The organism is Aeromonas sobria, assembly GCF_000820145.1.
Taxonomy (GTDB): Bacteria; Pseudomonadota; Gammaproteobacteria; order Enterobacterales; family Aeromonadaceae; genus Aeromonas; species Aeromonas sobria.
In genome coordinates this window covers 114,355-171,082 of record NZ_CDBW01000045.1, presented here as the reverse complement: position 1 = coordinate 171,082, position 56,728 = coordinate 114,355, and the positions used below count along the sequence as shown (strand labels likewise).

Annotated in this window: 56 protein-coding genes (2 of these 56 running past the window's edge); 17 read left to right on the top strand and 39 right to left on the bottom strand. The window is 57.4% G+C overall.

Annotated features, from left to right (window positions below):
• Both viaA and BN1135_RS20330 read right to left on the bottom strand, forming a co-directional pair.
• On the bottom strand, positions 1-1,338 hold the 5' portion of the coding sequence (gene viaA / locus BN1135_RS20335; RefSeq protein WP_042024390.1) for an ATPase RavA stimulator ViaA. Its footprint begins 117 nt before the window's first position; the window shows 1,338 of its 1,455 coding nt (coding positions 1-1,338); the start codon lies at positions 1,336-1,338; the stop codon falls past the left edge of the window.
• 9 nt (positions 1,339-1,347) lie between these two features.
• Entirely contained in the window at positions 1,348-2,961 is a 1,614-nt protein-coding gene (locus BN1135_RS20330) for an ATPase RavA domain-containing protein (protein WP_042024388.1), read from the bottom strand.
• Positions 2,962-3,229: 268 nt separating this feature from the next.
• On the opposite strand from BN1135_RS20330, the gene BN1135_RS20325 reads away from it, so the two are divergent.
• Both BN1135_RS20325 and rimI read left to right on the top strand, forming a co-directional pair.
• On the top strand, positions 3,230-3,664 hold the full coding sequence (locus BN1135_RS20325; RefSeq protein WP_042024386.1) for a DNA polymerase III subunit psi: 435 nt from the start codon (positions 3,230-3,232) through the stop codon (positions 3,662-3,664).
• A gap of 109 nt (positions 3,665-3,773) precedes the next feature.
• Positions 3,774-4,223 carry a ribosomal protein S18-alanine N-acetyltransferase gene (gene rimI, locus BN1135_RS20320; protein ID WP_042024384.1) on the top strand — a complete coding sequence of 150 codons (450 nt, stop codon included), beginning with the start codon at positions 3,774-3,776 and terminating at the stop codon, positions 4,221-4,223.
• A 39-nt stretch (positions 4,224-4,262) separates the two neighbouring features.
• On the opposite strand, the gene BN1135_RS20315 is transcribed toward rimI, so the two are convergent.
• Entirely contained in the window at positions 4,263-4,766 is a 504-nt protein-coding gene (locus BN1135_RS20315) for a thioredoxin domain-containing protein (RefSeq protein WP_396027182.1), read from the bottom strand.
• Between the two features lie 226 nt (positions 4,767-4,992).
• Between BN1135_RS20315 and BN1135_RS20310 the strand changes: the two genes are divergently transcribed.
• Entirely contained in the window at positions 4,993-6,783 is a 1,791-nt protein-coding gene (locus tag BN1135_RS20310) for an AMP-dependent synthetase/ligase (RefSeq protein WP_042024377.1), read from the top strand.
• 69 nt (positions 6,784-6,852) lie between these two features.
• On the opposite strand, the gene gshA is transcribed toward BN1135_RS20310, so the two are convergent.
• The 4 genes from gshA to BN1135_RS20290 all read right to left on the bottom strand — a co-directional run bounded on the left by gshA (position 6,853) and on the right by BN1135_RS20290 (position 12,765).
• Positions 6,853-8,451 carry a glutamate--cysteine ligase gene (gene gshA / locus BN1135_RS20305; protein ID WP_042024375.1) on the bottom strand — a complete coding sequence of 533 codons (1,599 nt, stop codon included), beginning with the start codon at positions 8,449-8,451 and terminating at the stop codon, positions 6,853-6,855.
• Positions 8,452-8,512: 61 nt separating this feature from the next.
• Complete coding sequence (locus BN1135_RS20300) at positions 8,513-11,326, bottom strand: M16 family metallopeptidase (RefSeq protein WP_042024373.1); 2,814 nt, start codon at positions 11,324-11,326, stop codon at positions 8,513-8,515.
• A 27-nt stretch (positions 11,327-11,353) separates the two neighbouring features.
• A complete protein-coding gene (locus BN1135_RS20295) occupies positions 11,354-11,791 on the bottom strand; it encodes a YqaA family protein (RefSeq protein ID WP_042024371.1) in 438 nt (145 codons plus the stop codon).
• Complete coding sequence (locus tag BN1135_RS20290) at positions 11,788-12,765, bottom strand: NADP-dependent oxidoreductase (protein WP_042024367.1); 978 nt, start codon at positions 12,763-12,765, stop codon at positions 11,788-11,790. Before BN1135_RS20290 ends, BN1135_RS20295 begins: the two co-directional genes overlap by 4 nt.
• 56 nt (positions 12,766-12,821) lie before the next feature.
• Here BN1135_RS20290 and BN1135_RS22285 point away from each other — a divergent pair, with 56 nt between their 5' ends.
• Positions 12,822-12,989: a hypothetical protein gene (locus BN1135_RS22285; protein ID WP_162511886.1), complete on the top strand. Its 168-nt coding sequence runs from the start codon at positions 12,822-12,824 to the stop codon at positions 12,987-12,989.
• A gap of 54 nt (positions 12,990-13,043) precedes the next feature.
• Here the strand turns inward: BN1135_RS22285 and BN1135_RS20285 are convergent, their stop codons facing one another.
• Positions 13,044-14,048, bottom strand: a complete 1,005-nt coding sequence (locus tag BN1135_RS20285; protein ID WP_042024364.1) for a hypothetical protein — start codon at positions 14,046-14,048, stop codon at positions 13,044-13,046.
• A gap of 274 nt (positions 14,049-14,322) precedes the next feature.
• Here BN1135_RS20285 and BN1135_RS20280 point away from each other — a divergent pair, with 274 nt between their 5' ends.
• A complete protein-coding gene (locus BN1135_RS20280) occupies positions 14,323-14,601 on the top strand; it encodes a hypothetical protein (protein ID WP_052443869.1) in 279 nt (92 codons plus the stop codon).
• A gap of 19 nt (positions 14,602-14,620) precedes the next feature.
• The gene (locus tag BN1135_RS20275) at positions 14,621-14,971 is read left to right on the top strand and encodes a hypothetical protein (protein WP_042024361.1); all 351 of its coding nucleotides are present in this window, start codon (positions 14,621-14,623) and stop codon (positions 14,969-14,971) included.
• Positions 14,972-15,029: 58 nt separating this feature from the next.
• On the opposite strand, the gene BN1135_RS20270 is transcribed toward BN1135_RS20275, so the two are convergent.
• The 4 genes from BN1135_RS20270 to rpsF form a co-directional block, all read right to left on the bottom strand.
• Positions 15,030-15,773: a ferredoxin--NADP reductase gene (locus BN1135_RS20270; protein WP_042024359.1), complete on the bottom strand. Its 744-nt coding sequence runs from the start codon at positions 15,771-15,773 to the stop codon at positions 15,030-15,032.
• Positions 15,774-15,874: 101 nt separating this feature from the next.
• Positions 15,875-16,321 carry a 50S ribosomal protein L9 gene (rplI, locus tag BN1135_RS20265; protein ID WP_042011812.1) on the bottom strand — a complete coding sequence of 149 codons (447 nt, stop codon included), beginning with the start codon at positions 16,319-16,321 and terminating at the stop codon, positions 15,875-15,877.
• Positions 16,322-16,370: 49 nt separating this feature from the next.
• The gene (rpsR, locus tag BN1135_RS20260; protein WP_005313392.1) at positions 16,371-16,601 is read right to left on the bottom strand and encodes a 30S ribosomal protein S18; all 231 of its coding nucleotides are present in this window, start codon (positions 16,599-16,601) and stop codon (positions 16,371-16,373) included.
• A 30-nt stretch (positions 16,602-16,631) separates the two neighbouring features.
• On the bottom strand, positions 16,632-17,018 hold the full coding sequence (rpsF, locus tag BN1135_RS20255; protein ID WP_042024358.1) for a 30S ribosomal protein S6: 387 nt from the start codon (positions 17,016-17,018) through the stop codon (positions 16,632-16,634).
• 237 nt (positions 17,019-17,255) lie between these two features.
• Here rpsF and BN1135_RS20250 point away from each other — a divergent pair, with 237 nt between their 5' ends.
• The 3 genes from BN1135_RS20250 to BN1135_RS20240 all read left to right on the top strand — a co-directional run bounded on the left by BN1135_RS20250 (position 17,256) and on the right by BN1135_RS20240 (position 20,065).
• Positions 17,256-18,479 carry an Nramp family divalent metal transporter gene (locus BN1135_RS20250; RefSeq protein WP_042024355.1) on the top strand — a complete coding sequence of 408 codons (1,224 nt, stop codon included), beginning with the start codon at positions 17,256-17,258 and terminating at the stop codon, positions 18,477-18,479.
• Between the two features lie 128 nt (positions 18,480-18,607).
• On the top strand, positions 18,608-19,465 hold the full coding sequence (locus BN1135_RS20245; protein WP_042024352.1) for an alanyl-tRNA editing protein: 858 nt from the start codon (positions 18,608-18,610) through the stop codon (positions 19,463-19,465).
• 156 nt (positions 19,466-19,621) lie between these two features.
• Entirely contained in the window at positions 19,622-20,065 is a 444-nt protein-coding gene (locus tag BN1135_RS20240) for a PACE efflux transporter (RefSeq protein WP_052443868.1), read from the top strand.
• Between the two features lie 143 nt (positions 20,066-20,208).
• Here the strand turns inward: BN1135_RS20240 and hupA are convergent, their stop codons facing one another.
• Complete coding sequence (gene hupA, locus BN1135_RS20235) at positions 20,209-20,481, bottom strand: nucleoid-associated protein HU-alpha (RefSeq protein ID WP_042024350.1); 273 nt, start codon at positions 20,479-20,481, stop codon at positions 20,209-20,211.
• Between the two features lie 331 nt (positions 20,482-20,812).
• Here hupA and BN1135_RS20230 point away from each other — a divergent pair, with 331 nt between their 5' ends.
• Positions 20,813-21,295, top strand: coding sequence for an Rsd/AlgQ family anti-sigma factor (locus BN1135_RS20230; RefSeq protein WP_042024348.1), 483 nt, complete (start codon positions 20,813-20,815; stop codon positions 21,293-21,295).
• Positions 21,296-21,397: 102 nt separating this feature from the next.
• Positions 21,398-21,778 carry a PilZ domain-containing protein gene (locus BN1135_RS20225; RefSeq protein ID WP_042024345.1) on the top strand — a complete coding sequence of 127 codons (381 nt, stop codon included), beginning with the start codon at positions 21,398-21,400 and terminating at the stop codon, positions 21,776-21,778.
• A 96-nt stretch (positions 21,779-21,874) separates the two neighbouring features.
• Here the strand turns inward: BN1135_RS20225 and radA are convergent, their stop codons facing one another.
• Complete coding sequence (gene radA / locus BN1135_RS20220; RefSeq protein ID WP_042024343.1) at positions 21,875-23,242, bottom strand: DNA repair protein RadA; 1,368 nt, start codon at positions 23,240-23,242, stop codon at positions 21,875-21,877.
• 100 nt (positions 23,243-23,342) lie between these two features.
• Between radA and BN1135_RS20215 the strand changes: the two genes are divergently transcribed.
• Complete coding sequence (locus BN1135_RS20215; protein ID WP_042024341.1) at positions 23,343-25,715, top strand: PilZ domain-containing protein; 2,373 nt, start codon at positions 23,343-23,345, stop codon at positions 25,713-25,715.
• Between the two features lie 51 nt (positions 25,716-25,766).
• On the opposite strand, the gene BN1135_RS20210 is transcribed toward BN1135_RS20215, so the two are convergent.
• Both BN1135_RS20210 and serB read right to left on the bottom strand, forming a co-directional pair.
• Positions 25,767-26,672, bottom strand: coding sequence for an alpha/beta hydrolase family protein (locus BN1135_RS20210; RefSeq protein ID WP_042024339.1), 906 nt, complete (start codon positions 26,670-26,672; stop codon positions 25,767-25,769).
• 28 nt (positions 26,673-26,700) lie between these two features.
• The gene (gene serB, locus BN1135_RS20205; protein ID WP_042024337.1) at positions 26,701-27,711 is read right to left on the bottom strand and encodes a phosphoserine phosphatase SerB; all 1,011 of its coding nucleotides are present in this window, start codon (positions 27,709-27,711) and stop codon (positions 26,701-26,703) included.
• Positions 27,712-27,831: 120 nt separating this feature from the next.
• On the opposite strand from serB, the gene BN1135_RS20200 reads away from it, so the two are divergent.
• Together BN1135_RS20200 and BN1135_RS20195 are read left to right on the top strand one after the other, a co-directional pair.
• A complete protein-coding gene (locus BN1135_RS20200) occupies positions 27,832-28,443 on the top strand; it encodes an AhpA/YtjB family protein (RefSeq protein WP_042024334.1) in 612 nt (203 codons plus the stop codon).
• Between the two features lie 64 nt (positions 28,444-28,507).
• On the top strand, positions 28,508-30,373 hold the full coding sequence (locus BN1135_RS20195; RefSeq protein ID WP_042024332.1) for a sensor domain-containing diguanylate cyclase: 1,866 nt from the start codon (positions 28,508-28,510) through the stop codon (positions 30,371-30,373).
• Between the two features lie 71 nt (positions 30,374-30,444).
• Here BN1135_RS20195 and deoD read toward each other — a convergent pair whose 3' ends face one another.
• The 7 genes from deoD to BN1135_RS20160 all read right to left on the bottom strand — a co-directional run bounded on the left by deoD (position 30,445) and on the right by BN1135_RS20160 (position 37,669).
• Positions 30,445-31,161, bottom strand: coding sequence for a purine-nucleoside phosphorylase (gene deoD, locus BN1135_RS20190; protein ID WP_042024331.1), 717 nt, complete (start codon positions 31,159-31,161; stop codon positions 30,445-30,447).
• 75 nt (positions 31,162-31,236) lie between these two features.
• Positions 31,237-32,445: a phosphopentomutase gene (locus BN1135_RS20185; RefSeq protein ID WP_042024330.1), complete on the bottom strand. Its 1,209-nt coding sequence runs from the start codon at positions 32,443-32,445 to the stop codon at positions 31,237-31,239.
• Between the two features lie 14 nt (positions 32,446-32,459).
• Positions 32,460-33,791, bottom strand: coding sequence for a thymidine phosphorylase (gene deoA / locus BN1135_RS20180; protein WP_042024328.1), 1,332 nt, complete (start codon positions 33,789-33,791; stop codon positions 32,460-32,462).
• Between the two features lie 109 nt (positions 33,792-33,900).
• On the bottom strand, positions 33,901-34,674 hold the full coding sequence (gene deoC / locus BN1135_RS20175) for a deoxyribose-phosphate aldolase (protein ID WP_042024326.1): 774 nt from the start codon (positions 34,672-34,674) through the stop codon (positions 33,901-33,903).
• 423 nt (positions 34,675-35,097) lie between these two features.
• Positions 35,098-35,268, bottom strand: a complete 171-nt coding sequence (locus tag BN1135_RS20170) for a XapX domain-containing protein (RefSeq protein WP_042024325.1) — start codon at positions 35,266-35,268, stop codon at positions 35,098-35,100.
• A gap of 126 nt (positions 35,269-35,394) precedes the next feature.
• Complete coding sequence (locus BN1135_RS20165; protein ID WP_042024324.1) at positions 35,395-36,669, bottom strand: NupC/NupG family nucleoside CNT transporter; 1,275 nt, start codon at positions 36,667-36,669, stop codon at positions 35,395-35,397.
• 226 nt (positions 36,670-36,895) lie between these two features.
• The gene (locus tag BN1135_RS20160) at positions 36,896-37,669 is read right to left on the bottom strand and encodes a TatD family hydrolase (RefSeq protein WP_042024321.1); all 774 of its coding nucleotides are present in this window, start codon (positions 37,667-37,669) and stop codon (positions 36,896-36,898) included.
• A gap of 41 nt (positions 37,670-37,710) precedes the next feature.
• Here BN1135_RS20160 and BN1135_RS20155 point away from each other — a divergent pair, with 41 nt between their 5' ends.
• Positions 37,711-38,343: a type II secretion system protein gene (locus BN1135_RS20155; RefSeq protein WP_042024317.1), complete on the top strand. Its 633-nt coding sequence runs from the start codon at positions 37,711-37,713 to the stop codon at positions 38,341-38,343.
• A 321-nt stretch (positions 38,344-38,664) separates the two neighbouring features.
• On the opposite strand, the gene luxS is transcribed toward BN1135_RS20155, so the two are convergent.
• The 4 genes from luxS to BN1135_RS20135 are packed head-to-tail and all read right to left on the bottom strand — an operon-like array spanning position 38,665 to position 41,816.
• Positions 38,665-39,174 (bottom strand): S-ribosylhomocysteine lyase, encoded by a 510-nt coding sequence (gene luxS, locus BN1135_RS20150; RefSeq protein WP_005340462.1) that lies wholly within the window; start codon positions 39,172-39,174, stop codon positions 38,665-38,667.
• Between the two features lie 18 nt (positions 39,175-39,192).
• Positions 39,193-39,786, bottom strand: coding sequence for a transglycosylase SLT domain-containing protein (locus BN1135_RS20145; protein ID WP_280529026.1), 594 nt, complete (start codon positions 39,784-39,786; stop codon positions 39,193-39,195).
• Between the two features lie 59 nt (positions 39,787-39,845).
• Positions 39,846-40,184 carry a nitrogen regulatory protein P-II gene (gene glnB, locus BN1135_RS20140; RefSeq protein ID WP_005308848.1) on the bottom strand — a complete coding sequence of 113 codons (339 nt, stop codon included), beginning with the start codon at positions 40,182-40,184 and terminating at the stop codon, positions 39,846-39,848.
• Between the two features lie 9 nt (positions 40,185-40,193).
• Positions 40,194-41,816 carry an NAD+ synthase gene (locus BN1135_RS20135; protein ID WP_042024311.1) on the bottom strand — a complete coding sequence of 541 codons (1,623 nt, stop codon included), beginning with the start codon at positions 41,814-41,816 and terminating at the stop codon, positions 40,194-40,196.
• Positions 41,817-41,962: 146 nt separating this feature from the next.
• Between BN1135_RS20135 and BN1135_RS20130 the strand changes: the two genes are divergently transcribed.
• The gene (locus BN1135_RS20130) at positions 41,963-42,481 is read left to right on the top strand and encodes a GspH/FimT family pseudopilin (protein WP_042024308.1); all 519 of its coding nucleotides are present in this window, start codon (positions 41,963-41,965) and stop codon (positions 42,479-42,481) included.
• Between the two features lie 97 nt (positions 42,482-42,578).
• Positions 42,579-43,106 carry a GspH/FimT family pseudopilin gene (locus tag BN1135_RS20125; protein ID WP_042024305.1) on the top strand — a complete coding sequence of 176 codons (528 nt, stop codon included), beginning with the start codon at positions 42,579-42,581 and terminating at the stop codon, positions 43,104-43,106.
• A gap of 27 nt (positions 43,107-43,133) precedes the next feature.
• On the opposite strand, the gene tapY2 is transcribed toward BN1135_RS20125, so the two are convergent.
• From tapY2 to murJ, 12 genes are all read right to left on the bottom strand, one after another.
• Positions 43,134-43,415, bottom strand: a complete 282-nt coding sequence (gene tapY2 / locus BN1135_RS20120; RefSeq protein ID WP_042024303.1) for a type IVa secretion system protein TapY2 — start codon at positions 43,413-43,415, stop codon at positions 43,134-43,136.
• On the bottom strand, positions 43,412-47,119 hold the full coding sequence (locus tag BN1135_RS20115) for a pilus assembly protein (RefSeq protein WP_052443867.1): 3,708 nt from the start codon (positions 47,117-47,119) through the stop codon (positions 43,412-43,414). Before BN1135_RS20115 ends, tapY2 begins: the two co-directional genes overlap by 4 nt.
• Positions 47,120-47,129: 10 nt before the next feature.
• A complete protein-coding gene (tppD, locus tag BN1135_RS20110) occupies positions 47,130-47,567 on the bottom strand; it encodes a type IVa pilus pseudopilin TppD (protein WP_042024298.1) in 438 nt (145 codons plus the stop codon).
• Positions 47,564-48,562, bottom strand: a complete 999-nt coding sequence (locus BN1135_RS20105) for a PilW family protein (protein WP_082186852.1) — start codon at positions 48,560-48,562, stop codon at positions 47,564-47,566. Before BN1135_RS20105 ends, tppD begins: the two co-directional genes overlap by 4 nt.
• Complete coding sequence (pilV, locus tag BN1135_RS20100) at positions 48,559-49,128, bottom strand: type IV pilus modification protein PilV (RefSeq protein ID WP_042024296.1); 570 nt, start codon at positions 49,126-49,128, stop codon at positions 48,559-48,561. Before pilV ends, BN1135_RS20105 begins: the two co-directional genes overlap by 4 nt.
• A gap of 3 nt (positions 49,129-49,131) precedes the next feature.
• Positions 49,132-49,536: a type IV pilin protein gene (locus tag BN1135_RS20095; RefSeq protein ID WP_042024294.1), complete on the bottom strand. Its 405-nt coding sequence runs from the start codon at positions 49,534-49,536 to the stop codon at positions 49,132-49,134.
• A gap of 110 nt (positions 49,537-49,646) precedes the next feature.
• A complete protein-coding gene (gene ispH / locus BN1135_RS20090; RefSeq protein ID WP_042024293.1) occupies positions 49,647-50,582 on the bottom strand; it encodes a 4-hydroxy-3-methylbut-2-enyl diphosphate reductase in 936 nt (311 codons plus the stop codon).
• Positions 50,582-51,034 carry an FKBP-type peptidyl-prolyl cis-trans isomerase gene (gene fkpB, locus BN1135_RS20085; protein ID WP_172954116.1) on the bottom strand — a complete coding sequence of 151 codons (453 nt, stop codon included), beginning with the start codon at positions 51,032-51,034 and terminating at the stop codon, positions 50,582-50,584. Before fkpB ends, ispH begins: the two co-directional genes overlap by 1 nt.
• An 8-nt stretch (positions 51,035-51,042) precedes the next feature.
• Positions 51,043-51,552, bottom strand: a complete 510-nt coding sequence (lspA, locus tag BN1135_RS20080; protein WP_042024290.1) for a signal peptidase II — start codon at positions 51,550-51,552, stop codon at positions 51,043-51,045.
• Entirely contained in the window at positions 51,552-54,416 is a 2,865-nt protein-coding gene (gene ileS / locus BN1135_RS20075) for an isoleucine--tRNA ligase (protein ID WP_042024289.1), read from the bottom strand. Before ileS ends, lspA begins: the two co-directional genes overlap by 1 nt.
• Positions 54,416-55,390: a bifunctional riboflavin kinase/FAD synthetase gene (gene ribF, locus BN1135_RS20070; RefSeq protein ID WP_042024287.1), complete on the bottom strand. Its 975-nt coding sequence runs from the start codon at positions 55,388-55,390 to the stop codon at positions 54,416-54,418. Before ribF ends, ileS begins: the two co-directional genes overlap by 1 nt.
• A gap of 145 nt (positions 55,391-55,535) precedes the next feature.
• Positions 55,536-56,728 carry the 3' portion of a murein biosynthesis integral membrane protein MurJ gene (murJ, locus tag BN1135_RS20065; protein WP_042024286.1) on the bottom strand. 370 nt of this gene lie beyond the right edge of the window, so only the last 1,193 of its 1,563 coding nucleotides appear in the window; its start codon lies beyond the right edge, outside the window — the gene reads right to left on this strand; the stop codon is at positions 55,536-55,538.

The window sequence follows — 56,728 nt, the reverse complement described above, 5'->3', positions numbered from 1 at the left end:
AAAACGGGTCTGGCGCTGACGATAGCGGTTCATCTGATCGAGCAGGGGATGGGGCAGGCTCTGGGCGATAAAGTCGGAGATGACCAGCACATCCGCCTTGGCAAAGGCGGGATCATCTAGCTTGGCCAGCGCCTTCTCAAGGCAGGGCACCAGGTCGGTACCGCCGTGAAAACTCATGGAGAGGAAGCGCTCCGCCTTGTCCAGACCGGTATCGGCGGTGATCTCGAGGGTCGCCACCTCGGTGGAGAAGAGCATCAGGTAGCAGCCGCGCTTCTCATCCATCGCCACCTTGAGCAGCGCCAGAAACAGCGCCTTGGCACACTCCTCGGGATACCCCCCCATGGAGCCGGAGGTATCGACACAGACGATAAAGGGGCCCCGTTGCTGCAATTGCTGGCCACCCTGCTCCGGGGTTCGCAGCATGATGCGCTGGCGCGGCAACGTCCCGCGCGACTGGTAACTGAGCAGGCGCCGCTCCAGATAGCGGCGATAGAACTCCAGCTCCAACTCCGGCAGGGCCAGCATCACCGCCTCGCTCGGCAGCAGCCGCATCAGATCGCTCGCCTGATGGATCCCCACCAGATCGTCCGGCACATCGTCGCTGGGAGCAGGCTCCAGCTCCAGCACCTCGACCGGCGGCACCGGTTGCTCCTGCGCCCGCCGATCCCGCTCGCTGCGCCCGAGCAGACCGGCAATCTCCGCCAGCAGCGGCTCACGCTGCAACATACGGGCGTACTGCTTGACCAGCACCAGACTGCGCTTGTGCCAGCTCCCCTGCGCCAGATCCCACAGGCCACCGGCGGAGATCTTGTTGGGATCGAGGGCATCGGCCAGGGTGCGGCTCGCCAGCAGCTGATCTTCAATCTCCTGACGCTGCTTCTCCCGCTCCGCTTCGGCGATCTGCTGCTGCAGTTGCAGCAGGCTCCCCACCAGACTGGCGCGCCACTTGTCGATAAAGAGCTGGCGCAGCCCCTCGGTGGGGTGGGCCATCAGCTGGCGCACCAAGGATCGGGCCTCACCGGCGAAGGGGCTGTACTGCTCCAGCGACTCCAGCAGGCTGGGCAGGCGGCCAATCAGCTCGGTCATCGGCAGTTGCCGGTGCGCCTGATAGAGCAGGTACTCCTGCTCCAGCACCACCGGCACCGGCTTGTGGCGCATCTCCTCGCCAAGCTGCTCGCCCCAGCTCTGCAGGCGCTTTTTCAGCAGTTTGCCCTGTAGCGGAGAGCGCCGGATAAATTCGGAAATCTTGGGCGACGCCGCCAGCAATAGCGCAATCTCACCCGCCAGCTCCCCTTCGCCAATGAGGAGCCCCAAATCCAGCATGCCGATCTCAAGCATGAGCGCTCCTTACTCGTCCAACCTTGGCAACCGCTCGCGCCACTGCGCCAGCTCGCAGTGCAGCAGTTCGAGATCCCGGTTCAGCACGAAGAAGCTGTCTTCCACCTGCTGCAACCAGCGCTGCGCAATAAAAAGGTGCTGTTGATGGCGCTCGAACAGACTGCGCTGCTGCTTGAGCTCTTGCATCAACTTGCTGACCCGGAGCAGTTGCTCATCAAGCGCCTGCAACCAGGGCTCCAGCACCACCTCGGGGATGGCGTTGCGCTCCATCAACACCAGCGGGATCTGCTGGCGCTGGATATCGAGCACCTGGAGCCGCAGCTCATCATCCAGCACCAGCTCGTAGTGCCCTGCCTTTGGATTGCCAAACTGATAGCCGACCAGTGCCTCGCCGGTAGGGTGCCAATGGGAGAGCAGGGTGCGATCGAACACCAGCGTGTTGGTGAGCCGCTCGGGATCGCTGCCATCCAGCGGTGCCGGAGTAAGCAAGTGAAAGTGCACCTGTTTACCAAAGGGTCTGGCATTGGCGAGCGGGATCTCGATGCCCCGGGCCCGGCGACCAAACCACTGTTTGCGTTGCCGCGCCTTTGTGCAGAGCCGTTGAGCCACGCTCTGTTTGAGCTGTTTGAATTGATCCCGCAGGGCCAGCAGCTGGCGGGTCATCGCCAGTTGCTGATAGCCATAGAGACGGGAGAACTCGGTCATCATCTCCAGCAGGGCGGTGCGGGACTCCTCGTCATGCCAGAGGCAATCCTTGAACAACAGCAGGTCGAGGGGCGCCACTTCGTCGCGGCCATTGAAGAAGGCGCTCGCCTTGATGAGACGTACCGCCTTCTTCCAGCGGCGATCCGACACATAGCAGCGGTGGGCCAGCTGGCTGTCGAGCTGCTGGCGCAATTGGTAGATGAGCTCGAAACAGGCATCCGGCAGGCGAACCTGCTCGATCTGGCTCTGCCACTGTTCGTACTCATCCCCCCGGATCTGCAAGGATTCCGGCAGGTTCTGATGGGCATGGCCATCGCTGGCCAGCATCGCCTGAAAGTTCGACTTCTCCTGCACCCGATCCATCCAGATCCGCACCAGCATCCGATCGTAGAGCGCTTCCAACCCGCTATCCGGCGCCGGCAGCTCGTTGGAAGCAGTCACCAGCAAGCGCATCGGGATGGGGTGCTGGCTGTCGCCGTTGCGGAACTGCCGCTCGTTGATGGCGGTGAGCAGGGTATTGAGGATGGCGGGGCCCGCCTTCCAGATCTCGTCGAGGAACACCACTTCGGCCTCCGGCAGATAACCGGCGGTGAGGCGCAGGTATTTGCCATCCTCCTTCAATGCCTGAATGGAGAGGGGGCCAAACACCTCCTCCGGCGTACTGAAACGGGTCATCAGATATTCGAAGTGACGGGCATCGTGAAATGCCAGCTTGAGGCGGCGGGCAATCAGGCTCTTGGCGATGCCGGGCGGCCCCAGCAAGAAGACGCTCTCGCCGCTGAGGGCTGCCAGCAAACCGAGTCGCAACGCATCCTGCCGTTCATAGAGCCCCTCGCCAAGGGCTGCCAGCAGTCGAGGCAGCCGCTCCTGGATGGGAATGACACGCGCAGGGTTCTGTGCTTGAGCTAAAGACGACATAGAGACTGTTCCGAAGCTGGGCTGATGATGGCCCCAAGGCGCGATATCCATTTGCTCGGCCTTGGGTTTTGTCTTGTTATGATGTTTATTCTGGTATCTCTTGCCGCAGAATACCCGACTCTGGCAGGAAAAAACGCAAGATCCCCAGGATCCGCTGCCAGCGCTGTTTTGCTGACAACGCTTTGCAAAGGGGTGCAGCAAAAGCGGTTCGAGTGTACCCTTCGCAGCACTATTTTCTCCAACGCAGATCAAGAGTGAGTCGCCCCCGATGCAAGATCCCGTACGTCAGAGCATGTTGACCCGCATGGGTATTCAAAGCTGGCAGCTGCGTCGTCCGGCATTGCTGGGCGCAGCCACCGCTCCCGAGCTTGAGCAACATGCCGCTCAGCCCAGCCAGACGGCCCCGGCCATCAGCGCCCCGCTGCCCACTGGTAAACTCTGGCTGCTGGCGCCCCGGCTGCCTGTCACCACGCTGCTGGCGGATATTTGCCAACTGCTGGGCATGACGCCCGACGAGGTCTCCCTGCTCAGCGAATTACCGCCCGTCGAGCTGCAAACAGCGGACACGTCTCCCCTGCTCTGGCTGACGGAAGCCAACCCCGAGCGGCCGGATGCGCTGATCTGCCCCCTCGTCCCCAGCGCCGCGCAAAAGCGCGCCCTATGGCAACAGCTGCGCCAGCACCTTGCGGCCAGCGCGGCGTGATCTCGCATCATGCCGCTAAGTCCCACTGTGATGCCGCTCTTTTTACCTGATTTTACAAACGCCGTCCCTGCCAACCCTTGTGCCCACAATCCTGCCATCCGGAGCCCCCATGCCTGAGTTTCGTCCCCTGATCGAGAGCGATTTCGACCTTGTCTATCCCATCGAGCAAGCCGCTCACAAGGAACCGTGGAGTCAGGCCAACCTGCTCTCCTGCTTCGGGCCACGCTATCTCAACGGCTTGATGCTGGTTGACGGTCGCCCAGCGGGCTTCTATATCTCGGATCTGGTGGCCGGTGACAGCTCGCTGATGAACATCTGTGTGCATCCGGCGTTTCAGGGCAAGGGATTGGGACGGGCGCTGTTGCAGGCCTATCTGACTCGCAGCAAACAAGCAGGGGCCGAGGCCTGGTTTCTCGAGGTGCGGGCGGGCAATAAAACCGCTATCTCCCTCTACGAGAACGCCGGCTTTGCCGAATATTGCCGACGCGCCGACTACTACGGCACCGGCAACGATCGGGAAGATGCGGTGCTGATGTCTCGGCTATTCGATTTCGGCTGATCCAGCACATCTCGCCACACTAAACCGCCTTGCCCCGTTTCACTCCAGGGGCGCGTTATCCAGTGCGGGATCCTGCAAAGCCAGGGTGGTGTGGAGTACCGCCTCGAACCCTGCGGCAGAGAGCGGCATATAGAAGCCCCGCTGCCAGGTTTTTCCCGGCATCCAGATCTGGTCGATATCCACCACTATCTTGATGGGCTTGAGGGGCTGGCCAGGCGGCTGGACATAAATGCCGGGCGGCGTGGCCACCTTGGGGAAGCGGCGCAAAATCTGCTCGCTGCCATCCCCCTTACCCGGATTGAGGCGCACCTTCACCAGCTTGGCCAGCGGGTCAGCCATCTCCTCGCTCTGCCAGAATTTCTTCTCCAAATCGCCACAACGGCGGCACTTGGGAGTCTCCAGCACATAGAGCAGCGGATAACCCAACGCCAGCGCTTGTTGCTGTGCCAGATGATACCCATCAGCCCCCTGATACCAGGGATTGGCAGGGGCCTTCGGCGCCTGGCCCACAAAAAACCAGGCCGCACTACCACCCACCACCATGAGCCCAACCGCAGCCAACGCCCCTTTCACCCACAGATTCATATCGTTACCCCTCAAGCACTCATCTGCAGTATCGGCCAGCCTGCGCAAAGGCATAGCTATTTGCATGCTTTGTGATCCAAGACAAACGGCGAACACTTGTAAGCTGTAATGTTGGAGTTTAAACTCTACCCCGATTTTTAGTGCCCTAACCGGCGTACAACTGTAATTAAAGGATGCTTGACTGATGCCGAAGCTTCATCTGGTTCGACTGATGCGTGAACGTATTACCCAGCTTGGTAACAAGGCGGCCCTGCGGGTTCAGCAAGATGGTCAATGGCGTGCCATCGGCTGGCGCACCCTGGGTCAGGCCATGGATTACTGCGCCCAAGCGCTGATCCGCTGTGGTCACCAGCCCACCGAAATGGTCGGCATCTACGCACGCAACATGCCAGAGTGGACCCAGGCTGATCTCGGCATCCTTGCCGCCCGTGGCGTCAGCGTCCCCATCTATCCCACCAGTACCCTAGATCAGGTGCGCTATATCGTGCGTGACGCCAAGATTGGCATCCTGTTCGTCGGTGAACAGCCCCAGTTCGATCAGGCACTCACCCTGCTGCAAAATGGCGAGATCCGCCAGATCGTCGCCCTCGATGGCAACGTCAATCTGCGTGGCTGCCCGCAAGCGAGCTACTTTCAGGAATTTCTGGTCTCCGGCAACCACCAGCCCAGTGAACAGCAACTGCGCGAGCGCGAGCAGCAGTACCGGATGGACGATCTGCTGACCCTGATCTACACCTCCGGCACCACCGGCGAACCCAAAGGGGTCATGCTCGATTTCGCCAACATCGCCGCCTGTTTCGAGATGCACAACAGCCGCCTCGATTTGAACGAGCAGGATGTGTCGCTCTGCATGCTGCCACTGAGCCATGTATTTGAGCGAGTCTGGAGCTTCTATGTGCTCTACTGCGGCGGCGAGAACGTCTATATCCGCGATCCGCAGAAGGTGATGGAGGTGATTGACGAGGTGAAACCGACCGTGATGTGCGCCGTCCCGCGCCTCTACGAGAAGGCCTACGCCATGATCCAGGCCAAGGTTGCCCAAGCACCCGCCCCCAGTCGCGCCCTGTTTGGCTGGGCTACCCGGGTTGGCAAACAGATGGTCGCCACCCGTCAGGCTGGCAAGTCAGCCTCTCCCCAGCTCTATGCCCAGCTCTGGCTCGCGGAGCGACTGGTGTTTCGCAAGCTGCGCGCCCGTTTTGGCGGCCGCACCCGCTTCTTGCCGGTGGCGGGCGCCCGTCTGGCCGACGATGTGAACCTCTTCTTCCAGGCGATGGGGCTCAACCTCAAGTACGGCTACGGCATGACCGAGACTACAGCTACCGTCTGCTGCTACGAAGATCAGCAGTTCAAGTTGGGCTCCATCGGCACGGCACTGAACGACATCGAAGTGAAGCTGGGTGAGAACAACGAGCTGCTGGTGCGCTCGCCCACCGTGATGCGCGGCTACTACAACAAGCCGGACGCCACTGCCGAAGTGATGACTGAGGATGGCTTCCTGCGTACCGGCGATGCCGGTGAGCTCGACAGCCAGGGCAATATCTACTTCACCGAGCGCCTCAAGGAGCTGATGAAGACCTCCAACGGCAAGTACGTGGCCCCACAAGTGGTCGAGGGCGCCATCGGCAAGGATCGCTTTATCGAGCAGATCGCCATCATCGCCGATGCCCGCCACTTCGTCTCGGCACTGATCGTACCCTGCTTCGAGTCGCTGGAGGAGTACGCCCGCTCCATCAACCTGCAGTACCAGTGCAAAAGTGACCTGCTGCGCAACTCCCGGGTGATGGAGTTCTTCGAAGCCCGTATCGCGGACTTGCAAAAAGAGCTGGCCAAGTTCGAGCAAGTGAAGAAGTTCACCCTGCTACCGAGCGCCTTCTCCATGGAGTTAGGGGAAATAACCCCCACCATGAAGCTGCGCCGCAAGATCATCGAGGCCAAATACCAGCGCGAAATCGAGGCCATGTATAACCACGCCTGATCACGCTCAGATTCCAAGCAATAAAAAAGCCGCTCATTCGAGCGGCTTTTTGCTTTTACAAGCCTGTCATCAGGCTGTTGTCTTGCTGATCCCGAAGTAGTCAGCCAGGAAGTCGTCAAACGACAGGCTGTCGCTGCGCTCGCGTTCCCGCTGCTTGGCCAGCGAATCCTTCGCCTCACCGGCAAAGTAGGCCTCATCCCAGTACTGCAATTCAGCGGCCAGCAGCTCCTCACGATAGCGGGTCGCCAGCTTGTCGCCATAGCAGCCGTTGTCTTTACCACTCTCCAGCAGCTCCTTGAGCATGCGGGCGGAGTAGGTGAGCTCGGGGTTGAGCAGCTTCTCGCGGTGCATCGCCAGCGTCTCGCGATAGCGGTTGCGGCCGCAGCAGCGATCCAGCAGCTCGGCGACCTCAGCCAGCTCCTCGAACAGCTTGAGCCCGTACTCTTTGAGACCAATGGCATTGCCCTGCTCATCTTCCAGTTCGAGGCCGGGACGACGCCCTTCCAGCACCACCTTGTTCTGGTTGCGGCGGTTGCGGGCAATCTCTTCGTCACTCTGCAACGCGGACGGGCGCAGCAGGCACCAGACCAAGAACAGATCGAAGAAGCGGATCTGGTCGGCATCGATGCCGAGCGGGGTGAAGGGGTTGACGTCCACGGTGCGCAGTTCGATGTATTCGATGCCGCGCTGATCGAGCGCATCGGACGGCTTCTCGCCGCTGCGCGGGGTGCGCTTGGGACGGATCGGGGCGTAGAGCTCGTTCTCCAGCTGCAACACGTTGTCGTTAAGCTGACGATACTCCCCATCCACCTTGACCCCGATCTTGGCAAAGTCAGGGTTATGGGTGTTGATGGCGCGGCGCAGGCTGCTGACATAGGCCGGCAGATTGTCGTGGCTGATCTTGAGCCCCGCCTGAGCGCTGTTGGTGTAGCCGAGATCGGAGAGACGCAGTGCGGTGGCATAAGGCAGATAGAGGGTGCCCTTGCCGGTCTTCTCGAACGGCAGATTGCTCTTGCGTCCTTTGAGGAAGGATTCGCAGATGGCTGGCGATGCGCCAAACAGATAGGGCACCAACCAGCCGAAGCGATAGACGTTGCGAATAAGCCCCATGTACTTGTCGGAGATAAAGCGCTGGCTGCAGCAGCCGACACACTCCAGCTCCTGCCACTCGCTCCAGAAGCTGTCCGGCATCGAGAAGTTGAAGTGCACCCCGGCGATCACCTGCATCAGGCTGCCGTAGCGGTTCTTCAAACCCTGACGGTAGAGGGTCTTCATTTTGCCGATGTTGGAGCTGCCGTATTGGGCCAGCCGGATGCTCTCCTCGCCACCGACGAAACAGGGCATGGAGAGCGGCCAAATCCGTTCCTCACCCAGATGCTGCATCACATGGTGATGGATATCACCGAGCTGCTCCATCAGGCTGTCGATGGAGTCGGTGGCCGGGGTGATGAACTCCAGCAGGCTCTCGGAGTAGTCGGTGGTGATATTGGGGTGAGTCAGGGCTGAGCCCAGCGCCCGGGGATGGTTATTCTGGGCGAGTTTGCCATCCGGGGTGATGCGCAGACATTCACGCTCGATCCCGCGCCGGATCCCCTTGAGTGCAGTCAAGCGCTCCGGTGACCCCAGAACGTTCAGCAACTCGGTGAGTGACAAGCTTGTAGTAGTCATATTCACGGCTCATGTGAGGCCGCCCCATCCGGGGCGGCTCTTGATTTTTATAAGGTGCCCGTTACGGCAACTGCAGCGGATAGATGGGAAGATGAAGCTCCTTCAGGGGTTTTTCAAGCTTTTGCTTGTCTCCCACCACCACGATCACCATGTCGGCCGGATTGAGCCAACGGGCGGCACTGGCCTTCAGCGCCTCGGGCGACACCGTCTTGATCAGGTTGTTCTGCGCCTGTACATAGTCCGGTTTCAGGTCATACATCACCATCTGCAGCAGGAAGCCCGCCTTCTGGCCGAGGGTCTCGTAAGAGAGGGCATCCTGCTGGGAGACGGCGCTGCGCATATAGGCCAGCTCCACCGGGGTCGGGCCGGTCGCACGATAGTTATCCATCTCTTTGAGGAACTGGCGAATGGCATCGACGGTCGCATCGGATCGCACATTGGCGCCGGTGGCAAAGGTGCCCACCTCGCGGTTAGCGGAGAAGCCGGAGCTGGCGCCGTAGGTGTAGCCCTTGTCTTCCCGCAGGTTGAGGTTGATGCGGCTATTGAAGTTGCCACCCAGGTTGAAGTTCATCAGCCCGGCGGTGAAATACTCCCCTGTGGTATCAAACGGCATGGCGCGACGGCCGATGCGGATCACCGACTGGGGCGCCCCCGACTTGTCTACCAGATAGATACCCGGCTTGGCCTGTTCGTCCTTGAGCTTGAGATCCCCCAGCGCTGGCGTGGCACCTTTCCACTCGGTCAGGAAGCCAAGTTGCTCCTCGATCTGCTTCTGGCTCACATCACCGGTCACCACCACTTTGGCGTTGGTGGGGTTGTAGTAGGCCTGATAGAAGTGCTTCACATCCGCCAGGGTCAGCTTGGCCACATCAGCCAGCACCCCGTCAGCGGGTTGACCGAGGCGGTTCTGCTTGCCGTAGACCAGCTCGCGGAACGCCTGTCCGGCCAGCCACTCGGGCTGCTGTTGGGCCTGTTGCATACCTTGCAGCAGTTGCGCCTTGACCCGCTCGAAGTCCGCCTCCCGCATACCGGGGCGCTCGAACACTTCCCGTGCCAGCGCCAGGGTCTGGGGCAACTTATCCACCAGCGAGCTGATGGTGACGAGGTTGTTGTACTGGGCGCTGGAAACATTGATGGAAGATCCCAGCTTTTGCAGTTCGTCGCTCAGCTGGGCCTCGGTCAGACGTATCGACCCCTGCCCCAGCATGGCGGCGGTCAGATTGGCCAGCCCCAGTTGCCCCTTGTCCTCGGCACGAATGCCGCCCGGCAGAGCGATCATGATGGAGACCGCAGGGATCTCGTCACTTCGGGTGCCGATAATCTCGATGTTCTTGTCGAGCTTGCCGTGCCAGATGGCGGGCACCTTGACGCTCACCGCCTCACCGACCTTGGGCTGCACGCTGCGATCGAAATTGTCTTTTACCGGTCGTTCGGCCAGCGCTTCGTCATGCTTGCTGTAATCCGGCAGCTCGCGCTGGGCGGGGGTAAAGTTCGGGGTGGCGACCTGCCAATCCGTCTTGCCCTTGGGCACCACGCTCAGCACTACCGCCGGCTTGCCGGCGATGAACTTGTCGTAGGCGGCTTTCACCTGCTCCGGGGTCACCTTGCCGATGGCATCGAGGGTCTTGAACACATAGTTGGGATCCTGGGTAAACACCTGCCCCATGGCGAGCTGGCTCACCTTGCCGGAGACGCTGTCCAGACCCCAGATGGCGGAGGCGCGGTACTTGGCGATCGCCTTCTCCAGATCTTCCGGCTTGAGGCCGCGCTGGGCGAACTCGCCGATCACCTTGTCCACCTCCCCCTTGAGGGTCTTGAGGCTGCCATCCTGCGACGGATTGGGGTAGGCGTATACGGTCAGGGTACAGGCCAGCTCTTCGCAGTAGTGGGACGCCCCCACATCAATCGCCTTGCCGGTTTTCACCAGCGACTGGTAGAGCATGGAGCTGGCGGAGCCGCCGAGCACATCGGCAAACATGTCGAGCGCGGGCTCCTGCGGGTCACCGAGCGACACGGTCGGGTAGCTGATATAGAGCAGCGGCAGGTGCACCTTGTCCTGCAGCGTCACGTAACGGGTCTCGGGCAGGGTCACCGGTTTTGGCGTCGGCTCGGCCACGTCCGGGCCGCGCGGGATGGCGCCAAAATACTGTTCAATCCAGCCGAGGGCCTGCTTGCTGTCAAAGTCACCGCCCAGGGTCAGGGTCGCATTGTTGGGGCCATACCAACGCAAGAAGAACTGCTTGAGGTCGTTAACATCGACCCGGTCGAGATCTTCCACGTAACCGATAGGCTGCCAAGAGTAGGGGTGAGTGCGCGGATAGAGCGCCTCCCCCACCTTCTCGCTCACCAGCCCATACGGCTGGTTATCGACCCGCTGGGCCCGCTCGTTCTTGACGGTGGCGCGCTGGATCTCGAACTTCTTCTGGCTCACCGCATCGAGCAGGAAGCCCATCCGGTCCGCCTCCAGCCAGAGCACTTTCTCCAGCTGGTTGGCAGGCACGGTTTCGTAGTAGTTGGTGCGGTCCTTGTTGGTGGTGCCGTTCATGTCGCCACCGGCCTCGTTGATGATCCGCATATGCTCCTGATCACCGACGTGTTTCGAGCCCTGAAACATCATGTGCTCGAAGAAATGGGCGAAGCCGGACTTGCCGACCGTCTCGCGGGATGAGCCAACGTGATAAGTCACATCGAGGTGCACCAGCGGATCGGAGCGATCGGGGGCCAGGATCACGGTCAGGCCGTTGTCCAGCTTGTACATCTGGTAGGGGATGGCGAGCTTGCCCTCCTCCTTGCCCTGTTCGGCGATCAGGGTCGGTGCCGCCAGCACCGGCAGGGTAAAGCCCAGCAGAATCGTTAAAGGTATGACTTTGTTCACGGTAACCTCGTGAGTGACAAAAACAGGCTAGAAAATGTGACTGGCCAGCAGAAAAACCAGGGCATAACGGAACAATTTGCCGAGCCCGATCAGGATGAGAGAGCGCCAGAAGGAGAGACGCAGCCAACCGGCCAACAGACAGAGACCATCACCGACCACCGGCGTCCAGGCAAGCAACAGACACCAGTGACCATGTTGTTTGAGCCAGCCTAAGGCTTTTTGTTCCCCACGGCCTTGAAAATCTTCCGGTTTTTTCTTGAAAGTGGCGAGCCAGCCGAGCCACCAGGTAGTCATGGAGCCGAGGGTATTGCCCAGCGTCGCCCACAGCAACAGACTCGCCATGCTCCACTCCCCTTTGCCCGCCATGACCCCCAGCAGCACTTCGGAGCTGCCGGGCAACAGGGTGGCGGAGGTGAAGGCGCTCAGAAACAGCCACCCCAGACCCATCTCGGTAATGCCATTCATCCGGGCAAGCCGTCGGCCGCAGGCATCCGCAGCAGCAGCTTGCCACGCACATGGCCCCCTTCGATGGCCTGATGGGCCAGCGCCCCCTCAGCCAGAGCGAACTCACCGGCGAGGGTGACCTTCACCTCCCCCTGACGCAGCAGCATCAACATCTGACCCAGCTGCTTCTGGTCGGGGTGAACCAGCATGCCGACCACCTCGATACCCGCCGCAGCCCCAGCATCCTTGATCTGCTGGGCGGTAATGGTAGGCACAGTCACCAAGCGGCCACCCGACTTGACGCAGGCGAGCGCCGCCTTGCCGCTCTCGCCGCCCACCAGATCCAGCACCAGATCGACCTGACCGGCCTCTGCCACCACAGCTGCTGGCCAGTTCACATCGTGGTAATCCACCATCCAGCGCGCCCCCAGAGCGTGCAGGAAGCCATGGTTGTCGGGGCTGGCGGTGGCCACCACCTCGGCGCCATAAGCGCTGGCAAACTGCACCGCCAGATGGCCGACGCCACCAGCACCGGCAAGGATCAACACCCGCTGGCCGTTCTGGAGGGCGCCGTGCTCAAACAGCCCCTGCCAGGCGGTGAGACCGGCCAGCGGCAGCGCCGCCCCCTGCTGAAGGCTCACCCCGTCGAGCTTGACCAGCTCGCTTTCGCTTGCCACCACAGACTCCCCGTAGCCACCGGCGCTCAGGGGAAAACCGACCATGCCGCACACCAGATCCCCTTCGACCAGCGAGGTCACGCCGGGGCCCACCTTCTCCACCACACCGGAGACGTCATAACCCGGCGTCCAGGGCAGCTTGTCCTTGTTCTGGGCCGCCGCCCAGCCGAGGCCGGCACGGGTCTTGGCATCGATGGGATTGACCCCCGCAAAGCAGATGCGCACCCGCACTTCGCCATCGGCAGGCACCTTATCGAGGGAAGGGTTGAGCTTGAGTACCGAGGGGTCACCGAATGCGGTAATCTGTAGTTGCGTCATTGCACAATCCATCCTGTTGATTGATCAAGGGTCAACAGAATAACAGTGAGGACACCATGGCTCGAATGTTTCTTATTCCTCTGTTGCTGGCGCTGGGGTGGTTGGCATTTTTGCTCTACTTCCGCATTCCCCTCAAAAAGGGGGCCAAGGGGTTTTACTGGATCATCGGCATCGGTGGCGGACTGGCCGCCTTCCTCAGCCTGATGATGGTGCTGACTCACTGAGTGCCACAGCCACTCGATAAAACAAAAGGCCACCGCATTCCGGTGGCCTTCTCATTATCCGGGTTGCTGCTCCAGCGCCGGATTGAGGTAGTAGTGGCGATTGCCACCCTGCCCCAGCACCCCTTGCGACAACAGATGGTGGAACACCCGGTCCACCTCCTCCAGCGAGAGTGACAGCGCCTGCGCCACCGAGCGCTTACTGCACTTGAGCTCACCACTCTCCAGCGCACCGCGCACCTGCGCCAGCATCTCGGGTGCTGGCTCGGGGGACATCATCGGCTCGGACTGAGCCGCCAGCGCTTCCTGCGCCTCAAGACGGGCTTGATCCTGCTGCCAGCGCCACATCCGGCGAAAGCGGTTCTCCTCGCCGATCAGGCTGACAAAGAAGGCACCGAACACGTCGAGCAACACCGAGAGGAAGCAGACCAGCAGGAACTGCACCTGAGTGATGCTCATCCCCACCCCGTCCGCCAAGCTGCTCATCAGCCCCAACATGGAGGATTGTTCGTTGACCGGTTTGGCATCGCGCTGCTGGCGCAGCTCATCCTGCTGCAAACGCAGCTTGGTGTTGGCGTGCTGCAGGGAGGAGACGCCGCTAGAGATGCGCTCCAGCTCGATGTATTTGCGGGCTGCCTCCTCGTTGAGCTGGATCTGCCGCTCGATGCTGGCGATCTGCTCGTCGAAGCGGGCCAGTTCCCGCTCGTGGCGCGCTTGCTGGCTCAATACCGTGTTGGTGGCACTGTTGATGCCGCCGATACTGCCGCCGATGGAGATGGCCGCCAGCACGCTGTAGAACAGCAGCGACCAGAAGGCACCGCTCAAATCCCGCCGCGCCTTGCGCTCACCGTACTCGTACCAGACGTAAAACTTGCCCAGTTCAAAGATGATGGCCAGCCCGCCAAACAGCCACTTCATCAGCGGGTTGTCATCGATGGAGAGGAACAGCAGCAGGGAGAAGATGATGGAGGCCAGAATGGCCAGCCCGGTGAAACTGTATACCGTCGTCAGAGCAAACCACCCCTTGGGGTAGCGCAGTGCGGAGGAGTCCTGTGTGGTCATGATGAAGGGGTGTGCTGTGCAGGAAAAGTTGGCTGCCGATTATAGTCGCCAGACTCGCACAGAGAAGGGCAAATGACTGAATTCCTTCAGATTGACAACCAGCTGCCCAGAGCGCGACCAAAACGGACAAATCGGCAGCAGAAAACCGGTACAATCACCGACAGACCTAATCATATGGTGAGGTTATGTACGGTTCCGCTCGGGTTCAGCCCGCCCGGCGTACACTGACCCGCAGTTGCAATTATTCGAGGCCATCATGAACAGAACAACCACTATGATACTGTCCCTGCTGCTCGCAAGCAGCGCGACCGTCGCGGCACCACAATCCCAGGAATCCCAAGGTTCTGAACTCTCGATCGACCAGATCAAATTTAATCTGGACTGGGATGACAAGCAGTTCGGCTGGTCACAGAGTGACTGCCTCGATTTGGGTGTGGGCGACAGCGTCCCCTCTGATTGCAAAACAACGCGATTCAATCTGGAAGATGAAGAGAACCGCAACCAGCCACCCAGTACCAATCAGGCCCCAGCCAGCCAGCAGGGTGGCCAGTAATTCACAGGAGAACTCTTTCATGAAACTACTCACACCCCGCCCCACCATCAACCGCAGCTTGCTGTTGATCTCGCTGTTTATCGTGCACGGAGCCGCCGTTGCTGCCCCCCCAGCCAAAAACGGTGATGGTATCCGTATCTCCGGCGATGACATCAAGGTCAACCTCAACTGGGATGACAAAGAGTACGACTGGTGGCAAAACAACTGCCTGGATCTCGGCATCGGTGACAGCCGGCTCAAACTCAACTGCGACAAGATGGATGGCAAGTACCGGGATCACTACAACCGCAGTATCCACAGCGGCAATAACCCGGGACAAGGTCACGACAAACACAAGGATAAGAACAAGAACAACGGCAAGAAGAACTGATGCCCTCCTTGTCCTCATCCTCATGATGCAGGGGCCAGCAGCCCCTGTGCTCCTGTTGTTACCAGTAATTCTCCGCACTGATATTACCCGGCGCCCGGCGCAGGTTTTTGGCCAACCCCAGCGCCAGCAAGGTCTGCTGGGTCTCTTTCACCATCTCCGGGTTGCCGCAGATTAGCACCTGACTCAGCTCGGGTGAAAAATCCAGCCCCACCCGCTCCTGCAGCTGACCGTTGGCGATGGCCGCCGGGATCCGCCCTGCCATCGCGTCTGGCCACGGCTCGCGACTGACAAAGGGGACATAGCGAAAGCGCTCGCCATATTGCTCGGCAAAGCTGGCGATAAGTGGCTGATAACTAAGTTCTTCGCCTTTGCGCACCCCGTGTACCAGCACCAGATTCTCGAAACGCTCAAACGCCTCACCATCGGCCAGCATAGAGAGAAAAGGGCCAATGGCGGTACCGGTCGAGAGCAGCCAGAGATCGCGCCCGGCTGGCACCTCGGCCAAGGTGAGAAAGCCGGTCGCCAGCGACTGTACCAGCAGGGTGTCGCCCGCTTGCAGCGAACCGAGAGAAGGGGTCAGCTCGCCGCTCGGGATCTCGACCAGATAGAACTCGTGGTATGGCGCAGAGGGGGGATTGACGAAGGAGTAGGCGCGCTGAATGCGCCGCTCGCCCTGCTCGAGGGCCAGCTTGGTAAATTGACCTGCTTGGTAGGGGGCAAGCTCTGCCGCTACGCGCAGGGAAAACAGGGTAGGCGTCCACTCGATACGCTCGATGACCCGACCTTCGACCCAGACAGCCATAAGGATCTCCTCCAACAGAACAGACCTTCACTCTACCCCCGGGCCCCAAAATAAAAAACCCGCGCAAGTGCGCGGGTTTTATCTGCAGCAGCGAATCGCTATTACAGAGCAACAACCTGGATCTGTACGGTTGCTTTAACGTCAGCGTGCAGCTGAACAACAACTTCGTACTCGCCGGTGTTACGCAGAACGTTGCCCATGCGGACCTCGCTCTTGGCAACAGCAACGCCGGCAGCAGTGATGGCATCAGCCACGTCACGGGTACCGATGGAACCGAACAGCTTGCCTTCGTCGCCAGATTTGGAGGCGATAACAACAGCAGCCAGTTCACCCAGCTTGGCAGCGCGCTCTTCAGCGGCAGCTTTACCGGCAGCCAGCTTGGCTTCCAGTTCAGCACGGCGAGCATCGAAAGTCTCGATGTTGGCCTTGGTAGCCATAACGGCTTTGCCTTGCGGGATCAGATAGTTACGGGCGTAGCCAGCTTTAACAGCGACTTGATCACCCAGACCGCCCAGTTTGGCGATTTTGTCGAGCAGGATAACTTGCATTACCTTTCCTCTAGAGAAGTTGAGTTAGGCTTAAGTGCCGGACCGATTCTTACTTGTTGTGCAGATCGGTGTACGGCAGCAGAGCCAGGTAACGAGCACGCTTGATGGCGCGTGCCAGCTGACGCTGATACTTGGCGCGAGTACCGGTGATACGGCTCGGTACGATCTTGCCAGATTCAGTGACGTAGTTTTTCAGAGTAACGATATCTTTGTAGTCGATCTCGGTAACGTTCTCGGCAGTGAAGCGGCAGAACTTACGACGACGGAAATAACGTGCCATGGCCTTTATCCTCTATTCAGTGATCCAGAATTACTCTTCGGAAGCAGCTTCAGTAGCTTCTTCACGGCGCTCGTCGTCACGACGGACGAAACGCTCTTCCTTGGCCTTGGCCATCGGAGAGACTTCAGTCACAGCGTGCTTGGTGCGCATGATCATGTTGCGGATAACGGCATCGTTGAAGCGGAAGTTGGTTTCCAGCTCATCGATAACGGCTTGCTCTGCTTCTACGTTCATCAGAACGTAGTGGGCTTTGTGCAGTTTGTCGATCGGGTAAGCCAACTGACGACGGCCCCAATCTTCCATGCGATGAATGGTGCCACCGGAGGTGGTGATAGCGCCGGTGTAACGCTCGATCATGCCTGGTACTTGCTCGCTCTGGTCCGGATGAACCATGAAGACGATTTCGTAATGACGCATTTTAGCTCCTTACGGATTAATTCAGCCTCCGCCCAGGTGCAGCCAGACCTCGGAGGCAAGGAACATAGTGGTGTTTAGTCGCTGCTTTTCTAGGGCGGCATATTGTACGAAATCACATCCCTCACTGCAACTGGCCGCAACAGATGTTTTTCCCTATGGGTGCAATACAAAACATCAATTGATAATTATTATCATTTAGATCTATTCTGACTCCATATCCTTATGGAGGGTGATGCCATGCAACCCGCGCTGACCACGGCCATTCCGGCTCGAAAATTCAAACTGACTCTACTTGGGCCTGCCTTTATCGCCGCCATCGGTTATATCGACCCGGGCAACTTTGCCACCAATATTCAGGCGGGATCCACCTTCGGTTATCAGCTGCTATGGGTGGTGGTGTGGGCCAACCTGATGGCCATGGTGGTGCAGACCCTGTCAGCCAAGCTCGGCATCGTCACCGGCAAAAATCTGGCGGAGCATATCCGTGACCGACTGCCGAAACCCGCAGTCTGGGCCTACTGGGTACAAGCAGAGATCATCGCCATGGCCACCGATCTCGCCGAATTTATCGGTGCTGCGGTCGGCTTCAAGCTGCTGCTTGGTGTGACCCTGCTGGAGGGCGCCGCTATCACCGCTGTGGTGACCTGGGGCATTCTGATGCTACAGAGTCGCGGCCAGAAACCGCTGGAATGGGTGGTTGGCAGCCTGCTGTTGTTTGTGGCCGCAGCCTATATCGTCGAGCTGGTGTTCTCCCGCCCTCATCTGCCCAGCCTGCTGGAGGGGGCACTCTTTCCCGGCCTGCCCAACAGCGAGGCGGTCTATCTGGCGGCTGGGGTGCTCGGTGCCACCGTGATGCCCCACGTCATCTACCTGCATTCGGCGCTGACCCAGCACACTCAGGATCAGGGATCCGTCCCCCAACGACTGCACTCCACCCGGATCGATGTGGCCATCGCCATGACCATCGCCGGCTTCGTCAATCTGGCGATGATGGCGATGGCAGCGGCCGCCTTCCATAGCTCGGGCCACCAGCAGGTCGCGGAGCTGGAGTCCGCCTACCAGACCCTGACCCCGCTGCTGGGCCAGGCAGCAGCCACTCTGTTTGGCCTCTCGCTGGTCGCCTCCGGCATCAGTTCCACCGTGGTAGGCACGCTCGCTGGCCAGGTCATCATGCAAGGGTTCGTGCGTTTTACCATCCCACTCTGGCTGCGCCGCGCCATTACCATGGCCCCCGCCTTTGTGGTGATCGCCATGGGTTTTAATACCACCGAGATCCTGGTACTGAGTCAGGTGATCCTGAGCTTTGGCATCGCGCTCGCCCTGATCCCGCTGTTGATGCTGACCGGCGATCGGGTACTGATGGGAGCACATCGCAACCATCCGATCACCCAGGCCATAGGTCGCCTGATCGTGGCGCTGGTGATTGGCCTCAACGCCTACCTGCTGGTCGGCATGCTCTAGCACCCGGCTATGACAAAGCCAGCTATGACAAAGAGAGGGGCTTATTAACTCTGGTTAATGAGCCCCTTGCCACTTTGGCGTATGCTGCCACCTTTCCCTTCTCTTCATATCGTTGCGGGAGCCTCGCCATGGAACATACCCGAGCCAGCTTCGTGCTGGGCCATCATCAGGAGCAAGCCAGCGTGGTCTGCTGCCAGCGCGGTGAGACCACGCTACTGGTCACCGACCTCACCCCTTTTCATCCGCAAAGTCATCTCTGGCCCGATCAGCCGGGAGATGTCGGCCATGCTCGCTGGGAGGGTAGCGAAGCAGCCGTTGGCCCCTGCCAAATGGGGGCTATCAGCCCGGATGGCAAACTGTTCGTGGACACCGCGATTCCGGTCAAACGGGGGGCCGACGGATGGAGCTTCGTGGTGGTGCATCCGCTGATCGGTGACCACCCGCTGGCCGTCGGTAGCCTTGTCACGTTGCAGGTGGATAGCGATACCCGCCACGCCCTGAGCCTGGGTCACACTGGCTGCCATCTGGCAGCGCTGGCGCTCAATCGGGTACTCATCCCCTACTGGCGCAAGGAGGTGGGTGAGCGTGATGCACTGGGCCAGCCCGACTTCGACCGCCTTGCCATTTTGAGTTCACGGGTCGAGCCCATGGGATCCCGCGAGCAGTACCGCATCGGCAAAAGCCTGCGCAAGAAGGGGGTCAACAGCGAAGCCCTGCTGGCGGAGCTGACGCTGATTGAAAAGAAGATCAACCAGCAGCTGGCCGACTGGGTCGCAGCCGGGGGCGAGATCCGCCGCAGCCGCGCTGGCGAGGCGATCATCGACTCGCGCTACTGGCACTGCATGCTGGAAGGGAAAGAGGTGACCATCCCCTGTGGTGGCACCCACGTCGCCACCCTGGCCGAGCTCGGCCAAGTCAGGGTTCAGCTCAATCTGGTGGAAGAGGGCTTTGCGATGCTGACCCAGGTCACGCCAACCGGCACCTGAGCGCAGGGTTAACAGCCCAGGGTTAACAACCAAGAGAAGTGCCGCAGAGAGGGAACATCACCATCATGGCTCCTCCACTCATGCTCTGACCGGCCAGGGTGCTTCTCTTTTAACCACTCCCTGATTAGAATGCGCCTCCCACAGGAGGCACATCACATGAGTAGTACCCAACTGCGCACCACCCCGGATCGACTTCGCTATCTGGTTCTCTACGAAGGCATCGGGCTGGCCATGGTTGCCCCACTTATCAGCCAGCTGTTTGGTCAGGGCGTCGCCGAGGTCGGTTCACTGGCCATCTTCTTCTCCATCGTCGCCACCGCCTGGACCTACGGCTGGAACCTGTTGTTCGACAAGGGGTTGCTCAAACTGTGCGGGCGCACCAACAAGCGACCGCTCGATCGTTTTCTCCATGCCTTGGGTTATGAAGCAAGCTTTATGATGCTCTCTCTCCCCTGCGTCATGTTCTGGCTCGAACTGGGACTGTGGGATGCTCTGATGCTGGATCTCGGCTTCGTCGCTTTCTACCTGGTCTACATCATCGCCTTTACCTGGGCCTATGAGCGGATCTGGCCACTGCCAGCCACCCCGCAGATGGCATGAGGTCACAGCCACAGCAAGGCTGACAGAAGGAACCGGAACAGCGGGAAATATCAGGAAGCACGAATCGGAAAGATGGGAAAGCCCCATAAAAACAATGCCAGTCAGCAAGCTGACTGGCATTGGAACAAAACAGACTTTCGGGCTTACTTGACGGCGTCTTTCAGCGCCTTGCCAGCCACGAATGAAGGCACGTTAGCCGCAGCAATCTGGATCTCTTGACCAGTTTGCGGGTTACGACCGGTGCGGCCTGCGCGGTGGGAGACCTTGAAGGTGCCAAAACCGACCAGTTGCACAGCATCACCTTCTTTCAAGCTCTGGGTAATACCATTGATAATCTCTTCCAGAGCCACTTTAGCCTGAGCTTTGCTCAGGTCTGCTTTGGCGGCAATCGCATCTACAAGTTGAGCTTTGTTCATAACATTTCCTTTATGATCGGGCATTTAGCGCTGGCTCACTCTATGCAAAAAAAAACACTCAGGCAAAGGCTTTATCGAGTGGTACACGCCAAACGCTGGGGTTTTCATCAAGATCTGCGAAAATAGTCACATTCCACACGCGAAAAACCCTCATCAGGCCTGAAACCTGCAAGCACGATTAAACAATCTGCCGCCTATTTCTTCGTCACTTAACAATATCCCGGCCAGCCTATTGACGCTTGCCCAGATTTTCCCTAGTTATAGACAGTGTCACCGTTCGAACGGCTCGGAAGCCACATCAGTCGCCCGGCCTTTGTCCCATGGAGGGATTATGTTGACAAAACTGGAACAGACCAAGCAAGCGCTGGCAGGTAAACACAAAGCAATCGATGATTGGCTGGATGCAAGGCAAGCCTTGCTGGTCGATTACATGCGCCTGGCAGGGCTCACCCCGGCCCGCACCAAGCAGCGCAGCCTGCCCAAGACCGAACAGCTGCAGCAATTTTGCGACAGACTGGTCGACTATGTCAGCGCGGGTCATTTCGAAATCTACCACCATGTTGTCACTGCGTTCGAGCAAGCCAATGGCGAAACCCTTGAACTGGCAAAACGTATTTACCCCCATATCCGTACCAGCACCGAATTCGCCCTCGAGTTTAATGACAAGTACAGTGATGCCGATGAGGCCCAATTGCTGCTGCTTGACGATGATCTCAACGAGTTGGGCCCAGTATTGGAAGATCGCTTTAAACAGGAAGATCGGCTGGTAAAGACGCTACATGTGGTGGAATCCTTGAGTGCCCAGCAAGCCTGAACCCCATTTTCGGATCAAGTTCAAGATACGGGCAACCAAGGTGGATTACACTCAGAGTAATGACCTCCGCGTCTTTACTTATATTGCATACAGGAGATGAGCATGTCTGAGCGCCGCCGTTTTGCACGGATCCTCTACTTGACCATGTCAGAACTCACCCAAGGGGAAAAAAAGTGGCAAACTCAACTTGTCGATGTCTCTTTGCAGGGAGCCTTGTTGGTCCGCCCCGATGACTGGGAGAGCCGTGACAACAAGGAGTACCAGCTGAGTTTTGTCCTGAGCGGTAGCGATATCGAGATCAAGATGCAGGTTCAGCTTAACCATGAAGCCAGCAAGAAGCTGGGCTTCTACTGCCACCATATCGATATCGACAGCGCCACCCACCTCAAACGGATGATCGAACTCAACGTCGGCGATGAAACGCTGCTGCACCGCGAGCTGGAGCAACTGTTGAGCGAGCACCTGGAACAGAGCCAACCCTGATGGCTGCTACGTTTTGGTAAAAAGAGCGCCGCGGCGCTCTTTTTGTTGCAATGCTATTTGACCAACTTGGTCAACGCTCAATACTCGCACCTGCCGTTACAGCGCTTCAAGCGCATCAGACAGCTTCTTGACCGGCACGACTTCCATCCCCTCGATAGGATGCTTGGGGGCATTGGCGTGTGGCACTATGGCCCGACGAAAACCATGTTTGGCCGCCTCCTGCAACCGCTCTTGGCCGGATGGCACCGGGCGAATTTCACCGGAAAGCCCCACCTCGCCGAACACCACCAGATCCTTGGGTAGCGCCTGATCCCGGAAGCTGGAAACCATCGCCAGCAACAGCGCCAGATCCGCACTGGTCTCCTCGACTTTGACCCCGCCAACCACGTTGATAAAGACATCCTGATCCGCCATCTGCAGACCGCCGTGGCGATGCAGCACCGCCAACAGCATGGCCAGCCGGTTGTGATCCATCCCCACTGCCACCCGGCGCGGATTGGAGAGCTGGGAGTAGTCCACCAGCGCCTGCAACTCCACCAGCAGTGGCCGGGTTCCCTCCCAGATCACCATGACGATGGAACCGGGCGCCTGCTCCTGACCCCGGCTGAGGAAGATGGCGGAGGGGTTACTCACCTCGCGCATTCCCTGCTCGGTCATGGCAAACACCCCCAGCTCGTTGACCGCGCCGAATCGGTTCTTGTGGGAACGCAGGGTCCGAAAACGGGAGTCATGGCCACCATCGAGCAGCACCGAGCAGTCGATACAGTGTTCGAGCACCTTGGGGCCCGCCAGACTGCCATCCTTGGTCACATGGCCCACCATGAAGATGGCCACATGGTTCTGCTTGGCGTAGCGGGTCAGCAGCGCCGCAGCTTCACGCACCTGGGAGACAGAACCCGGCGAGGACTGCACATCCGCCACATGCATCACCTGAATGGAGTCGATCACCATGATCTGCGGTTGCTCCTGTTGGGCAATCAGGCAGATCTGCTCGACGCTGGTCTCGGAGAGCATCCGCAGCTTGTCGGTCGGCAGACCGAGGCGACTGGCTCGCATCGCAACCTGCTGGAGGGATTCCTCACCGGTGACATAGAGGGTTTTCATCCGCTCCGCCAGACCGCACATGGTCTGCAACAACAAGGTCGACTTGCCCGCACCCGGGTTGCCGCCGATCAGAATGGCCGAGCCGGGCACCACACCGCCGCCAAGCACCCGGTCCAGCTCCTTGAAACCGGAGGAAAAGCGGGGGATCTCGGTGGTGGCGATCTCTGCCAATGTTTGAACCTTACTCCCAATCGCCCCGGCATAGCCGGTGTAGCGGACACTCTTGCCTGCCGGGGTCACCGAGCCAAGCCGCACCTCGGTAATAGTGTTCCACTCCTTGCACTCGCTACACTGACCCTGCCAGCGTGTGAAGTCGGCACCACATTCAGAACAAACATAAGCAGTTTTATTTTTGGCCATTGATAACTCGGGGACAGGATGAATTCCTGCTTGATATACTTGTTTGCGACCGACATATCAAACCCAGAATCGGAAAAATGACTTTCCGTGGCAGGAACACATGGATTCAGAACACCAGCAACATCTGATTGAACAGCTCGTCCCCTTGTTGCGGGAGAAGGACTTCGAGGAGCTCTTCCACCGCATCACCCATGAAGAGAACAGCAATAGCCGTTTTCTGATCAAGATGGAGCTCAAACGCAAGTGCTCGCCCTGCCGCAGGGTCATTGATATGCGTGACGAACTGGAAGATGAGAGCCTGGTGCATGAGTTCGATGGCATCACCCACTTCATGCCCGCCGACGCGATCGGGCTGTTCCAGTCCCAATGCTATCTCTACCGCGATATCTATACCCTCGGTGTCTATGAGGCGCTGCAACAGTGGCAAAAACAGCGCCATCATACCCGCGCAGACGGTCAACTCTCGCCACCAGCCAGCCCCTTCCGGCAATATGATGTCAATACCATCGCCTTTGCCAGCTACTACGGCCGCCGTCAGGAGCGGATGCACTTTAGCTCGCCACTGCTGATCAAGATGCAGGATGGCGAGAAGCTGTTTGCCAAAAGTTCCGATCTCTCACTGGGGGGGATGAGAGTCTCTGTCCCCTACCTGCCCAATTACCATACCGGTGCTCAAGTGGAGGTCTTCTTCACCGGGCTGGAGCGAGACACCCCCAATCCGGTGCTGCACCAGTCGGTCGGCTACCAGATCCTGGGCGAAGAGAGTAAAGACGGAAAGTTCTGGCTACGGTTGGTACGCGCAGGCGAGCACGCAGCCTTTGATGCCTTTCTCGGCGAATTCATAGAAGCCAACAAGGCCCGTTATCGGGTCAGTGTCGATTACCTGCTCTCTGCCGCCATCATCAAGGGATACGAGCAGTTCTACCTGCCACGGATGACCGGCATGCCGCTGTTCTTCGGTACTGGTGACAGCCCTCACCTGGAGATCGCCCTGCGTACCGAGAACAACCAGCACCTGCTGGAGTACTGGCGGGACGAGAAGAACCGTGACGCACTGGCCGGTTTGTTCAATGCTGATCGGATGAAGCGACTGTGCCCGGCGCCGGGCACCACCACCGAGGCGATCATCTACTGCTTTACCCACACGGTACGCAGCCATATCTACTTTTTCTCCGCCACCGCCGAGGAGCTGCGCCAGAGTGGCCTCACTGCGCTCTTTTTCCAGGTGGGCTCCCGCCGTCCCAGCTGGCGCGTCTACAAATTCTCGCTAGAGGCGTGCGATCTAGTCGAGGCGGATGTCAGCCAGTTGCAGGGGCAAGATAACCCCCAGCTACAAGATATTCTGCTGCTCGAGCGACTCAAGCAGATCGGCTATTGCGGCTTGATACAAGATATCAGCCAGGAGTCCCAACGTGAGGAGTTCCATCAGGAGGCGGTCAATAACAACGCCAATGAGCTGCAGCGCTTTGGTCATGAACAGGGGGCTGTGCCGTTTGAAATCGAGACCCTGCACTATGTCCAGCTGCGCAAGGAGTCCCGCTACATCCACAAGACAGCGGTCGCCATCCACCATAATGGCAAATCCTGGCTCGGCTGGACTCGGGACATCTCGACCCATGGCCTGCAGATCGAGCTGGAAGAGGCCTTCGTCGGTGAAAAAAACGATGTGGTGACCATAGCTCTGCCCCGCTTGCAGGAGCTCTCCAAGAGCATGGATCTGCAGCACCTCTCCTACCGGCTGGTCAGCATCAACATGACCCGCACCGTATTGCACCTCTGTATTGAGGGGGATTCAGACCGCCACACCGGCCGCCAGTTCTTCAGCTTGCTGATCGAGAGCAACCAGAACAAGCTCAAGGCAGCGCAGGAGCAGCGGCGCTATCGCGGGCTGGCGCGGGCCCTGCGGAACATCTATACCCACCACCTGTTCAACTCGCCGGTCTACGTCAACAAGCTGAAAGGCGCTCCCAAACCGGCCTCTATCGGCAAATCGCTGCAACCACGCAGTCTGCAGCGGTTGCTACAGGCCTGTGCCGAGCAGCCGGAGCAGGAGAACCTCTACCCGCTGTTTCAGGGAGAGCTGCTCAAAGAGTTGCTGATGAACCCGCTGCGCGCCATCGAGCGGGAGGACAAGCCGAGAGAGGATGAGGTCTATATTGCCAGCATCCAGACCAAGGCAGGGCTCCCCGTCTTCAACAGTCGGCTGGCCAGCAGCCTGGTCAGCGCGAAAGAGAAGCGTCAGTTTATCGAACTGGCACAGCGACAGGGGGAGTTCTACTCGGTACTGGTCGGCATCTCCCGTACCGGGCGGCCCGATACCAACTTCATCGCCAACGAGCTGGACTACATCGCCAAGTTTGCCATCCACAAAGCTAAAAAGCTGGAGGAGGAGCTATGGAGTGTAGTGGGCGTGGGCGAGCTGACCGACACCACTCAGGCCACCCTGTTCCGGCTCGGGATCACTGAGCCGTAAAACTGGCCTTCTTCTGCACGAAATAGGGCGCATGATGCGCCCTGTTTTTTGTCATGCGGCCTGTGGATCCAACAGCCACTCGAGGATTTGGGGGAAGTGATCCTCCTGCGCCTGCGGAGCGGTCAGCATATTGATGTGGTCATAATCGAGCCGGTTGCCGTTATCTCGCCCCAAACGGGTGTGGCGCGTGGCCGAGCCCATCTCGTCGCTGAAACGGCGCACATCGGTCGGGTGACCCAACACCTTGTCCGCTTTGGCCGAGATCATCCAGAGCGGTGGCCAGTGAACCCCTGCAGCCGCCTCATCATAAGCAAAGCCGTCGTGAGGATCCTGCCAGGGGCCGCACTTGACCCAGGGGATGGTCTCCTGCAAATAGCGCAGCGACTCGTCATCGGCACCGATCTTCAGATTGCGAGCCGCCAAAAAACCGCGGCGGCGAGCCAGCCAAGGGGCCAGCCGGTTCCAGATCAGATCGACTTTCAGCCAACGCTCGGGATTGTGCACCGACACCCCGCGCTTGGTGCCAAAAAACAGCAGGCTGGCCACCTGTTCCGCCAGCTCGGGGAAGCGCACCAGGGTCGACGCCATGATAACGCCGCCCCAGGAGTGGGCCACCCAGTGCACCTTGAAGCCGCCATGACGCTCGGCAATCCAGCGCTGCAGAGCGGGCAGATCCTCGGTGATCAGCTCGTGCTGGCCATGCTCCGCCTGCTCGGCGATGGCCGGAGTGCTGAGCCCTCGCCCCCGCAAATCAGCCACATAGACCTGATAGCCGTGGCGGGCCAAAAAGCAGGCCAGCCCCTTGCCCGACTCTGTGTAGAAGATCCGGCCATTTTCGATGGCACCGTGCACCATCAGGATCGGCTCGCCATGGACGGCGACCCGGGGTTTGATGTGGCGCACATGCAGTTGATGGCCGCCACAAGGGATAAACAGAGACTGCTGCAACAATTCCATTGTTATTGGTTTCCTCCTTGAAACACTGTCAGCGCTGGTCCCAGCGCAGCTCGCTACAGGCCCGCGCCGCCAGCAGGCAGATCACCCCTTCCAGATCGTGATGATTGAGGGTGGCCGCCGCCTGTGCCCGCACCAGCGGTTTGGCATGAATGGCGATGCCAAGGCCCGCCACCCCCATCATTTTGAGATCGTTGGCGCCATCGCCGATGGCCACGGTCTGGGCGGCAGCAATACCGTGCTTCTGCGCCAGCTGCTGCAACACCTCGGCCTTGACGCTGGCATCGACAATGCGCCCACTCACCTTGCCGGTCAGCTGCCCCCCTTCCACCGCCAACTCGTTGGCGAAGATGGCATCGAGCCCCAGCGCCTGCTGTAGCTCGCCAGCAAAACGGGTAAAACCGCCGGAGGCGATGGCCACCTTCCAGCCCGCCCCTTTGAGGGTATCGACCATCAACTGCAAACCGGGCATCCACGGCATGTTGGCGGCCACCTCGTCGAGAATGGTGACCGGCGCCCCTGCCAGCAGGGCCACCCGGTTACGCAGGCTGTCGGAGAACTCCAATTTGCCCTGCATGGCGGCCGCGGTTACCGCCGCCACCTGCTCACCCACCCCGGCAAGGCGGGCAATTTCGTCGATGCACTCGATGCGGATCGCGGTGGAGTCCATGTCCATCACCAACAGACCGGGTTCGCTCAGGGTCGGCAGCGCGGGCAGATGGCAGAGATCGATCTCCCACTCACCACTTTTGAGCACGGCAACCAGCTCGGGGGAGAAACCATCGCAGCCAAGCAGCAGCAGCGGTACGCCTGCCACCTCGGCGGAAGGATAGAGGGTGGCGGCCAGCCCCTGCTCTGCCAACAGTGTTGCCAGACGTGCCAGATGGGACGCGCCAAGCCCCTTGCCAAACAGCACCAGCCAGCCACCTGCCAGCGGGGTCTCGGTCGGTTGCAACGCATCTGGGTTGAGCTGCCAACAGGGGGAGCCGGACAACAACGCGGGCCAATCGGATAACAGCGGGGGGAGCCGGGACAACAACATAAGGGATACGCCTTCCTTGGTGATCAGGGAGTTAACAATGCTGGCCCAGAGTAGCGTATTGCTTTTTGTACAGGCAAGCGCCAAGATCCCGCCACTCCTTGTCACCATGAGGTTTCACGCTTGCAGCGTCATCTTCCCATCAAACGCGCTCTCAGCCTGGGTGCAGGTATCCTGCTCGGCTGCTGGGTGCTCGGCGTGCTTATCCATATGCAGGGTGAAAGCCAGGCGTCGCTGCACAACGAAGCCCGCAGCCGGGCGCAGGCACTGGTCGCTTACGCCGCCCGCGACATGAAGCGCTGGATCAAAGAAGATAAGAGCAGCGAGCTGGAGCGGCTGGCGCGGGATCTGGCGGCGGAGCCGGAGATCCTTGATGCCACCCTCTATGACGGACGCGGCATTCCCCTCGCCCAGTCGGAGCAGGCGGTGCCACTGGAGAGCCTGCTGCCCATTGGCAGCGATAACAAGTCACTGCCGGAGCAAGGCAAAGGACGGATCCAGTTCGTACAGGAAATTCGAGATGGTGAGCTGACTATCGGCTTCCTGCGCATCACCCTGGAAGAGCAGCAGATGCTGGCAGACAAGGACACCCGGCTCAAGGTGGTGCAGGAGAAACAGCGCCTGATGCTACTGGTCGCCCTGCTGGCTGGCCTGCTTATCTCCTACGGCATTCGCCGTAACTACATGCGGGTACGCAAGCACAAAAAAAAGCACAAACCGGCCGATCAGCCATAGACCGGGGGCAATCCCCCAGCCACCTTGTATATACCCATGAGGGTAGAACCAACAGGAGCTCAGTATGATTGCCCCACCAATGCCTGTTGACGAAGAGAGTCGGCTGGCGCGGCTGCGGATCCTCGGGCTGCTCGATCGCGAGCCGATCGATCATCTGGATCGCCTGACCCGCCTCATCAGCCGCCATTTTGATCTGCCCGTGGTGCTGGTCTCCCTCACCGATGTGGATCGCCAGTGGTTTCTGGCCCGCACCGGCATCGCCCGGTGCGAGATTGGCCGGGATATCTCCTTCTGCGGCCACGCCATTTTGCAGCCCGGCATCATGCAGGTGCCGGATGCCCGTCTCGACCCCCGCTTTGCCGACAATCCACTGGTGATCGGGCCGCCCCACGTGGTCTTCTACGCTGGCCGCCCTCTGCGCGCGCTGGATGGGGTGGTGCTTGGCACTCTCTGTCTGGTGGATAGCAAGCCACGCCAGCTGGACGAGACCCAGTGTCAGGATCTCGATGATTTCGGCCTGTTGGTGGAGAACACCCTGCACGACCTCGAGCGGCGCAATCAGGTGCGCAGCCTCAGCAATGTACTGGAAGATCAGGAGCATCTCTTTACCCAGACTTTCAACCAGTCGGCGGTGGGCATGGCGCTCTCCTCGCTGGAGGGGGTATGGCTCAAAGCCAATCCGGGTCTGCAACAGCTGCTCGGTTATCGCGAATCCGAGATGCTGAGCCGCACCTGGCAGACCATGACCCATCCCGACGATCTGGGGCGGGAACTGCCGCTGTTTCAGGCACTGCTCGATGGCCAGCGCCAGCACTACCGGCTGGAGAAACGGATGCTGCGCGCCGATGGCACCCTCTGCTGGGTACAGCTGAGCGTGACACTCTGTAAAAGCCGCACGGCCGCACCACACCTGATCGCGGTGTTTGCCGACCTCACCGAGCGCAAGCTGGCCGAAGATAAGTTGATGCAACTACAGCTGGGGCTAGCGATGCAGGTGCGGGATCGCACCCGCGAGCTATCGGCCACCGTCGAGCAGTTGCATATGGCGATGGCCGAGATAGAGCGCAACCGCGCCCGGCTGCGCTCTATCAGCGATGGCTTGCCGGTCACCATCAGTATGCTCTCGCCAGAGGGGCGCTATCTGTTTGCCAATCAGGCTTACTGCCGCTATTTCGGGCTCAATCCCGAACGCATGCTGGAGATGAGCGCGCGGGAGGTGATCGGTGAAGCCGCCTACCTCAATGCCATGAACTATCTAGCCCGGGCACAGGCGGGGGAACAGGTGAGCTTCGAATACCGCTTCGAGCTGCCCATCGGCCCGCGTGACCTCAAGATCACCATGATCCCGAGTGTGGGCGACGAGCCCGGGGTCTATATCCTGGGTGCCGATATCACTCAGTTCAAGGCACTACAGAGCCAGCTTGAACATGACGCCAGCCACGACCCCCTCACCGCTCTGCCCAATCGGCGCGCCTTCACCCTGCGCCTGAGCCGTGAGCTGGAGCGAGCACACCATGACGGGGAGGCGCTCGGCCTGCTGTTTCTCGATCTGGATGGCTTCAAGGAGATCAACGACCAGCTGGGGCACCATGTAGGGGATGCCCTGCTGCACCGCTTCGCCAGTGTGCTCTGTGCCGAAGTGCGCCCCGGCGACATGGTGGCCCGCCTCGCGGGCGACGAGTTCACCATCATACTGCCCGCCTTGCGCCACCCCGAGCAGGAGCTGCCAGCCCTCTGCCAACGGCTGCTGGACGCCATGGCTAAACCGTGGGATGTGGCTGGCCACCAGCTGCCGCTCGCTGGCAGCATCGGCGGGGCGCTCTGTCACTCAGGTCAGCACTGCCACATCGACGAGCTGCTGCACCGGGCAGATGCCGCCATGTATCGGGCCAAGATGGCAGGCAAGGGGCGCTTTGCCCTCGACCTCTGACCCCTGCTTCCTGGCTCAGAAATGCAAAACGGCGGCCCGAAGGCCGCCGCTTTCATTCAACTACCGGAGGATTACTTATCGCCCAGCAGCACTGAGTCCAGTGCGATTTCGATCATGTCGTTGAAGGTCAGCTGACGCTCTTCGGAGGTGGTCTGCTCACCGGTACGGATATGGTCGGAAACGGTACAGATGGTCAGTGCCTTGGCACCGTACTCTGCAGCCACACCGTAGATACCGGCAGCTTCCATCTCGACACCCAGAATGCCGTATTTTTCCATCACGTCGAACATGGAAGGATCCGGGGTGTAGAACAGGTCTGCGGAGAAGAGGTTACCCACGCGCACCGGGGTACCCTTGTTCTTGGCAGCCTGTACCGCATTGGCGACCAGATCAAAGTCAGCGATAGCGGCGAAGTCATGGTCCTTGAAACGCAGACGGTTTACTTTGGAATCGGTGCAGGCACCCATACCGATCACTACGTCACGCAGTTTTACGTCTTCACGCACAGCACCGCAGGAGCCTACGCGGATCAGGGTCTTCACACCGTAATCGGTGATCAGCTCTTTGGTGTAGATGGAGCAGGAAGGGATACCCATGCCGTGGCCCATCACGGAGATACGACGACCTTTGTAGGTGCCGGTAAAGCCGAGCATGCTGCGCACATCGCACACCTGCTCAACGTTCTCCAGGAAAGTTTCCGCGATGTACTTGGCGCGCAGGGGGTCGCCCGGCATCAGTACGGTATCAGCAAAGGCGCCATCTTTCGCATTGATATGAGGAGTTGCCATTCTCTTGATTCCTTCACACAGGTTGAGTTTTATTGTTTTATAAATTGCCCGCCGCCGAAGTGGCGGGCGGGTAAATTACAGGAAGCTGGTACCGTACTGCAACTTGGGCAGACCGTGGTACGCCGCGATGCTCTGACCGATATCGGCAAAGGTTTCGCGACGACCGACAGAGCCAGCCTTGACCGGCTTGCCAAAGAACAGCACCGGAATGTATTCACGGGTGTGGTCAGTACCACCCCAGGTCGGGTCACAGCCGTGGTCGGCAGTCAACACCACCACGTCACCATCTTGCAGCAGATCGAACAGCTCCGGCAGGCGGGCGTCGAAATACTCCAGTGCATCGGCGTAGCCCTTCACGTCACGACGGTGACCGTAGGAGGAGTCAAAGTCGACGAAGTTGGTGAAGACGATGGTGTTGTCACCGGCCGCGTTCACCTCTTCCAGAGTACGATCCCACAGCTCAACCAGACCTGTACCCTTCACCTGCTTGGTAATACCTTGATTGGCGTAGATGTCGGCGATCTTGCCGATGGAGACCACCTGACCACCCGCCTCTTTCATATAGTCGAGCACGGTCGGTGCTGGCGGCAGCACGGAGTAGTCGTGACGATTGCCGGTACGCTTGAAGTTGCCCTTGCCGCTGCCGACGAACGGACGCGCGATGACGCGGCCAATGTTGTAGGGCTCCAGCAGCTCGCGCACTATGTGGCACAACTCATAGAGCTTCTCGAGACCATAGGTCTCTTCGTGGCAGGCAATCTGGAACACAGAGTCGGCAGAGGTGTAGAGGATCGGCTTGCCGGTACGCATATGCTCTTCGCCCAGATCGTCCAGCACCTGGGTGCCGGAGGCGTGGCAGTTGCCCAGATATCCGGACAGACCCGCCTTCTCGACGATGGCGTCCAGCAGCTCCTGCGGGAAGCTGTTGGTGTGATCCTTGAAATAGCCCCACTCGAACAGCACGGGCACTCCGGCGATCTCCCAGTGGCCGGACGGGGTGTCCTTGCCGGAGGAGAGCTCCTGAGCAAAACCGTAGGCTCCGACCACCTCGATATCTTTGTCCAGACCTGCCGGGAAGTAGCCGGAAGCCTGCTCCCCTGCATGGCCGAGACCCAGCTTGTTGAGGTTGGGCAGCTTGAGGGCACCACGGCCTTCAAGCTCACCGGCTGCACACGCCTTGGCGATATGACCAAGGGTGTTGGCGCCCACATCTCCGAACTGTTCGGCGTCGGCAGCAGCGCCAATACCGAAAGAGTCCATCATCAGAATAAAGGTACGTTTCATGGGTCTTCCCCTTGTTACAAATCAGCCAGGGTGATGCGACGGTACACTTCAGGCAGTGCCTGTGGTCGCTCGCCACCAATTCGGACAGCCGCCTGCACCATGCTGGCAGCCTGAGCATATTGCTCTTCAGTCTGAGCGTGGATCAGCGCGATCGGCTTGTCAGCATCGACGCTTTGACCCAAGCGGATAAAGTCGGTCAGACCGACCGCATAATCCAGTTTGTCACCGGCAGCGCGGCGACCACCGCCCATCGCCACCACGGCCAGACCCAGTTCGCGGGTATCCATGGCGGTCACGAAACCGCTGTTGGCCGCGAAGACCGGGCGCACGATGGCTGCTTTTGGCAGGTAAGCATCATAACGCTCCATGAAATCGGCTGGGCCACCGAGGCCGGTCACCATGCGGCCGAAGATCTCGGCAGCCTTGCCATTATCCAGCACCGCCTGCAGCTTGCGACGGGCATCGCCGTCATCGCTGGCCAGACCGGCGGAGATCAGCATCTCGGCACTCAGGCTCATGGTGACTTCGTGAATGCGCGGGTTGCGGTATTCACCGGTCAGGTAACGCACCGCTTCGCGTACTTCGACCCCGTTACCGGCGCTGGAGGCCAGCACCTGGTTCATGTCGGTCAGCAGCGCAGAGGTGCGGCAACCGGCACCGTTGGCCACGGCCACAATGCTCTTGGCCAGCTCTTCGGAGGCTTCGAAGGTCGGCATAAAGGCGCCGGAGCCCACTTTCACATCCATCACCAGCGCTTCGAGCCCGGAGGCGAGCTTCTTGGAGAGGATGGAGCCGGTGATCATCGCGATGGATTCGACGGTGGCGGTGATGTCACGTACTGCATAGATACGCTTGTCAGCGGGGGCAAGATCGCCGGTCTGACCGATGATGGCGACACCCGCCTCTTCCACCACTTTCAGGAAACGATCGTTGTCGACCGAGGTCTGGTAGCCGGGAATGGCATCCAGCTTGTCCAGGGTACCGCCGGTGTGGCCCAGACCACGGCCGGAGATCATCGGCACGAAACCGCCACAAGCAGCGACCATAGGGCCAAGCATCAGGGAAACCACATCACCGACGCCGCCGGTGGAGTGTTTGTCGACAATCGGGCCACCCAGATTGAGGTGGTCCCAATTCAGTACCATACCGGAGTCACGCATGGCGCAGGTCAGGGCAACCCGCTCATCCATGGTCATGTCTTTGAAGTAGACCGCCATCGCCAGCGCGGCAATCTGCCCCTCGCCGATGGTGTTATTGGTAATGCCCTGAATGAAGAATTGAATTTCTTGGGTACTGAGCGCTTCACCGTTGCGCTTCTTGCGAATAATTTCTTGAGGCAAAAACATCTTTCATTCCCTCCGCCATTGCTGGCGTCAAACAAGCCTGAATCCTTGCCCGCGCACCTCATGGTGGGGGCTTAACAGGGCGGGAATCCCCCGCCCTGTCATCAACTTATTAGTAACCGCTGGTGTTGGCCGGCTTGTCGCCGTGCCCCAGTGTTGCCAGCAAGCTGGCGAGCAGGCTGGACGCGCCAAAGCGGAAGGTGCGGGCGGATACCCAGTCGTTGCCGAGGATCTCTTCGGCCATGGCCAGGTACTGACCGGCAACGGCTGCGTCTTTCACGCCACCAGCAGGCTTGAAGCCGACTTTCGGATTCTTGGCCTTGATCACTTCCATCATGATGCGGGCCGCTTCCGGGGTCGCATTGACCGGCACCTTGCCAGTGGAGGTCTTGATGAAGTCGGCACCGGCATCGATACAGATCTCGGAAGCGCGACGGATCAGCGCCTCTTCTTTCAGTTCGCCAGTCTCGATGATCACTTTCAGCAGCACCTTGGCGCCACAGGCTTCCTTACACGCTTTGACCAGATCAAAACCGATCTGTTCATTGCCTGCCATGAAGGCACGGTACGGGAAGACCACGTCCACTTCGTCGGCACCGTAGGCGACGGCAGCACGGGTTTCGGCCACGGCGATCTCGATGTCGTCGTTGCCGTGGGGGAAGTTGGTCACGGTCGCAATGCGCACGTCGGCAGCGCCGATGTCACGCAGGGTCTTGCGAGCGATAGGAATAAAACGGGGGTAGATGCAAACAGCGGCAGTCAGGCCAGCCGGTGACTTGGCCTTGCGGCACAGGTCGATCACTTTCTGATCGGTGTCGTCATCGTTCAGGGTGGTCAGGTCCATCAGGTTCAGGGCGCGCTGAGCGGCCACATTCAGATCAGTCATTCTATTCTCCAAAGTCTCGATTTAATCCAGATAACCGGCCACCGCCAAGCCATCCAGTGATGGATGCACAGGCAGTAATCCCCAGCTATACGGGAATGGAATTACAGTGCGAAGGCACCGGCACTATCCGGATGCTATTCAAAGCATCCCGCAGGCACTGCGACTGTAAATAAGGCAAGAGCCCTGTCACTTTCTTACAAAAGTGCGGACTTGGTTCCATGAAGACTTGAGAAAGGCCGACAACATCTGACCCGACTTCCCAATCAATTCCATTTGACCGCCAACACCCGATTGCATCGAGTATTAGTCATTGCCAGCACCCTGCTGGCAACGCCTATTTCAGCCGAGATACCCCCTGTTTGCAAGCCGGATTTACCAATTTCAGAGGTACCTCACATCTGGCAAATCAGGGACTAAAAAACCTTATGAAAAGAAGCGGGTCAGGATCCAGGAGTAAGCAAGCCCCCCCAGATAGACACCGATGATCCCCATCACTCCCGATAACACGGGTGGTGCCGGGATCGGTAATTTGAGGAAAGAAAACAACAAACCGACAATAAAGCCAGCCACAATCGCCAGTAATACTTCATTCATATAACCTCCGACCCGACTCATTTTATTATCAGTTTAGATAGGAAAACGGTTGTCACCGCCCCATACACCAACGCCACGGCAAATGCCGTGGCGTTGGTGTTTATAGTCTGTCAGGTCAGACAGCTATTACATGGCAGACAGTGCCAGGAAGAAGCCTGCGATAGTGGCAGACATCAGGTTGGACAAAGAGCCAGCCAATACGGCTTTCAGACCGAAACGGGCGATGGTGCCACGGCGATTCGGTGCCATGGACCCCAGACCACCCAGCAGGATGGCAACAGAGGAGAGGTTGGCAAAACCACACAGAGCAAAGGAGATGATCGCTTTGGTGTGGTCAGACATGGCCGCGCCATTGATCAGCAATTCATCTTTCAGGTATGGAGCAAAGTTCAGGTAAGCCACGAACTCGTTAACCACCACTTTCTGACCGATGAAGGAACCAGCCACGACCGCTTCGTGCCAAGGCACACCGATCAGGAAGGCCAGCGGGGCGAAGAACCAGCCCAGCAGCAGTTCCAGAGACAGCTCTGGCATACCAAACCAGCCACCGACACCGGAGAAAATACCGTTGACCATGGCGATCAGGCCGATGAAAGCCAGCAGCATTGCGCCAACGTTCAGGGCCAGTTGCATACCGGCAGAAGCACCCGCAGCAGCCGCGTCGATCACGTTGGCAGGCTTGTCATCCAGCTCGGCGTTGACTGAGTCGTCGTCATAGTTCGGGGTCTCGGTCTCGGGAACCAGCAACTTGGCGAACAGCAGACCACCCGGAGCGGCCATGAAGGAGGCTGCAATCAGGTACTCCATCTTGACGCCCATGGCGGCGTAACCAACCAATACCGCACCGGCGACAGAAGCCAGACCACCACACATGACAGCGAACAGCTCGGAGTCAGTCATCTTGGCGATATAAGGACGAACCACCAGCGGGGCTTCAGTCTGACCGACGAAGATGTTGGCAGTTGCAGAGAGAGATTCGGTACGGGAGGTGCCCAGTACCTTCTGCAGTGAACCACCCAGCAACTTGATGACCACTTGCATGATGCCCAGGTAATAGAGCACAGCGATCAGCGAAGAGAAGAAGATGATGACGGGCAGGACACGGAAGGCAAAGATAAAACCACCGCCACCGAACACTTCAAACATCTTGTCGCTGACCAGACCACCAAACAGGAAGTCGATACCGAATTTACTAAAAGTCAGCACGCTGGAGACGCCATTAGAGACGGTAACCAGAATATCGCGGCCAACTGGAACATACAGTACAAACGCACCGAGACCGGCTTGCAGCGCAAAGGCGCCTGCCACTGTGCGCAGGTTGATTGCTTTGCGATTGCTGGAGAACAGTACCGCGATAAGGATGAGGGTGACCATCCCCACCAGACCCATGATTATACTCATTATTATCTTATCCTCTTATGTAGCACCTAGCTTGTTAGTGAAATGTGAACAACAGCCACTAACCAAGGGGTGCGCATTATACTAATTAATGCCCGATAAAATAGAATGCTGGTCACATTTTATCGTTATCAAAATGTCCAAGTGTCACAAAATTAGACGGCAAACGATTTTTACGCTCATTTTTTTTCCTGACAACTAAATCAGGTGTTGCGAATTTGTTTCATGGCTATTGGTCGTGATGGAAAATATGCCGGGCAGTTTCAAATAACACCTTGGCAACATCTGCCGATGATTCCTCCCGCAAGGTCATCAATATTTCCGCTATTTTCGGCAGCGCTTCCGGGGTATTCCGGGAGCCTTGCTCACCTTGTAAGGGCATATCGGGCGAATCGGTTTCCAGCACCAGAGCCTCGAGCGGCATAGCCCGAAATACCTCTCGCGTCTTGTTCGCCCGCTCAAAACTGATTACCCCGCCCACCCCGAGTCGAAAGCCCAGTTGCCAGAAGGCTTCCGCCTGCTGCAACGAACCGCTGAAGGCGTGGATCACCCCGCCACGTGGCGGCTTGAAGCGGCGCAACAGCTTGGCCACAGTGTCATTGGCACGCACCGAGTGGATCATCAGGGGTAACCCGGCATCGGCGGCCAGCCGGATCTGAGCCTCAAACAGCGCAAGCTGCCCCTCCTGCGGCACGTGAGAGCGCAGGTCCAGCCCACACTCGCCAATGGCCACCAGCCCGGCAGGTTGGCTCATCACCAGCGTTCGCAACCGTTCCATCACCCCTTCCCGCTGCTCACCGGCATACCAGGGATGAACGCCCAGACCATAAAAGAGGCCGTCATGCTGCTCTGCCAGAGCCATCACACGAGTCCAGTTATCCTCTGCGATGGCAGGAATGATATACTCCGTCACCCCTAATGCCCGGCAACGGGCTAGCAACGCCTCCCTGTCCTGGTCGAAAACCGGAAAATCGAGATGGCAATGGGTATCTATCAGCTGCATATCACTCAAACCTGTTTGCGGGATTTAATGGGTCATTGAACATGATGAACAATAGAAACAACGGCTTTACTCTGATTGAACTGGTGCTGGTGATCATAGTGCTGGGGATCCTGGCCGTCACCGCCCTGCCCCGCTTTATCAATATCAAGGATGATGCCCTGAAAAGCACGGTCTCGGCGACCGCTGGCAGCTTTGCCAGCGCAGTTCAGCTGGCTCATGCTGGCTGGGCGGTTAAAGTACAGGGGCAAGCAATCGCGCTCTACAATCTGAGCAGTTTTGGCGTGAAAAATATGGATATCAATATGTATGGCTGGCCTGTTGGTTCTGATGAAGACCAAGGTCAAAAAGGACTGGATGAAATGTATATAACAGGCCAGTCCGATTACATATCCGTTAGCAGCGGAGCTGACTGCCGCTTTCTCTTTGAAGACATGATGGATAGCGACTACAGCGTAGAAGCGGTCAGCTTGGATGCGGTGATTGATAGTAAAGCGGATTACTTAACAGATGTTGTCTCCACAGGAGCGATTGATGCGAATGGCAAAAAGCATCTTAACTGCCGCTATATCCTGCGCGACTCAATCAACCGCTTCCAAACCAGCTCGGATTATCTAAATGGCCTCGGCTTCGAGTACAACAGCGTTACCGGCGCCGTGACCCGCAATTCTGATTGAGCTCAGCCTCTTCTGCGCAAGCTCGCTCTTTGCTTGAATCATCATAACGAACCGGCGTGCAGCAGCGCCGGTTCTCCTGAGTGAGCCCCCACTCCTCACACCATGCATCGTAACGGGCCAGCCAACGCAGCAATACCCCTTTCATCGTCACACCTCCGCCAACAGGTTCAGGTCAAAAACCATCCTAATCAGAGTTGGCAAGGGGAGCAAGCCATCCCCATTTTTGCGGTCGGTCGAGATAGAAAGAGCCGGTCAGCATGGCTGACCGGCTCTTTTAACATTCCCTGAAGAGGTTATCCGATGAGCGACAGCTCATCAGCCTCACAGGCTCTTCAGCTTCTCTTCCGGCAGGGCCAGCTCGTCGTTGTGGTTGACGCCGATACCGCGCTCCAGCACATGACGGGCGATGGCGTGCGCTTCTTCCAGCGAGTGCATGCTGTAGGTGCCGCACTGATACTCGTTCAGCTCGGGGATCTTGGCCTGATCCTGCACGGTCAGCACGTCGCTCATGGCTGCCTGCCAGGCTGCGCCAACACGGGCTTCGTCCGGCGCGCCGATCAGGCTCATGTAGAAGCCGGTACGGCAACCCATGGGGGAGATGTCGATGATCTCCACGCCGTTGCCATTCAGGTGATCACGCATAAAACCGGCGAACAGGTGTTCCAGCGTATGGATACCGCGCTCGGAGAGGATCTCTTGGTTAGGCACACAGAAACGCAGGTCGAACACGGTAATAGTGTCCTTGTTCGGGGTCTGCATGGTCTTGGCCACACGCACCGCTGGCGCTTCCATACGGGTGTGGTCAACGGTAAAACTGTCCAATAACGGCATTTCTGACTCCTGATTTGGTTACCAGAACCAGCCCCCACGGGAGAGCTGGTCCTTGCATTGACGGTACTGGGCGCCGTAGCGCTGGGCGCGAGCTTCCACCTTGCGAGAGGTCTTCATCAACCACCCCTTGCTGCGATAGCTGCCACGCCGGTAGCCACCCCACCCTTCGTGATAGTTGAGGTACTGGCCATAGGCATCCCACTTGGAGGTGCCATTGAGCCGCTGGGCTTTGTTCGTGTACCAACCCATAAAATCGATGGCGTCGGCAAAGTCATCGCGGTCACTCCAGCTGTTGCCGGTTTCCCGCTGGTAATCAGCCCAGGTTTCATCTTTGACCTGAGCATAACCATAAGCTGAACTGGCCCGCCCGGTCGGGATGAAGAGGAAATACTGCATCGGCGGCTGGGCGTCATGTACGTAAGAGGACTCCTGATACATCATGGCCATGATCACGTGGATCGGCGTCCCCCACTTCTCGTTCATCTTGAGCGCGGCCTTGTGCCACTCCGGCTTCTCGCGAAAGATCTGGCACAGATTCTCCGGCTGAGCCGGTGGACGGGTACTACAGGCGGTCAGGCTAGCCAACATGCTGGCACCCACCAGAACGCGCATCCACCCCATCAAGTGAGGTCGCGCTTCGCGCCTCTGGTCAGGTAAAGAGATAGCCAAGGTCAGATCGCGTCTTCGTTCTCTTCGCCGGTACGGATACGAATGACACGCTCCACCTCGCAGACGAAGATTTTGCCATCACCAATCTTGCCGGTGCGAGCGGTATTCTGGATCGCTTCCAGACAGGCATCGAGATCCTCGTCCTGCACCACCAGCTCCACCTTCACTTTCGGCAGGAAGTCGACCATATACTCGGCGCCGCGATAGAGCTCGGTATGGCCCTTCTGGCGGCCGAAGCCTTTGACTTCGGATACGGTCATGCCGTTGATGCCGATCTCGGCCAGGGCCTCGCGCACATCGTCCAGCTTGAACGGTTTGATGATGGCTTCAATCTTCTTCATGGTGACTCCTTACCAGTTCTGTTTGCCGAACCCGGATGTAATGGGGTAACGGCGATCCTTACCAAAGTTGCGAGCCGTAATACGGGGCCCGACCGCCGCCTGACGGCGCTTGTATTCGTTGAGATCCACCAGCCGGATCACCTTGCGCACCACCGCTTCCTCAAAGCCTTCTGCCACCATGTCGGCGACCGAGGCATCCTCTTCCACGTAGCGCTTGAGGATCGCATCGAGGATGTCGTAAGGGGGCAGACTGTCCTGATCCACCTGATCCGGCGCCAGCTCCGCTGAAGGAGGACGATCGATAACCCGCTGCGGGATCACGTAGTCGACCGAGTTGCGATATTCGCACAATTTGAAGACCAGCGTCTTGGGTACATCTTTCAACACGTCGAAACCGCCCGCCATGTCACCGTACAGCGTGGCATAACCGACCGCCATTTCGCTCTTGTTGCCGGTGGTCAGCACGATGCGACGACGCTTGTTGGAGAGCGCCATCAGCAGCACACCGCGGCAGCGCGCCTGCAGGTTCTCTTCGGTAGTGTCCCGGGCGGTGCCTTCAAACAGCGGCGCCAGCTGGGTCATAAAGCCTTCGAACATCGGCTCGATGGAGATGATGTTGAACTCAACCCCCATCCGTTCGGCCTGCTCTTTGGCATCTTCCACGCTCATCTGGGCGGTATAGCGGAACGGCATCATCACCGCCTGCACCTTGTCGGCCCCGATGGCGTCAGCAGCGATTGCCAAGGTCAGGGCTGAGTCGATCCCGCCGGAGAGGCCCAGCACAGCGCCGTGGAAGCCGTTTTTGGTGACATAGTCACGCACCGCCAGCACCAGCGCCTGATAGGTTTCGGCCAACGGCTCGAGCGGCGCAGCCGGTTCACACTCTTTCACCGGCTGACTATCGGCAAAGCGCACCAGCGCCAGCTCTTCGGCAAACGGGGCGAGCTTGTGGGTCAACTCGCCCTGGCTGTTGAACACCTTGGAGCAACCATCGAAAATCAGCTCATCCTGACCACAGACCTGATTGAGATAGACCAATGGCAGGCCGGTCTGATCGCAGCGCTCCGCCATCAGCTCGCGGCGGATCCAGGGTTTCTCCTGATCGTAGGGCGACGCATTGATGGTGAGCAGCAACTCTGCCCCAGCCGCCTTAGCGGCCAGCGCCGGACCAGGTTGCCACAGGTCTTCGCAGATCAGCAGCCCCAGCTGGTGACCACGGAACGGCACCACGCAAGTCTCGGTGGCTGCGGTGAAGTAGCGCTTCTCGTCAAACACACCGTAGTTGGGCAAGTCCTGCTTGAAGTAACGGGCAATCAGCTTGCCGTGCTCATAAAGAGAGGCCGCATTGTAGAGCGCCTCCCCTTCACGCCAGGGATGACCCACCAAAATGGCACAGTTGCCCTGCCATGCGGCAACGCGAGCCAGCGCGGCATCGACCCGGATCATCAGATCGGCACGCAGCAGCAGATCTTCTGGTGGATAGCCGGTCAGGGCCAGCTCGGAGCAGACCAGCAGATCAGCGCCTTGCTGCTCGGCTTGAGCCGCCGCAGCGAGCACTTTGTCAGTGTTATCTTCGATGGCGCCTACCGTCAGATTCAACTGGGCAAGCATCAGAGAGAGGGCTTTTGCCATGGCGATGCATCTTAAAATCAAAAATGATGGGGAATGATAAAGAAAAGGGGGGCAATCTGCCAGTTCAAGACAGGCGTAACCATGTGACAGCAATCAACGGGAGGGATAAGCTGTAAACAGTCACGGAACGACAGGCCTCAGCAGATATGAAAAACGCCGGATTTACCCTCATGGAGTTGATGATCGCCATTGCGCTGGGCGTCATTCTGTTGGGGATTGGTATTCCTTCCCTCTCTAACCTGCTTGGCAGCAATGATTTGGCGACCCAAGAAAAGAGCCTCCTCAACCACTTGAACTACGCCAGACAACAAGCCATCTCCAACCAGCAAACGGTTACTCTCTGCCTGACCACTATCAATAATTCGGTCGAGGAGTGCATTGCTGCCAATCAAAATGGAGCGACCCGGCTGATCGCCTTTATCGATAGTAACAGCGACCAAAAGCTCAATGGTAGCGAAACAACGATTGCGGCAAGTCCCGAGTTTCCCACAGCACTGGCCATTTCTGCAGATGCACAGGCGCTGCGCTTCACCCCCGATGGCACCATTACGTCTGACAGCGAGGTCATTTTTTCACTCTGTGTAAGCGGTGAAAAAAGCATTGAGATTGAAGTTATGCCTGCCGGACGTGCCCATAGCCAGGCAAGTGGTGCTGTCTGTCCATGAGAAGTTTTAGCTACTGCTGAAACACACAAGAGCCAAAGGATCCATTTCAATCCAATGGCTATGCTTAGAGTCTCTTTTGAACAAGGACTCACTCGGCATGAAAAAACATGGCTTTACCTTGCTGGAGTTTTTGATTTCAGTAAGCCTGACCATTATCTTGCTGACCATGGGTCTACCGTCATTGGCAAGCCTGATCACCAACAGTGACAGCGACATCTACAGCCGAAACCTTTTGGATCATTTGATCTTCGGTCAACGGCAAGCCATCACGCAGCAACAAACCGTCACCGCATGCCTTGCCACTCCTGTCAGTAGCGCCACAACCGAGAGTTGCATAACCGCAAATCAAATCGGCGCCCAACGCATGCTGGTATTTATCGACACCAATCAGGATCGCCAACTCAATGTTGCAAGTGGCGATATCTTGCTATCAGCAACAGAACCCTTTCTTGAGAAACATACCATCACGGCCAATCGACAATTTGTACGCTTTAGCCCGGATGGCACAGCGATTGGCACCAACATGACACTCCGGTTTTGCATCGACCAAGTATCACGAGTCGATATTATCGTCTCGCCATCAGGGCGAAGCCGGAGTGAAAAAAAGGGGCTGAGTTGTTCTTAGCCCCTTTGCCCGACGCCATCACCAAACCTATCTGGGTTGAATGTCGTCTTGTTTTTTTGCAGCAGCCAGCGAAAAGGTTGCCGCCAAGGGTACGCACTCGATCACCTCTATCACCGGGCGCACCACACCATCAACCTCATAACCCTTTAATTTAAAAACCCGGTCCAGATTTGCCTTGCTGGTATCAGCAACCGGCTGCTGCAACACCATCTGCACGCCACCTTCTAGAGTGACATAACATTTTATGTCTTCAGTTTGAGCCTGTACCAACAAGGGTAAGCTCACCAGCCAGAGCAGCGTGCGTTTCATCCCTGCTCTCCTTCATAGAGATAGATTTTCTTGGGAGACATATCCATTTTGGCCTCCTCGGCCCCTTGTGAACATTCACCTTCTCCGGTGCAGCGTTCCGGCTCTCCCTTTCCATCATCTGTGAGGATGACCTCCTTGCCTGGTGCACCACCGATAATTCTAATCCGGCCATCATCACCGCCATGAATAACCAGGTCATCAGCGACCTTATTTTGTACCTCTACGTAACGCTGAATAACTTCCTGATTGCTACTATCCAGCACATATTTGAACGATGTGCCGTAGTGCATATCAATCATATACTGACGCATGGCACCGATAGATTGGATGGTACATTGCTGGAAGTCCTGCACCTGAGGCAGGAAAGAGGTGAAGTAGAGCTTGCCTTGTAACACCAAGCCAGCCCCCATGGATTTTTCACCGCTTTCATTGAGCCAGAATTTCCACCCTTGTTTGCTGGTAAGAGCCTTGGTTGTATTAACGATCTGCTCTTCATTCAAACCGGTAAATGGGTCACTGGTCACATCATAGAGGTCGTTCAATGTGATACTTGATGGCACTGATGGCTCAGAGGTACCGCCAAACAAGCTCGGACTGACATTGTAGTCACGGAGCATCACATAAACATTATTGGTGATGGCTTCTGAGGAGGGACGATTACGATCACCACTTCCTATCAACACAGCATCAAACGGGCGCTCACTGTAGAGATAATTTGTCCCATCATATTTCCAGCCTTTGTTGATGGTGCGCACCAATACTGGTTGAGTAAAGAAACGGCGATCATCTTCCAGTTTTTTTGCAGTCCCTGTCAGATGAGCATTACCCAAGCTGGCAAACTTGATCGCCGTCCACTTGGATTTATCTGTTCCTTTCATATCGATACGCCAGATCTGGCCACCGGTATCGCCCGCATAAATTCGGTCAGAAATGCCATCACCATCACTGTCCAGCACAGAGACTGAGCCTGGCATACTGTATGTCATACCCGTAACTTGTTTGTTTTTTTCACCACTTACATCAGGAGTAAAGCTGAAAATTAAAGCCCCTGTTTCCGCATCAACCATGTAAACACCCAAACCAGAACTATCTTCAGTTCCTTGGCCCAAGTAGCTCTTAGCTTGGTCGTAACCACCAGAAAATATCAAAACCGGCTTGTAGTTTTTTGGGTTATTGCCTTCTGTTGTGTAATAGCCAGGAATAAATGCCACTTCAGGAATAGACCACGTCTCACCAAGCTTACTAAAACCGGTACTATTTTTATCGAGGCGCCACATTAAGGAAGGTGCATCGGGGTTGGAAATGTTGATGGCATAGTATGCACTACCACCACCTCTCAACCCTGAAAACAACCATACCTTATCACCCTGCGAAGCCTGTATATGTCCATCTTTAATTTTTTCATTGACCAATACCATGGGGGATGCATCAACACCATAAATGTGCACCGATGAATCCAGATTATCTTTCAGCATTTTTTGATTAGCGATAAATTGATATGGCATGATCGCCCAGCTTTCATCAACGGTTGAATCAACAGTTTTGTCACTATCTTTAAACATATGCAGGAACCCGCTATTTGTCCCCATAACCAACCTCAGGTCTGAAATACAAGATGTTTGCCCTGATAATTTTGTACAACCGTAGTTAATAACTAGCGGACGTGAATGCAGCGGATCACCAAGAATATCTTCACGAATATCATCCGTATCACCACCCTTATTCTCATCAAAAGCATCAATGCCTTTCATCCAATTAAGAAGGTCATCTATATTATCAGCGCTATTCAGATTCATGACAGTGCGCAGTTGAGTCGCACCACCAGCCATACTTTCAAGAGCACTTTTGCTATTACTCCCGAGAAAGGCACTCAAGGTATTTGTTGAAGGGGGGATAATATAGATATTTCGATTGACCTTAGCTGCCAGCATCTCTTGCACTCCCCCTTCCGCAACCTTGTTGCCATCGCTAGTTGAGGACCAGAAGGTCTTGGCAGCTTCAAGGATAGTCCCGTCGATACCAATCGCAGGCATACCACTTTGATCAACCACGTATCCTTTTTCAGGGGCTAAAACCAGCTTTTTCAGATTTCCTTTCCATCTGGGGCCTGCACCCGGCTCAAACATCGCATAATAAATATTATTAAGGCTGCGGGTGCGGTCAAAGTTATTGGTGGCAATTGCGGGCGAGACGAGGGATGTATTCATTTTTAAAATGGCTAACAATGAAGATTTTAAGGCTTCATTTAATTGCGTCGCATCAGTCGCAGGATAATATTTACCGCCACCACGACGAGCTGTTTCAGCCAACAGAACGCCAGCCCCTTTAATCGCCTCATCACCAAAGCCGACTGTAAAAGTGGTGACCGTTTGTTTACCCGCCGCAGATGTATTAACATCGTTATTTTTCATATAACCAGCGAGCGCCGCAAGATAGCTTTTCTCATTACTTGTACCATAGGCGACCGTGCTACTATAACCAGGTTTATTAGGATCAGCAGACTTGTTTAGCAAATCGGCCACTAGACTATTTGCAGCAGTATCATAAGTTGGTGCACCATCCGTCATATATATAATATAGCCATTATTAGAACACTTATCATATGGGGACTTATACTTATTACTCAACGGTATTTCAGCATTGGCATCACGCTGCGGGTTACGACTGGCATCATCATCACCAAAATATATATCAAGCCCACCAAAATAGCTGTAGGCTTCATACATGGTTTCACATAAAGGAGTCCATGTTTCCGCCGCAAGGCTATTCGATTTATCAATTAAATCTTGTGAGCCGGTTTTGCCCGCAGCTAAAACGGCATCATTACCAATAATTTGTCTAATGATACGACCACCATTTTTATTGGTACTGCTATTACCATCATTTTGATTGAACACTGCAAGACCAAAGTCTACCGCAGGAGTAGAACGAACCAACTCTCGAAGCGCTTGCTTCGCAACATTTAATCTGGAGGTACTTATATTTGCAGGTGCATAATACCAACGTAGATAATTTGCTGTATAAATAGTCAAAACTTCCCCCCCCCCAGTATTAGGAGGGGTAGGTGCGACACTATCAACCCAAGGCGTACTAATATTGGTATTGTTTGTTCTGTTGACAGGATATCCTTTGATTGAGCCTGATACTGACTGATATGAGTTAGTAAAACCGCTGTTATCATTATTTTTTGCTGAAATATCTTGTTGGCAATCGACTATGTTAATGCTGTTCGCTGTATAGTTCTTTAATGGCTTCCACTCACCTTTCCTGCTGCTGCCACTACCAGATACAACATAATTCCAATAAACAGATGAAAACAAGCCAAACTCATTAAAGGCGATTTGAGATGTAGCACATGCATTTTTATTTTTCAAAAAACGTTTTGTGTTATTCGAGTCAACTATTTGAGGCGGAGTTCCATTAGTAGAGTAATAAATATAATTGTTATTCCCGTCATCATTTGTTAACCTAGGGTAAGAAAATTCCGGGTCATACTCTGCTTTAGCCAGTAAGGTAGTGTCTCCCATACTTCCTGAATTATCAAATATAAACAATACTTTTGGTCTGAAATCACCAGCCTTGGCAAAGTCATAAATAAATAACTCGGTATCATCTGAATAGCCAGTCCCTACCGCCATGGATGTGCTGGAGATACTGCTACATAACACCAGCAAGCTTGTTAGCAAACAGATCCTTATGTTCATTACTGGCTCCCTAATTGGCACTTAGCAGAGGCTGTTCCACCCCGGCAGTAAAGTTCATTTGGCTATTCACCTTGCCATAAGCACTGGATGTGGTGGCCTCAGCATAACGACAGGCCGGCGTCACATTCTGGCTACTGGCTTCAAATTTCCGCTTGCATACACTTTCGGTGTTGATTGTGAGGGTCGTGGTTGGGGTTATTGTGCCAATTGCCGCTGAAACACCTATCGCCTGCGTTGCAATTTGTGCTGACAGACCCGCCTCTCCCAATGCTGATTCCAAGGTTCCTTCAACCTCGTGTTCCGCTCGCTGCAGAGTGGCACCGGAACCGGCCATTTTCAGGCTCATACCACTGGACTGCATGACCACCACTGCAATCAAGGTCAAGGGAACCAGAATGACCAGCGCGACTATCAACGCAATACCCTGCTGTTGTTGAAACGATCTCATGTTCCACTCCGGGTCACAATTTGCTGGTTACGCAATGCAATACTGCTTTCCAACAGCAGGCGGCGATAGCCATCGCCATTGCCTGTGATTGGTGGCAGATTACCAAGTTGATAGGTATTGTTATTTTTGTAACGTGCTGATTCTTTCGCTGCTCTGATTAATATAAAAAGCCGAACACCTAATACACGTCCTTCATTCCAGCGCGGGGTGGTCATCTGGTCTGCTGACATATATCTATCAATACGCCCATCGGGGATCACTGAATCATCGACGCCGAACATCAACACCATATGCTCCACCCCTTCAGCCATTGCGCCACCGATCAGGGAAGATCCACCATCGGCGGTCAGGTAGCGCTTGCGCAGCACCGGAACGCCATTATCTTGTGACAAATAATAGATATAGTGCTGATATTCCCAAGTCTGGCTTTCATTATTGGCCCCAAAGAGTGGTCTGGTTTCACTCCCCTTGATGACTCTCGCCTCTTGACTATTGGTCGCCATATAAAAACGATTTGCATCCAAACTTTCTGTCGCAGGAATAGGTCGACCGACCAACCGTTTGATACTGATTACATCCGTATTTGCCACCCGGTCAGCCACCAGAATACAAGCGAACCCGGCAAGCCCTTTAGATGCTGACACCCGACTCACCCACAGTCCTCTGGCGGGGCCAGCATTTGATGGCAAACTACCTACAGAGCGCTCATCCAGACAATCACTGGTTGATAAAATGGTACTGCCAGCACTGAGCGAAAGTGATGGACCAACTTGGGTGGACTGACCTGTATGGGCACCAAAGAAACCCGCCCATTTGATATCCTGGCTAATCAGTCGAATAGCCAGTCGACCATTTTCCTGTAATTCACTCTGATCAAATGCATCTTCAGAGCTTGAGCGAGATATTACAAAGACCGAAAAAACTCCCGCCAATAAGAACAGTCCCATCGTCATGGCGATAAGCCATTCAACCAGAGTGAAACCGTGAGATTTCATAGCGTGGTCGTCAGAATAAACTGGCGCCTCGCTGCATCGATTGTTGTAGATAACTGACACTCATTGATCAACGTCGCAGCCGTACCGGCTCCCCCGCCATCGGATAGAGCTTGCTTGCCAGCCCAGAATATCCCGACAGCCAATACATTATTGGCGCGCCGCACTACACAACCTACCGGAGAGTTCAACGAGGATGCCGCCCCCGAAACACTGACCCCAAGCAAGGCTTGCTGCCAATAGTGAAGGTCGGCAGCACGTAAATCGGCAGCACTACAGCCACTGATAGTGCCATCAGCCAAAGCACAAGTTGGGCGTGGCAGATTGGCAGCAAGATTGACGGTTACGGCACCGGATGCGCTCCAGCTATCACGATTTATCCGTACCCGCTCAACCATATCGTTAGCCAGCCAGCTGGCGATAGTACGCTGGCGAGCCTCATAACTGGCAAATTTGGAATGGGTCTGCAAGGCAACCAGGCCGAGCAGCCCGAGGGACAGGATGACCGCAGTGATCATCACCTCCAGCAGGCTGAATCCTTTGTTATGTAATGGGTGATGAATGGCCATACGCTAGTCCCAGCAGCTACTGCTAGCTGCACCGGAGGCGCTCTTGACACCAAGCTGATTGATGGAAAAAACCGTGCAGTCGGTATCCTTGGCCTGCGCTGTCGCAGCTTTCGCGGTAGCTGACAAGGTATAGGAATTGCCTGATACAGTGATGGCGAGTTGGTAGAGCCCCGTATCAGATGCAGCACTCATACCCAACGCGGTAGCAGAGGAAGCGTACTGATTGAAATCCATAAAGTAGGTTTCTTGTCGATTAGCTGCATTGAGCAGCATGGCTTTCGCTTCGACACGATTAGTGTTCAGCACGTATTGCTGATAAGAGGGGTAAGCGATGGTGCCGAGAATCGCCACGATGGCGACGACAATCATCAGCTCAATAAGAGAAAAACCACGAAAGTATCCAATCATATCCCATCCTTGGTGACTGACTGCTCTATAAGTTTAACGCCGAGCCTGTCTCTAGAACAAACCCGGCGTCATCATCATTGCACTTTATTCTTAAGCCTTCCTGGCTGCACTCAAATTATTCTAAGTTCGGGAGGAACCTCAAATACCACATTCTCTTCACGACCTGGATGCTCGGCCACCGCTTTGCCACCCAGCTCACGCAAACGGGTGATAACCTGCTGCACCAGCACATCTGGTGCAGAGGCCCCCGCCGTCACGCCGATGGCGTTAATGCCGGTGAGCCAAGCAGCCTCAATCATGGTGGCATCATCGATCAAATAGGCTGTGGTGCCCACCTTCTCGGACAGCTCGCGCAGCCGGTTGGAGTTGGAAGAGTTGCGAGAACCGACTACCAGCATCACATCCACCAGTCCAGCCATCTCCCGCACCGCATCCTGACGGTTCTGGGTGGCGTAGCAGATGTCATCCTTGCGCGGCCCCTGGATCTTGGGGAAGTGCTGGCGCAGCGCATCGATCACGTCCGAGGTCTCATCCACGCTCAGGGTGGTTTGAGTGACAAAGCAGAGATCATCCGGATTCTTCACCTTGAGCTTGGCCACATCTTCCGGTGTCTCCACCAGATACATGCCGCCTTCACGATTCTCGTACTGCCCCATGGTGCCGATCACTTCAGGGTGACCGGCGTGACCGATAAGCACAGCCTCGGAGCCCTTGCGGCTGGCGCGATGGACCTCCATATGCACCTTGGTCACCAGCGGACAGGTGGCATCGAATACCTTGAGGGCACGGGACTTGGCCATCTCGCGCACCGACTTGGCCACGCCGTGAGCGGAGAAGATGACGATACTGTCGTCCGGCACCTCATCGAGCTCCTCGACGAAGACCGCCCCCGCATCCTTCAACTTGTTCACCACATAGCGGTTATGCACCACTTCATGACGGACATAGATGGGGGCACCGAACTTCTCCAGCGCGCTCTCGACAATGCTGATGGCACGATCAACACCAGCGCAGAAACCACGAGGGTTAGCGAGCAGAATATCCATTAGTGCACCTTCTCCTCGTCATCAACGCTCAGGATCTCCACCTCGAAGGTGACGGTATGCCCGGCCAGAGGGTGGTTGAAATCGACCGTCACCGACATCCCTGCCACCGCCCGGATGATGCCCGGCAGCTCGCTGCCATTGGGCTGATCGAACAGGATGATGGTGCCGACTTTGGGCTCCACATCAGCGCCAAACTTGGCGCGGTCGAGATGGTAGATGTTGTCGGGATTGGAGAGGCCGAACGCCTGCTCGGGCGCCAGCGTAAAGCTCTTGCTCTCCCCTTCGCAGAGGCCCAGCAGGCACTGCTCGAAGGTGGGCGTCAAGCTACCATCCCCCATCCGCAAACGAGCCGGTTTGCCCTGCAGCGCAGTGCTGTCGGCCACCGAACCATCTTCCAGCTTGATGGAGAAGTGGAACAGCACGCTGCTGTTGGCTGTAATCTCAGCGGCGATAGGCTGACTCATGCCACCTCCTTCTTCTCGGAGCGGAAGCCTTCCAGCACTATCATGGCAGCCCCGATAAAGATGAAGCTGTCAGCCAGATTGAACGCTGGCCAGTGGGAACGCTGCCAGTAAAAGTCGAGGAAATCAACCACATGGCCCAGCACCAACCGATCAAAGACGTTGCCAAGGGCGCCACCGATGATCAGGGAATAGGCGATGCCGCTCCAACGCTGGGTCACCGACTGCTTGCGCAGCCAGTGGATCAGCAGACCACAGATGGCAAACGCCAGCACGGCGAAGAACCAGCGCTGCCAGCCCCCCTGATCAGCCAGAAAGCTGAATGCAGCGCCCTTGTTGTAGACATGGACCAGATTGAAAAAGGGGGTGATCTCCACCCCCGGGTAACCAAATGGCAGCAACTTGACCACGGCGAGCTTGCTCGCCTGGTCCAGTACAAAGGCCAGCACCGCCAGCCACAGCCAACGCAGGCCGGTTTTGTTATGCATCGCGTTGTGAGTCATGTTCATCAGGCAAATTGACGAGTTTCGCCGTCACCCTCAACGTTGGTCACACAGCGACCGCAGATCTCTTCGTGACCGGCGATGGTGCCCACGTCTTCCACATGGTGCCAGCAGCGGTCGCACTTGGCGGCAGCAGACTGGGCGACGCAGAGCCACAGGTCATCACGCTCGGTCGCCACAGAGCCCTCAGGCGCAGTGTCAGCCACCACCACCCTGGCCTTGGAAGTGAGCAGCACGAAGCGCAGCTCATCGGCCAGGGCGTTCAGGCGCGCAGCCAGCTCCGGTTTGGCGAACAAGGTCAACTCGGCCTGCAGGGAGCCACCGATACGCTTCTCGCCACGGGCCACTTCCAGCGCCTTGTTCACTTCACCGCGTACAGTGAGGATCTCGGCCCAGAAATCGTCGTTGAGGGTTTCACCCGCAGCCAGCCCGAACAGGCCGTCATACCACTCTTCGGTGAAGACGAACTCGCCGCGCTCACCCGGCAGCAGTGCCCAGATCTCGTCAGCGGTGAAGCTCATGATCGGTGCCATCCAGCGCACCATGGCCTCAACGATGTGATAAAGGGCAGTCTGGCAGGAGCGACGGGCCAGGCTGTCAGCCTTAGCGGTGTACTGACGATCCTTGATCACATCCAGATAGAAGGAGCCCATCTCGATGGAGCAGAACTGCATCAGCTTCTGGGTCACACCGTGGAAGTTGTACTCGTCGAATGCCGCCATGATCTCGGCCTGCACCGCTTTGGCACGACCCACAGCCCAGCGATCCACCACTACCATGTCGGCAGGCGCCACCATGTCGGTCGCCGGATTGAAGCCGTTCAGGTTAGCCAGCAGGAAGCGGGCAGTGTTGCGGATGCGACGATAGGCATCGGCAGAGCGTTTGAGGATCTCGTCAGAGACGGTCATCTCGCCGGTGTAGTCAGTGCTCGCTACCCACAGACGCAGGATATCGGCACCCAGCTTGTTCATCACGTCCTGCGGGCTGACCACGTTACCGATGGACTTGGACATCTTGCGACCCTGGCCATCCACGGTGAAGCCGTGGGTCAGCACCTGGTTGTAAGGCGCCTTGTTTTTCATCGCCACGCCGATCATCAGGGAGGACATGAACCAGCCACGGTGCTGGTCAGAACCTTCCAGATAGAGATCTGCTGACTTGCCGTTGAACTCGGGACGCGCATCCACCACGGAGGAGTGAGTGGAACCTGAGTCGAACCAGACGTCCAGGGTGTCAGGCACCTTGTCGTACATGTCGGCATCGCTGCCCAGCAGCTCGGCCTTGTCCAGATCCCACCATGCCTGGATCCCGGACTGCTCGACTCGCTTGGCCACTTCGTGCATCAGGCGCACGGATTCGGGGTGCAACGCCTGAGTATCTTTGTGGACAAACAGCGAAATAGGCACGCCCCAGGTACGCTGACGGGAGATACACCAATCCGGGCGGTTCTCGACCATCGCCTGGATACGGTTTTTACCCCAAGCCGGAACCCAACCACTTTGCTTGAGCTCGCTGTTGAGGCCATCGGTCTCGATACGCTCGATCTCTTCCAGCGCGCGCTGGCGCAGACCTTTCTGCTCCATGCTGATGAACCACTGCGGAGTGGCACGGAAGATGATCGGGGTCTTGTGGCGCCAGCAGTGCGGGTAGGAATGGTTGAATACCTTGTGATGCAGCAGAGCACCGCGCTCGGTCAACACTTCGACCACTGAGGCGTTGGCCTTGAATACATGCTGGCCGGCAAACAGTTCGGTATCCGGCAGATAAACGCCGTTGCTGCCAACCGGGTTAGCCACTTCCAGACCGTACTTCTGGCCAACCACGAAGTCTTCCTGACCATGGCCAGGGGCGGTGTGCACGGCGCCAGTACCGGCATCCAGGGTGACGTGGTCACCCAGCACCACCGGCACATCGAAGCTGTAGAAGGGGTGGTTGAAGCGCAGCAGCTCAAGCGCAGCACCCTTGGCATAACCCAGGTTATGGAAGCGCTCGATACCGGCACGATCCATCACATCCTTGACCAGTTCAGCGGCCAGGATCAGACGCTCCGGGTGCTCCCCTTCGACCTGCACCAGCGCATAGTCGAGATCGGCGTGCATGGCAATGGCACGGTTGGCTGGCAGGGTCCACGGGGTAGTGGTCCAGATCACCGCAGAGATCGGGCCCTTGCCGTTGTGGCCTTCGGCGCAATCAAATTTGGCGGCCACGGTCGTCTCGTCAACGGCTTTGAAGCGCACGTCGATGGAGGGGGAGTTCTTGTCGTAGTACTCCACTTCAGCTTCAGCCAGCGCAGAGCCACAGTCGGTACACCAGTGCACCGGCTTGGAGCCTTTGTGCAGGTGGCCATTTTCAACGATCTTGGCCATGGAGCGGATGATGTTGGCTTCGGTGCCAAAATCCATGGTCAGGTAGGGATTGTCCCAGTCACCCAGCACACCCAGACGGATGAAGTCGGTCTTTTGCGCGTCGATCTGGGTCTTGGCGTACTTGCGGCACTCGGCGCGAAATTCGGCAGCGGAGACTTTCACACCTGGCTTGCCAACCATGCCTTCTACTTTCAGCTCGATGGGCAGACCGTGGCAATCCCAACCCGGTACATAGGGGGAGTCGAAACCGGAGAGGCCCTTGGACTTGATGATGATGTCTTTGAGGATCTTGTTGACCGAGTGACCGATGTGAATATTGCCGTTCGCATAGGGGGGGCCGTCATGCAAAATGAAAGAAGGCTTGCCCGCTTTGGCGCGGCGAATAGCGCCGTAGAGATCCTGATCGTACCAACGTTTCAGCATGTTGGGTTCGCGCTTGGCCAGATCGCCACGCATCGGAAACTCGGTTTCCGGCAGATTCAGGGTGTGTTTATAGTCGCTCATCAGTCCTGGGTTCCCTTCTTTTCTAAAAGAGTGCTGGGTAAATTGAATTGTGGCAGCCCGAACCAGGCTCGGGCTGCCAGGGCATCTCGTTCGATCTGCTCTTTCAAGGCAGTGAAAGAGGCAAACTTCTGCTCTTCGCGCAGCTTGTGGCGAAGCAGCACCTTGACCTGTTGACCATATAGATCACCAGAAAAATCAAATAGATGTACTTCCAATCTGGCTTGTGTACCGCTCAAGGTCGGCCGTACACCCACATTGGCTACACCGGGGAAGGTCTTGCCGGAACATATCACTTCCACCGCAAACACGCCACCGACCGGGATCACCTGGCGCTTGAGGGCCAGATTGGCGGTGGGAAAACCTATGGTGCGCCCCAGCTTGTCGCCGTGGGCCACCCGGCCGCTGATGGTATAGGGGCGGCCGAGCATCAGCTCCACTTCCGCCATCCGGCCCGCTTTGAGCGCCTCGCGTACGAGTGTGCTGCTGACCCGCTGCCGTTCGAGCTGGAAGCTCTGGGTACTGATCACCTCGAACCCGAAGCGATGACCCGCCTCCTCCAGCAGGTGGAAGTCCCCTTGCCGCCCCTTGCCGAAACGAAAATCGTCGCCGACCACCAGATAGCGCACCCCGAGCTTCTCCACCAACAACTGCTCGATGAAGGTCGAGGCAGCCTGCTCGGCAAAGCGCTGGCTAAAACGCACGCAGAGCAGCCGGTCAATATCCAGCCCTTGCAGTGCCTCATACTTCTCTCGCAACCGGCTAAGGCGAGCTGGCGCATCACTACCGGCGAACAGCTCCAGCGGCTGCGGTTCGAACAACATGACACAGGCAGGCAATCCCAGTCGGGCCGCTTTCGCCTTGAGACGTGCCAATACCGCATGGTGACCCTGATGAACCCCATCAAAGTTGCCAATGGTCAATACACATCCCCGGTGGCGGGGTTTGAGATTGTGAATGCCGCGAATAAGCTCCATCAGTGCCTTGTGCGTTGCTGCCATGGAAATCGGCGGATTATATAACAGGCAGCAGGCAGGGTCAGCCCTCATGGTCCTATTTCAGCTATCTGGAGCAAATAGCGCGCACCAGTGACACATTCCCGCATCGCCCCCAGGGCTACTGCTACTGCTGACCAGCTTTAAGATGTCGTGGTCTAACACCCAGCACCAGCAGCACAGCGGCATAGAGCCCAGCCCCCAGCACCAGCAGCATGGTCAGCTGCAAACTGGCCTTGCCCATGCTCCACGCCCCCCACTGGGCGAGATCCGGCGACAGATAGCCAAGCAGCCCCCCCATCAATACCGTAGCTACCAGCAACTTGAGACAGAACACCCCGGTATTGCGGGAAGGACGGTAAACATCTTGCTGATACAACCCCTTGAACAGCAGTGCCGCATTCAGGGTACCGGAGCAGGCGGTCGACAGCGCCAGCCCCACATAACCGAGCGGAAAGATGAATGCGATGTTGCACACCATGTTGGCGATCATCGACATCACCCCGATCCGCACCGGCGTTCGGGTATCCTGACGGGCGTAATAGCCCGGTGCCAGCACCTTGATCAGCATCAGGGAGAGCAGACCGGTGGTGGAGGCCAGCAAGCTGGCGCTGGACATGGCAACCTCATGCATGCCGAACTCACCGCGCATGAACAGCACCCGCAGAATGGGCTCGCGCAGCACCGCGATGCCGACCATGGCAGGCAATCCAAGCAACATCACCATCCGCACGCCCCAATCCATGGTGCGGGAGAAGTCGGCCGGATCAGCATCCACATGCTTCTTGGCCAGCGCAGGCAGGATCACGGTACTGATCGCAACCGCAAACAGGCCGAGGGGAAACTCCAGCAGGCGATCCGAGTAATAGAGATAGCTGATGGCGCCGGTGGCGAGGAAGGAAGCCAGCATGGTGTTGATCAGCAAGTTGATCTGACTGACCGAGACGCCAAACAGCGCCGGGATCATCAGGGTGCGAATTTTCACCACCCCGGGGTGATGCCAACCCCACTTGGGCCATACCAGCATGTTGATCTGGCGCAGGAAGGGATACTGGAACAGGAACTGCACCAGACCACCCAGAAAGACACCGATGGCGAGGGCTATCTCTGGCCGCTCCATCAGGGGCGCTATCCACCAGGCTGCCGCAATCATGGTGAGATTGAGAAACACCGGCGTGAACGAGGAGACCCCGAAGCGGCCGAAAGTGTTGAGGATGGCCCCCGCCATGGCGGTAAAGGTGATGAACCAGAGATAGGGGAAGGTAATTTTGAGCATCAGGCTGGCCAGCTCGAACTTCTCGGCAGCGGGCCCGCCATGCA

Coding starts and splice junctions, on each gene's coding strand:
- BN1135_RS20240 (WP_052443868.1), top strand. CDS start 19,622: ATGAGTAGTACCCAACTGCGCACCACCCCGGATCGACTTCGCTATCTG.
- rplI (WP_042011812.1), bottom strand. CDS start 16,321: ATGCAAGTTATCCTGCTCGACAAAATCGCCAAACTGGGCGGTCTGGGT.
- BN1135_RS20170 (WP_042024325.1), bottom strand. CDS start 35,268: ATGAATGAAGTATTACTGGCGATTGTGGCTGGCTTTATTGTCGGTTTG.
- deoC (WP_042024326.1), bottom strand. CDS start 34,674: ATGACTGATCTGAATGTGGCCGCTCAGCGCGCCCTGAACCTGATGGAC.
- rpsR (WP_005313392.1), bottom strand. CDS start 16,601: ATGGCACGTTATTTCCGTCGTCGTAAGTTCTGCCGCTTCACTGCCGAG.
- BN1135_RS20215 (WP_042024341.1), top strand. CDS start 23,343: ATGGATTCAGAACACCAGCAACATCTGATTGAACAGCTCGTCCCCTTG.
- pilV (WP_042024296.1), bottom strand. CDS start 49,128: ATGGCCATTCATCACCCATTACATAACAAAGGATTCAGCCTGCTGGAG.
- BN1135_RS20295 (WP_042024371.1), bottom strand. CDS start 11,791: ATGAATGGCATTACCGAGATGGGTCTGGGGTGGCTGTTTCTGAGCGCC.
- ileS (WP_042024289.1), bottom strand. CDS start 54,416: ATGAGCGACTATAAACACACCCTGAATCTGCCGGAAACCGAGTTTCCG.
- BN1135_RS20185 (WP_042024330.1), bottom strand. CDS start 32,445: ATGAAACGTACCTTTATTCTGATGATGGACTCTTTCGGTATTGGCGCT.
- BN1135_RS20330 (WP_042024388.1), bottom strand. CDS start 2,961: ATGTCGTCTTTAGCTCAAGCACAGAACCCTGCGCGTGTCATTCCCATC.
- BN1135_RS20275 (WP_042024361.1), top strand. CDS start 14,621: ATGAAACTACTCACACCCCGCCCCACCATCAACCGCAGCTTGCTGTTG.
- BN1135_RS20270 (WP_042024359.1), bottom strand. CDS start 15,773: ATGGCTGTCTGGGTCGAAGGTCGGGTCATCGAGCGTATCGAGTGGACG.
- BN1135_RS20115 (WP_052443867.1), bottom strand. CDS start 47,119: ATGAACATAAGGATCTGTTTGCTAACAAGCTTGCTGGTGTTATGTAGC.
- ribF (WP_042024287.1), bottom strand. CDS start 55,390: ATGGAGCTTATTCGCGGCATTCACAATCTCAAACCCCGCCACCGGGGA.
- BN1135_RS20130 (WP_042024308.1), top strand. CDS start 41,963: ATGAAAAACGCCGGATTTACCCTCATGGAGTTGATGATCGCCATTGCG.
- gshA (WP_042024375.1), bottom strand. CDS start 8,451: ATGACTACTACAAGCTTGTCACTCACCGAGTTGCTGAACGTTCTGGGG.
- BN1135_RS20290 (WP_042024367.1), bottom strand. CDS start 12,765: ATGACGCAACTACAGATTACCGCATTCGGTGACCCCTCGGTACTCAAG.
- BN1135_RS20210 (WP_042024339.1), bottom strand. CDS start 26,672: ATGGAATTGTTGCAGCAGTCTCTGTTTATCCCTTGTGGCGGCCATCAA.
- BN1135_RS20285 (WP_042024364.1), bottom strand. CDS start 14,048: ATGACCACACAGGACTCCTCCGCACTGCGCTACCCCAAGGGGTGGTTT.
- BN1135_RS20125 (WP_042024305.1), top strand. CDS start 42,579: ATGAAAAAACATGGCTTTACCTTGCTGGAGTTTTTGATTTCAGTAAGC.
- BN1135_RS20225 (WP_042024345.1), top strand. CDS start 21,398: ATGTCTGAGCGCCGCCGTTTTGCACGGATCCTCTACTTGACCATGTCA.
- BN1135_RS20230 (WP_042024348.1), top strand. CDS start 20,813: ATGTTGACAAAACTGGAACAGACCAAGCAAGCGCTGGCAGGTAAACAC.
- radA (WP_042024343.1), bottom strand. CDS start 23,242: ATGGCCAAAAATAAAACTGCTTATGTTTGTTCTGAATGTGGTGCCGAC.
- tppD (WP_042024298.1), bottom strand. CDS start 47,567: ATGAGATCGTTTCAACAACAGCAGGGTATTGCGTTGATAGTCGCGCTG.
- BN1135_RS20095 (WP_042024294.1), bottom strand. CDS start 49,536: ATGATTGGATACTTTCGTGGTTTTTCTCTTATTGAGCTGATGATTGTC.
- ispH (WP_042024293.1), bottom strand. CDS start 50,582: ATGGATATTCTGCTCGCTAACCCTCGTGGTTTCTGCGCTGGTGTTGAT.
- deoA (WP_042024328.1), bottom strand. CDS start 33,791: ATGTTTTTGCCTCAAGAAATTATTCGCAAGAAGCGCAACGGTGAAGCG.
- serB (WP_042024337.1), bottom strand. CDS start 27,711: ATGTTGTTGTCCCGGCTCCCCCCGCTGTTATCCGATTGGCCCGCGTTG.
- rpsF (WP_042024358.1), bottom strand. CDS start 17,018: ATGCGTCATTACGAAATCGTCTTCATGGTTCATCCGGACCAGAGCGAG.
- BN1135_RS20310 (WP_042024377.1), top strand. CDS start 4,993: ATGCCGAAGCTTCATCTGGTTCGACTGATGCGTGAACGTATTACCCAG.
- BN1135_RS20250 (WP_042024355.1), top strand. CDS start 17,256: ATGCAACCCGCGCTGACCACGGCCATTCCGGCTCGAAAATTCAAACTG.
- BN1135_RS20280 (WP_052443869.1), top strand. CDS start 14,323: ATGATACTGTCCCTGCTGCTCGCAAGCAGCGCGACCGTCGCGGCACCA.
- BN1135_RS20105 (WP_082186852.1), bottom strand. CDS start 48,562: ATGAAATCTCACGGTTTCACTCTGGTTGAATGGCTTATCGCCATGACG.
- tapY2 (WP_042024303.1), bottom strand. CDS start 43,415: ATGAAACGCACGCTGCTCTGGCTGGTGAGCTTACCCTTGTTGGTACAG.
- BN1135_RS20245 (WP_042024352.1), top strand. CDS start 18,608: ATGGAACATACCCGAGCCAGCTTCGTGCTGGGCCATCATCAGGAGCAA.
- BN1135_RS20195 (WP_042024332.1), top strand. CDS start 28,508: ATGATTGCCCCACCAATGCCTGTTGACGAAGAGAGTCGGCTGGCGCGG.
- lspA (WP_042024290.1), bottom strand. CDS start 51,552: ATGAACATGACTCACAACGCGATGCATAACAAAACCGGCCTGCGTTGG.
- BN1135_RS20135 (WP_042024311.1), bottom strand. CDS start 41,816: ATGGCAAAAGCCCTCTCTCTGATGCTTGCCCAGTTGAATCTGACGGTA.
- BN1135_RS20315 (WP_396027182.1), bottom strand. CDS start 4,766: ATGGTGGTGGGTGGTAGTGCGGCCTGGTTTTTTGTGGGCCAGGCGCCG.
- glnB (WP_005308848.1), bottom strand. CDS start 40,184: ATGAAGAAGATTGAAGCCATCATCAAACCGTTCAAGCTGGACGATGTG.
- BN1135_RS20165 (WP_042024324.1), bottom strand. CDS start 36,669: ATGAGTATAATCATGGGTCTGGTGGGGATGGTCACCCTCATCCTTATC.
- rimI (WP_042024384.1), top strand. CDS start 3,774: ATGCCTGAGTTTCGTCCCCTGATCGAGAGCGATTTCGACCTTGTCTAT.
- BN1135_RS20160 (WP_042024321.1), bottom strand. CDS start 37,669: ATGCAGCTGATAGATACCCATTGCCATCTCGATTTTCCGGTTTTCGAC.
- BN1135_RS20155 (WP_042024317.1), top strand. CDS start 37,711: ATGATGAACAATAGAAACAACGGCTTTACTCTGATTGAACTGGTGCTG.
- deoD (WP_042024331.1), bottom strand. CDS start 31,161: ATGGCAACTCCTCATATCAATGCGAAAGATGGCGCCTTTGCTGATACC.
- BN1135_RS20145 (WP_280529026.1), bottom strand. CDS start 39,786: ATGCGCGTTCTGGTGGGTGCCAGCATGTTGGCTAGCCTGACCGCCTGT.
- luxS (WP_005340462.1), bottom strand. CDS start 39,174: ATGCCGTTATTGGACAGTTTTACCGTTGACCACACCCGTATGGAAGCG.
- BN1135_RS20325 (WP_042024386.1), top strand. CDS start 3,230: ATGCAAGATCCCGTACGTCAGAGCATGTTGACCCGCATGGGTATTCAA.
- BN1135_RS22285 (WP_162511886.1), top strand. CDS start 12,822: ATGGCTCGAATGTTTCTTATTCCTCTGTTGCTGGCGCTGGGGTGGTTG.
- hupA (WP_042024350.1), bottom strand. CDS start 20,481: ATGAACAAAGCTCAACTTGTAGATGCGATTGCCGCCAAAGCAGACCTG.